Here is a 44,353-nt window from a genome sequence, read left to right as displayed (position 1 = left end):
TCCGGTGCGGCCATATCGGCAAGAAGAACCGGCCCCGTCAGGACCGGTTCTGTTGCCTCGACTGCGGTTTCGTTGAACACGCAGACATTGTCGGCTCGAACAACATCGCGTATCGGGCCGCCGAAAACTACCGGGCCCAGTCAACGGTCCCTAGTGCGGCGTAACGTCTAGCATCCAGCTAGGCGCTATAGCTGCAAGCTTGGCCCTTTAGGGCCGAGTAGTTGACTACCGTCTTTCGTAGATCTCTTCGAGGAGAACCTGTGGCCGTCGATCGCCTACTGCCCACCGACGAAGCCCGTGATCTGATCCAGCTCACGCGTGACGTCGCCGACAAGATCCTCACGCCGATCGTCGACGAACACGAGAAGTCCGAGACCTACCCCGGTGGTGTCTTCGCCACCCTCGGACAGGCGGGGCTGCTGAGCCTGCCTTACCCGGAGGAGTGGGGCGGCGGCGGACAACCGTACGAGGTATACCTCCAGGTCCTCGAGGAGATCGCAGCCCGGTGGGCAGCCGTGGCCGTGGCCGTCAGCGTGCACAGCCTCGCCTGCCACCCGCTGATGACGTTCGGCACCGACGAGCAGAAACAGCAGTGGCTCCCGGACATGCTCGGCGGCACGACCATCGGCGCCTACAGCCTCTCCGAGTCGCAGGCCGGTTCGGACGCTGCCGCGCTGGCGTGCAGGGCCGCCACGACCGACGACGGATATGTCGTGAACGGCGCCAAAGCGTGGATCACCCACGGCGGCATCGCCGACTTCTACAACCTCTTCGCCCGCACCGGCGAGGGCTCGAGGGGCATCTCCTGTTTCCTCGTACCCAAGGATACGAAGGGGCTGACCTTCGGCAAGCCTGAGGAGAAGATGGGCCTGCACGCCGTCCCCACCACCTCCGCGCACTACGACGACGCATTCGTCCCATCCGAGCGGCGCATCGGTACCGAGGGCCAAGGACTGCAGATCGCCTTCAGCGCACTCGACTCCGGGCGACTCGGCATCGCCGCTGTCGCGGTCGGTTTGGCGCAGGCCGCGCTCGACGAGGCCGTCGCCTATGCCCAGGAGCGCACCGCATTCGGGAAGAAGATCATCGATCACCAGGGCCTGGGCTTCCTGCTCGCCGACATGGCCGCTGCGGTGGATTCGGCCCGGGCGACGTACGTCGACGCGGCGCGCCGCCGTGATGCGGGCCTGCCGTACTCCCGCAACGCGTCCGTGGCGAAATTGGTGGCCACCGACGCCGCGATGAAGGTCACGACCGACGCTGTCCAGGTTCTCGGCGGCTACGGTTACACCCGCGACTTCCGCGTCGAACGGTACATGCGCGAAGCAAAGATCACCCAGATATTCGAGGGCACCAACCAGATTCAACGCTTGGTGATCAGCCGTTCCCTCGCTGTGAAGTGATCGGCGGCAACTACATCGAGATGTTCAACATCTGACAGCGCCAGTCGCCTGAACTCGACTGCATGTCGCCCGACTAGGTACGAGCCTCGCTGGGTGCGGTATTCGACTTGCCGGCGATGATGGCGTCGACGTTTGCCCTTTCCTTGGGACCCCAGGTCTCACGGGTGTTCAGCACGCCGAGCAGGCCTATGACGCCCACCAGGACGTACAACGAGGCTCCGCCCGCCCACCCGAATTTGGTTGCCAGGAGGACGGCCAGGAAGGGTGCAAATCCAGAGATGGAGGCTGCGACCTGGTATCCGATCGACGCTCCGGAGGTTCTGGTGTTCGTTCTGAACAACTCGGCGAACCACGCGCCCTGGGTGCCGGTGAAGACCGCGTGGATGATGCCGATGCCGATGACGAACACGAGGACGATGAGGAATGCGTTCCCCGTGTTGCTCAGCATGAACATCGGGAAACCGAACACGATGACGGCGATCGTGCCGGCGAGATACATTCGGCGCCTGCCGATGTGGTCGGTCAGTGCTCCGGCCAGCAAGGTTACGGGAACGGCGATGAGGCTCGCGATGACGATGCCGGTGAGGCCGACAGTCCGGCCGTGGTCGCTGTTCTGGGTGATGTAGGAGAGCAGGAAGGTGGCCGTGACGTAGTAGGCGCAGCTTTCGACGACGCGCAGCGAGATCACCCTCAGGATGTTGCGCCAGTCGTTCCGAATGACGGTCGTCAGGGGGTTGTCAACAATGTCGCCGGATGCCTTCGAGTCTTCGAATTCGGGGGATTCCTCGAGCTTCATCCGTACCACGAGGCCGACGACGATCAGTACCGAGCTGGCGAGGAAGGGCAGCCGCCACGCCCAGTCGGTCTGCAGGGAGGCCGAGAGGAGGAAGGCGGCGTTGGCCAAGGTGATTCCCAGCGGGTTTCCCGCTTGTGGGATCGCGGCGAAACGGCCGCGCTTCTTCCACGGTGCGTGCTCGAAGGTCATCATGACGGCGCCGCCCCACTCTGCGCCGAATGCCAGGCCCTGAATCATACGGATGATGACCAGCAGTATGGGAGCAAGGATTCCGACGTTTTCGTAGGTGGGGAGCAATCCAATGAGGACGGTGGCGATGCCCATGGTCAGGAGTGCGCCGACGAGCACGGGCTTGCGGCCGTACTTGTCACCGAGGTATCCACCGATTGCTCCGCCCAGGGGCCTCATGACGAAACCGACAGCAAGCGTGGCGAAGGCTAGCAGGGTGCCGACCACGGGGTCCGTACTGGGAAAGAAGACGTCGCCGAAGTAGAGTGCTGCGGCCGTACCGTATGCCACGAAGTCGTAGTTCTCCACGCACGTTCCGGCGGCCGAGGCCATCGCGGTCTTGATTTTGGTCGGTGACCCGTGAGCGGCCTGCCGCTGTAGTTCGGTGGTGTCGGCGGCCATGTTTCAATCTCCCTCGATATTTCAGTGCGGTCCTCGGTGCGAAGCAGAGGGACCGGTAGGTGGTGCTGGTCCGTTCAGATCTCGCCCGAGAGTTCCCGGGCTCCTTCGAGTTCCATTTCCCGCAGCTTGTGGACCCGCCTGATCGTGTCCTCGTCGTTGTCGAATCTCGCGTCGAGGAAGGATTCGAGGACCTCCCTGGCCGTGGCCTGGCCGACGAGCCATGCGCCCATGGCGAGGACATTCGCGTCATCGTGTTCGACGCTTTGATGGGCGGAGTAGACATCGTGGCCCAGCGCGCAGCGGATGCCCGGGATCTTGTTGGCGGCCATGACGGCCCCGACTCCGGTGCCGCAGACGAGCACGGCGCGGTCCGCCTCGCCGGACTTCACGAGCCCGCAGGTGAACCGGGTAACATCCGGGAAGTCCACGGGTGTCTCACTGGGTGCTCCGCGGTCGATGACCTCGTGGCCGAGTTCTTCCAGGACGGTCCGGACGAACGCCTTGAGTGGGAAGCCGGCGTGGTCGTTGCCGAGTGCGATCTTCATGAGTCTCCTTGGGGCGGAGGGGTGGACGGGGAATCGGGCGCCTGGAGAACTTCTTCGCGGTGTGGAATCGATTCCATGGCTCCGCTGCGGGCGACGGCCAGCGCCGAAGCCCGAGTGGCGAGTTTCATTGCCGTGACCAGATCCCCCGGATCGGCCAGGAGGGATGCGGCCAGATAGCCGACGAAGGTGTCGCCGGCGCCGGTGGTGTCTTTGGTGATCACCGTGAGGGCCGGCACATGGACGAGGTTGTCGCCCAAGACCGTAAACGACCCTTCGGCGCCGGCGGTGTACACGATCGCGGGACCGAGGACGGCCGGCAGTAAGCGGACGAGGTCGAGGGGGTCGCTGGCGGGAATTCCGGTCAGGTCGGCGACGAGCGAGATTTCCTGCTCGTTGACGACCAGAAGATCGACGTCGTCGAAGAGCTCTTCTATCTGCAGGGGCGCCGGAGCCGCGTTCAGGACAACGAACAGTCCACGGGACTTTGCGCTCCGGGCTGCACGCCGGACCAGTGTGGCCGGGATTTCCAGCTGTAGGACGAGGATGTCTCCCTCTCGGGCTTCGGCGATGTCCATGTCTTCTGTTGTCAGGCTGGAGTTCGCTCCAGGGCTGACGAGGATCTGATTTTGTCCCTCGTCATCGACGGCTATGACTGCTGTCCCCGTGGGGACTGCGTCCACGACCCGAATGTGCCGGCAGTCGACGCCGGCGCCGGACAGGATCTCGAGTATCCGCCGTCCATGGGCGTCATCGCCCACCGCTCCGGTGAACGCCACGGCCGCTCCGGCGCGAGCCGCGGCGACGGCCTGGTTTCCGCCCTTGCCGCCCGGTCCGTAGACCGCGTCCGACCCCCGGACGGTCTCTCCTCCCCGGGGCAGGGCGCGGACGCGGATGGTCTGGTCGATGTTGAGACTTCCGACCACGAAAATCGTGCTCACAGGACCTGCTCCATCGGTGGCGTAATAGTTGACGCCCGCACGATCAGTTCACTGGGGAGAACCACGGATTCGGGTCGATGTCCGTCGATGACGTCGAGGAGCATCCCCACCGCGGTGCGGCCCACGGCTTTCACGTCATGGGCGATGACCGTCAGTGGCGTGTCAAGCAAGCGAAACCACTCGAGATCGTCGAAGGCGATGACAGCCATGTCCGAGCCGATGCGGATGCCTTCGCGGTTCAAGGTGGACAGCGCTCCCAGCGCCATGGGACTGTCGGCCGCCACCAGCGCGGTCGGCCGCTGGGGGAGGGCCAGCAGGTGCCGCGCGCCCGCCGCACCGCTGGCTGGTTGAAAGTCCCCGATGTACGTCAGGGCCGGGTCGCCGCTGAGGCCGAAGTCGTGTGCAGCCTGAGAGAAGGACCGGAGTCGCTCGCGCCCGGTGGAAGTGGACTCTGGTCCGGCGATGTAACCGACGCGCTTGTGGCCCTGCCGGGCGAGATGCTCCACCGCCTGCCGGATGCCGGAATCGCTGTTGATCGTCACGCTCGGCACATCGATGCCGTCCACTGTCCGGTCGACGAATACGGTGGATATGCCTCTGTCCAGTACCGCTCTCAGGCTGGGACTTCCCTCGCCCTGCGGTGCGGCGATGACCCCCGCCACACGCTGGGAGATGAAGGTATCGAGATACCGGTCCTGCTGCTCGATGCTCTCGTTCGCGTTTCCCAACAACGTGACCAGGCCCTTGGCCAGGGCCGCCTGCTCAGCGGCATGCGCCAGGTCTGCGAAGAACGGGTTGCGGACATCGGAGACCAGCAGTCCGATGACGTTCGTTCGGGTCGATCGCAGCGCACGGGCTTGAGCATTGGGGTGATAGCCCAACCGTGAGGCCGCGTCCATCACTTTCGCCATGGCCTCGGGTGAAGTCGCGGGGTTGCCGGAAAGCACCCGCGAGGCAGTGGCAGGTGAGACACCGGCCATCGCTGCCACGTCCTTGATCGTGATGATCGGACCGGTCAAGGCTTCTCCCTCGTTCATGGAATCGATTCCATGGAATCGATTCCATGAAGTATGTGACACGACCGACATTTCGTCAAGGGTCGAGGGTGAAGCGTCCACGTCTGGCAGGGGTCTCGGGCGGCTCCCGGCGCGGCGCGGAGTGCGCCGCACCGGGATTTCGATTGTCTCGATGAGTCGGAGTTCGGTCAGCCGACCGCGGCGGTCTCGATCTGGACCGGGGTGTTCGGCGCGCCGCCTCCCGCCGCCATGGAGCCGTCGTCGCCGGCGGCGGCGATCTCCTCGATGGTGGCGAGGCCGTCCTCGGAGATCGAACCGAAGACGGTGTAGCTCGGCGGAAGCACCGAGTCGGCGTAGACGAGGAAGAACTGGCTGCCGTTGCTCCCGGGGGTGCCACTGTTCGCCATTGCCACGGTGCCGCGCGGGTAGATCACCGGCTGGCCCAGACTCGGGTCGCCTGCTGCGAACGCCGTCTCGGGGTATTCCGTGTCGAAGCCGTATCCCGGACCGCCGGTGCCCTCACCGGTGGGGTCACCGCACTGCAGGACCTTCAGGCCCTCGGATGTCACGAGTCGGTGGCACGGTGTGTCGTCGAAGTACCCCTGCTGGGCCAGGCTGGTGAAGCTGTTGACCGTGCAGGGAGCCTCGGCGCGGTCCAGGACGAGACCGATCGGTCCGGCGCTGGTGGTGAGGTCGACAGGGGCGGTGCCCTCAGTAGACACACCCGAGGTGGGCGGCGCAGTGACGTCCTTTGCGGCGGACCGACCCTGCGGGTACGTGCAGTCCACCGTGGCCGCCACGGGCGTCGGGACGGGTGGGAGAGAACCAAACCCGGAGAGATCCAGCGGCTCCGCCGCGGCGCTGGTCTCGGTCGCCTCGGACGCCGTGGTCGTTTGCGAACTACCGGAATCGGACGAATCCGAACAACTGGCGAGAATGACCGCGAGGCCCACGCCTGCGATGAGTATCGGGGTGCGTTTCATGTGTCCATCCTTACACCCCGGGGACTCAGTCCAGCCGGACGGACGTGATGTCGACCGGAAGGTTGGGCTTGCCTCCGCCGACCGATATCGATCCGTCGTCGCCGGCTGCCGCGACCGCTTCTATGGTGGCGAGACCGGTCTCGTCGATGGTCCCGAACGTCGTGTACTGCGGGGGCAGCTGGGAATCGTCGTAGACGAGGAAGAACTGGCTGCCGTTGCTGTCGGGCTGACCGCTGTTGGCCATCGCGATCGTGCCGCGCGGGTAGGTGACCGGCACCTGCAGCGACGGGTCCGTCTCGGCGTACTGGTCGGTGGGGAACTCGTTGGCGAAGCCGTATCCCGGACCGCCGGTGCCCTCACCGGTGGGGTCACCGCACTGCAGGACCTTCAGGCCCTCGGATGTCACGAGTCGGTGGCACGGGGTGTTGTCGAAGTATCCCTGGCTCGCCAGGCTCAAGAAGCTGTTGACGGTGCACGGCGAATCGGCGTTGTCCAGAGTGAGACCGATGTTGCCCTGCGTTGTCTCCATGCTCACGCTGACGGTGGCCACCGTCGTGTCGATGTCGTCGGTGCGGGGAGGGTCCACCGGCCTCGCCGGCGGCTGATCGTCCGGGGTGTAGGTGCACGACACCAACTCGGGAAGTGGTTCGGCCCGGCCCACGGGCATCACGCCGGGCGACTGGGCGGAAGCCGAGGCCGACTCGGCGGTGGACGCATCGCCCGCGTCGTCGTCGCCTCTGATCAGTGTGACCGCGACCGCGACCGCGGCAACCACGATTACGACACCCAGCGCCGAACTGGCGATCGTCAGTTGCTTACGCTTACGCGCTCGGTCGGCTCGGCGTTCGAGCTGGCGCTCGAGCTTTCTCTTGGCTGCTTCCCGGCGTTGCTCGTTGCTCGGCACTGAGGGTGTCCTCCCATGTCTGTCTGTCTGGCAGTCGGTCTATAGACGGTAGGTCGATATTGCGGTAGGTCGGTGTGATCTACCTCGGCGCGCACGACGTTCAAAGTGTGCCATCAGAACCTGAGATCATCGCCTCGGGGCGACGGCTTACGCTGTAGTAACTGCCAAAATTACTCGAACAGGGGTGTCGCGCGTGCTCGTCACTGGATTTCCGGCCGGGATGTTTCAGACCAACTGCTACATCCTCGCGCAGGATGATGCCCGGGAATGCGTGGTCGTGGACCCAGGCCAGGATGCTGCTGAACCGCTGTTCGAGTTCCTGGCCGCGTCGACGCTCACCCCGACGGCGGTTCTGTTGACGCACGGCCACCTCGATCACGTCTGGAACGCCTACGACGTCTGCGAGAAGTTCGGGATTCCGGCGTACATCCACCCCGAGGACCGGTACATGCTGACCGACCCCGGTCGCGGCATCGGCCCCACGATGAAACCGTTCATCGAGGGCTTGGATTTCATCGAACCGAGCGAGGTGATCGAACTTGCCGACGGTGACACGATCGAGCAAGCGGGCATCTCCTTCGCCGTCGATCACACCCCCGGTCACACGCAGGGTTCGGTGGTCTTACGGACCAGCGTGGACGGCGAGAACGGCCCCCTCGACGTCGCCCTCACCGGCGACACCCTGTTCCAGGGGTCGATCGGCAGGAGCGACCTGCCGGGCGGCAACCACGAGCAGTTGTTGCAGTCGATCGCCGACAAACTTCTGATCCTCGGAGACGACACCGCGGTCCTGCCCGGACACGGCGGATCGAGTTCGATCGGCGTAGAACGTGTGTCCAACCCGTTTCTCGTTGGACTCTCGGGATCGAAATAGGGAAAGGTGGCGACCGTGAGCAAAGCCAGCACCTTCTCCGCGCCCAAGGGCGTTCCCGACTACGTCCCGCCGCAGTCTTCCGAGTTCGTCACGGTCCGTGACGAACTCACGCGCGCCGCGCGATTGGCAGGGTACGGGCACATCGAACTACCGATCTTCGAAGACACCAGCCTGTTCGCACGCGGTGTCGGCGAGTCCACCGACGTCGTCAGCAAGGAGATGTACACGTTTGCGGACCGCGGTGACCGGTCGGTGACGTTGCGCCCAGAGGGCACGGCAGGGGTGATGCGCGCGGTGATCGAACACGGCCTCGACCGTGGACAGTTGCCGGTGAAGCTGAGCTATGCGGGACCCTTCTTCCGGTACGAGCGACCGCAGGCGGGACGGTACCGTCAACTGCAGCAGGTGGGGGTCGAGGCCATCGGCGTCGACGACCCGGCTCTCGACGCCGAGGTCATCGCCGTCGCCGACGCCGGCTTCCGCGGACTCGGTCTCGAAGGTTTCCGGCTGGAGATCACCTCGCTCGGCGACGATACGTGCCGGCCGCAGTACAGGGAACGGTTGCAGGAGTTCCTGTTCGGGTTGCCGCTGGATGAACAGACCCGTCGGCGCGCCGAGATCAATCCGCTCCGCGTGCTCGACGACAAGCGTCAAGAGTTGCGCGAGTTGACGGCGGACGCACCCCTGATGCTCGATCACCTCTCGGCCGGCGCGAAGGCGCACTTCGACCAGGTGCTCGCGCACCTCGACGCGCTGGGCGTGCCGTACGTGATCAACCCGCGGATGGTGCGCGGACTCGACTACTACACCAAGACCACGTTCGAGTTCGTCCACGACGGTTTGGGGGCGCAGTCGGGCATCGGCGGCGGCGGGCGCTACGACGGCCTGATGGCTCAACTCGGCGGTCAGCCGTTGTCCGGCATCGGTTTCGGGCTCGGTGTCGACCGCACCGTGCTCGCGCTGGCAGCCGAGGGCAAGACCGTGGGTTCACCGGCACGCTGCGAGGTCTTCGGAGTGCCGCTGGGCGACGAGGCGAAGGCGCGGATGGTGGTGATCGCCCAGCAGTTGCGTGCCCAGGGAATCCGCGTCGACCTCGCGTACGGAAACCGCGGGGTGAAGGGTGCGATGAAGGCGGCCGACCGATCCGGTGCCGCGCTGGCACTCGTGCTCGGCGACCGTGACATCGCGGAAGGCACGGTGGGGATAAAGACCCTCGCCACCGGCGATCAAGAGTCGGCCTCCTTGGCGGGCGTCGTAGCGCGCGTCGGAGAGATCCTTGGAGCGTGACGCGGCACCGCCGGTGTCACTCGACCTCGTTCCGATCGAGGCGATCGCGCCGCGCCTGAAGCGGGTCGCGATAATCGCGGTCCTGATCGGTGTGGTGATTGGGGCGATCGTCGGGTTCTTCACATCGCTGTGGGTCGGCGTGGCAGTCGGGGCCGTGATTGCGGTCCCGACCGCAGCACCGGCGCTCGTCGCGCTGCGGCGTCGAATCACTTTGCAGCAAGGGCGAATCAGGTCGACTGGTGGGATTCGTAGTCGCCAGGTCGACGCGACGAGGGCGGTCGCGGCCGAGCTCGTGATCCGGTCAGCCCGGGTCAGCGAGGTCAGCGTCCGGATCACCGACCCGGACGGCGGCCTCGCAATTCCGCTGGCCCTCTACACGGGTGACGGTGGCCGCGAACTCGAAGTGCTCGGGCTGCGCCGGTTGGCCGACGCTTTGACGAAGAGTGAACTGGTCCCGGCCGCCGCGATCGCCTCGGTGCTTATCGAGCAATTGCGGGCCGAGGCGCGGGGTGCGGCACTACCCGACCGGCCCCTGTTCCGGGCCGTGGAACTGGTGCGTTCGGAGGGCCGCGTCCCCAAGACCACGCTCACCGACCACGAGGTGGCCGCGCTCGTCGAGTGAGGGTCAACTCCGTTCCGCGAACGGGTCGTCGTCGAGGTCCTCGCCGCCGATCACCGCGGGCGTGACCATCGGGAGGTCACCGCCGAAGGCCGTGCTGTCGCCGGCGCTGACGAGGTAGCCGGGCGTGGATCGTCCGGCACCCTGATCGTCTCCGCCGCGTCCGGCACCTGCCATTCCCGCCCCGCCCATCGGGGCTCCGGAACCCATGGTCGATGCGGGCGTGGATGTCGCCGGCATGGTTGCAGGTCCAGACGACCCCGTGCCAGACGGAACCGCGCCGGGGGCGACTCGGTGCGGTGCACCGCTCACGAAACCACCTGCGCTGCCTTGCATGCCGATGCCTGCACCGCCGCCACCGAAGCCTGCTGAACCAGCTGTGGAACCGAGGCCGGACCTGGAGGAGAGGCCATCGGTGGGCAGGCCTCCCGAGGCGACCCCCGCTGCCTGCGTATTCGCCGACACGAGACCACCGACGCCGTCGGTCACCGTCGAGATGATCGGCTTGCCTACCTGCTCCATCACCTGGGATGCGATCGAGAACGGGGAGTTCGCCCCTCCGGGGCCAAAGCCGACCGACCCCGGCGGTGTCGGCACCGAAACCGGAGTGGTGAGGCTGTTCATCGTGACAATGTGCTCGGTCAGTTCGGCACGTGTCTGCGTCACCACCCCAATGGCGGCTTGGATGTGCTCGGCGGCGGAAGCCAAGAGCATCGCCTGCCCCGGCGGTGTCAGTACCATCGGTGCGGCCGCGACCGCGGTGGCCGCGAACGACTCGGCGATGCCCATCAGATTGGCGTTGCCGCGGGCGACGGACGCGGCCGCGGTCTCGGTAGTGCGTGATATCGCCGCGCCGCGTTCGCTCAACTCGGCGCCGCTCGTTTGGGCCTGCGTACCCTGCGACCGCGCAGCCTGGGCTGCATCGCTCTGCCAGATCTGATCGAGGACCTTCAGCCCGGACATACCCATCGACATGGTCTGGTCGATCACCTTCGATGACATGTCGAGGATCGACGTCGGATCGAAGTCGCCGAACATGCCCGTGCCGAAACTGCCCGCAAGATCCCGGAGCGGCGCCAGCAACTCGTCGATCCCCGGCAGCGCAGGCAACCCTCCGCCGTTCAGCAACGCCTCGATGGGATTCGGCGGAAGTGGAGGCAACACCGGCAGCGCTGGCAACGGTGGCAGGTGCGCTGCGCTCAGGTCACCGACCGGAGTGTCGAGCAGCGGGCCGAGGGGCGAGTTCTGCAGTGCCTCGAGGGGCGTGCTCGGCAGCGGCGTTTCGAGGGCGTCGCCGACAGCAGTTCCCTGGATCAGGTCGAGGATCGATTCGGATCCTGCAGGCGATCCGGGGGAGTTGGGGTACGTCATGCGGGATCTCCCATTCCCTCGCCGATTCCACTGAGGGCAGCGCTGTTGGCATCATCGACGGATTCGTAGGAATCTGCGGTGGCATCGGCCGCGGCCGCAGTCTGCGCGTAGTGAAACGAGAGTTCGGCGACGGACTGGGCGTGAGTGGCCTGCGCGGCGGCGAAGGCAGTGAGGAAGTCGGCTCCGATTGGACCGAATACCGGCGCCAGCGTGGCGAGATCGGCCCCAAGGTTGGCTGCGGCGCCACCGATCTGCTCGGCCGCCTGCGCGGCGGTGTCTCCGTACTGTCTGATGCCGTCCGCGACGACGAAGACATCGCTCAAGATGACCCCCCAAGGTGACAAGCGTTTGCCAGACCTTATCTCACCCATGCGACGGTGGCGGATAGAGGTCTGACCACCAGTTGGTACGGCAATTCACGGTCGGACGGTGAAGGGCAGGGCGCTATTTCGGGAGTCAGGCGGCCTGCGGGGTGACCCTGTCGCTGTTCTTCTGCTTATGGTCCTCGCCGACGGCTCGGCAATGAGCCTGGGTGGTTCGCTGCTCGAGGACGTCGCCTGTGCGGTTTGGATGGCATCCTGTGTCCGGAAGGTGTGATATTGATAGCCCTGGAACCGACCAGACGACACGATTGCTGCAAACGACTGAGGGGATACCGAACTTGCTGACGCTGCACCGCGCCGAGAGCACCGGAACGCTCGCGTCCGTGCTCGCCGATGTGCTGGTCAAGCCCCTCGACGACCCGTTCCAACGCGAGGTGATCGCGGTCCCGGCCAAGGGGGTCGAGCGGTGGCTGACGCAACGTCTGTCGCACGTGCTGGGTGCGCGTGATGGCGGCCGCGGTGATGGTGTCGCCGCCAACATCGACTTCCCGTCCCCGACGCGGCTGATCGACCAGGCGCTCGCCGCCGCCACTGGATACGACGTCGACGACGATCCCTGGCACCCGTCGCGGATGCTGTGGACTCTGCTGGAGGTCATCGACGACTCCGTCGACGAGCCGTGGTGTTCGGTGCTGGCCCGTCATCTCGGGCACGGGGCCGACGACCACCGCGTCGGCCGTCGCTACGCCACCGCGGCGCACTTGGCTGAACTGTTCCGCTCGTACGCCTCGCAGCGGCCCGCGATGCTCGTGGACTGGGCCGGCGGACGCGACACCGACGGCGCCGAACCGCTCGACGGAGATCTGGGGTGGCAGGCGCAGCTGTGGCGCCGGTTGCGGGAACGGGTCGACAGCCCGAGCCCTGCGGAACGTCTCGCAGACGCCTGCGCCCGGTTGCGGGCGGAACCGGGGTTGCTCGACCTGCCCGAGCGGCTGTCGCTCTTCGGCCCCACCCGGCTGGGAACCGACCAGATCGAGGTACTGTCGGCGGTCGGCGCCAATCGTGATGTGCACCTGTGGATTCCGCATCCGAGCATTGAGATGTGGGGTGCGCTCGCCGACACCACCCCGCCGCGCCGCCGCGCCGACGACCTGCGGGCCCTCGACGTCGCGCATCCGCTGCTTGCCAGCCTTGCCCGTGACGTGCGTGAACTGCAGTCACGACTTGCGGCTGTCGAGATGGTCGATGTGCACCATCCGGGACCGTCGCGGCCGTCGACACTGTTGGGGCGGCTGCAGTCGGATATCGCCGCCGACCACGCCCCGTCGATCGAGTGCGAGTTCGACGACACCGTCGAGATCCACGCGTGCCACGGACCCGCCAGGCAGGTCGAGGCGCTGCGCGAGCGGCTACTGCGCCTGTTCCAGGACGATTCGACGCTCGAGCCCCGCGATGTCGTGGTCATGTGCCCTGACGTCGAGACGTACGCGCCGCTGGTGCGGGCCGCGTTCGGGCAGGGCGTCCAGGGGCCGCGCGACCACCCCGGACACAAGCTTCGCGTGCGGTTGGCGGATCGAGCACTGCACCAGACCAATCCGGTACTCGGGGTGGTGTCGACGCTGCTGGACCTCGCCGACTCGCGCGTGACCGTCGGCCAGGTGTTCGATCTCGCGGCGACCGGCCCGGTCCGCCGCCGTTTCCGGTTCGACGACGACGCCCTCGAACGCATTCGGGAGTGGACCACGTCGGCAGGCGCGCGCTGGGGCATCGGCCGGCGTGAGCGCGGTGCGTTCGGTCTCGGAGACTTCGAGCAGAACACCGTCAAGGCGGCACTCGACCGCGTCCTACTCGGGGCCGCAGCCGACGACGCTGACGGTGAATGGCTGGCGCTGGCGCTGCCGCTCGACGACGTCGAGAGCAATGACATCGACCTCACCGGCCGACTCGCCGAGTACGTGGACCGCCTCGACGTCTCGCTGCGCGGTCTCACCGGGACGCAGTCGGCGGCGCAGTGGTCGGCTGCGCTCGCGCGTGCGATCGACCTGCTCGTCGACGTCGCCGAGATCGACGCCTGGCAACTGGGCCAGGCCCGCCGGGAGCTCGCCGCAGCCGTCGAACATGCTGGCGAGTCCGAGCTGCGGCTCGCCGATGTGCGCGCGATGCTGCGGTCGCGGCTGGCCGGGCGTCCCACCCGCGCCAACTTCCGGACCGGTGAACTCACCGTGTGCACGATGGTCCCGATGCGCTCGGTCCCGCACCGGGTGGTGGTGCTGCTCGGGCTCGACGACGACGTCTTCCCCCGCGGCACCAACATCGACGGCGATGACGTGCTTGCCCGTGATTCGCTACTCGGGGAACGTGATCCCCGCAGCGAGGACCGGCAGCTGCTGCTCGACGCCATCATGTCTGCGACCGAACGGCTGCTGCTGTTCTATACCGGTGCCGACCCGGTGAACGGCACTTCGCGGCCGCCCGCGGTGCCGCTAAGCGAACTACGCGATGTCCTCGCGGTGATGGCCGGGGCCGACCCATGCGTTCGACATCCGTTGCAGCCCTTCGATCCCCGCAACTTCGACCCGATGAAGCCCTTCAGCTTCGACCGCGCGGCGCTCGCCGGTGCCCGCGCCGCGCAGCGGCCGTCGACAGCCGAGCCGGCGTTCTTGGTCGAGCAGTTGTCGGCCGTCGAACCCGGCGATGTCGATCTCGCCGGCCTCATCGCCTTCCTCGAACATCCGATCCAGGGGTTTCTGCGGCAGCGCCTCGGGTTCCGCGTGCCCGACATGGATGAGGATGTCGCCGACACGCTGGACCTCGAGCTCGACAACCTCGCTCGGTGGGGAATCGGCGACCGCATGCTCGCGGCCCGTCTCGCCGGTACCGACCCGGCGGCGTTCCGCGCGGCCGAGTGGCGCCGCGGCACCCTGCCGCCGGCGAAACTCGGCGAGAAGGCGTTCATCGACATCGAGTCGACCGTCGAATCACTCGTGCGTGCTGCCGCACCCGAACACGCCGGGCGCTCGGAGACGGTCGACATCGACGTCGACCTCGGCGGTAGTCGCCGACTTGTCGGCACGGTCGACGGGGTTCACGCCGACGTCATCGTGCGGACCGAGTTCTCGCGTTTGAAGCCGAAGCACCGGGTAGGTGCCTGGGTGCGCCTGCTCGCGGTCGCCGCTAACGGACGATTCGCGAACCCAACCGCGGTGACCACCGCACGAGGCAAAGGGCGGTCGCCGGTCGCGCGCTCGACCCTGGTCGCGCCCGAGAATGCGGCCGAGATCCTGCGACGCCTCGTCGACATGCGTGATCGCGGTCTCCGGTCCCCACTACCGGTGGCGCCCGGCGCGTCGGCCGCGTACGCGGACCAGCGGTTCCGGGGTCGGTCCATCGAACTTGCGATGGTTGCCGCCGACAGGGAGTGGAATGGTGACTTCGGCGACGCCAAGGATCGCCACGTCGAGTATGTACACGGTGCCGGGGCGAGTCTGGCGGTTCTCACCGCCGAAGCTGCCCCGCCCGGGGCCTACGAGCCCACCTGTTTCGGCACGGAGGCCGCTGTGCTGTGGGGTCCGCTGCTGGCGGCCGAGACGCTGGGGGAGCCGTGACCACCGGAACGACCACGGAGACCGTGTCGATGCCCGACACCGCCTTCGACCTGTTCGCCCCGCTCTCGACGGGGACCACCGTCCTCGAGGCGAGCGCCGGCACCGGCAAGACGTACGCGATCGTCGGCCTGGCGGCACGCTTCGTCGCCGAGCAGGGCATCGACCTGTCCCAGTTGCTGCTCGTGACGTTCAGCCGGGCGGCGACGAAGGAGCTCCGGGAGCGGACTCGCGAGCGATTCACCACGGCGGCAGCGGGATTGGTGGATCCAATTTCGGCCCGCGCGAGTACCGACGAGCTCGTGGCGCACCTGGCGAACACCGACGACGCCGAAGTTGCGGCACGGCGCCGACGGCTGATGCAGGCGCTGTCGGACTTCGACGCCGGCACCATCGTCACCACGCACAGCTTCTGCCAGCGCATGCTCGACGGTCTCGGTATCGCCGGTGAACGGGACCCCGACGCGGTACTCGTGGAGGAAGCCGGCGCCCTCGTCGAGGACGTGATCGCCGATCTGTACGTCCGGCACTTCGCGCGCTCCGATACGCGCACGCTGCGACCCGGCGACGCCCGTGCCGCGGCCCGGGCCGCGATCTTCGATCCGCAGGCCGTCCTCGCACCAGAGGACGAACCCGGCGGCCGGGCCGGAGGCGCCGTTGCCTTCGCACGTGCGGTGCGGGAGGAGACGCAGCGCCGCAAGCGGCTCACGGGAATCCGCGACTTCGACGACTTACCGGCGCTGCTGCACGGCGTGCTCACCGACCCCGAACACGGGGAAGCGGCGTGCCGCCGGGTGCGGGAGCGCTACCGTGTCGTGCTCGTCGACGAGTTCCAGGACACCGACCCGCAGCAGTGGGGAATCTTGCGAGCGGCGTTCCACGGCCACTCCGCGCTCGTCCTCGTCGGCGATCCCAAGCAGGCCATCTACGCGTTCCGCGGCGCCGAGGTGCTCAGCTACCTCGACGCGGTGGACGCTGCCGACCGGCGCCAGGAGCTCATGTGCAACTGGCGTAGCGATGCCGATCTCGTTGGAGCGCTGCACTATCTACACGGGGGTGCCGCGCTCGGGCATCGGGACATCGTCGTGCACGCCGTCGATGCAGCCAAGCCTGGATCGCGGTTGCATGGTGCGCCGCCCCTGCGGGTGCGATACCTGTCGCGAGCCGGGGCGGGACGGCTGAACAACTCCGGCTTCCCCGCAATCGGTCCGCTGCGGTCGCGCGTCGCCGATGACGTGGCCGCCGACATCGTGAGGCTGCTTGAGAGCGGCGCGATGCTCGAGCTGGGCGGCACCCGTCGCGGCGTCGAACCAGGGGACATCGCGATCCTGGCGGGCACCAACGCGCAGATCGCGTTGGCCAGGGAGGCCCTCGACCGCGCCGGTGTGCCGTCGGTGCTGGCCGGCGGCAGCAGCGTGTTCGAGACGCCGGCCGCGCGGCACTGGCTGCGGGTGCTGCAGGCGCTCGAACAGCCCCATCGACCCGACCGGGTGCGCTTGGCCGCTCTCACCCCGCTGTTCGGGTGGACCGCGGAGCGAATCGACGCCTGCAGCGACGACCTGGTCGCGACGGTGGGCGGCCGGCTGCGAGACCTGTCCGCGTTGTTCGCGCAGGTCGGTTTCGCGGCGCTGTTCGAACGACTCGCCGTGGACACCGAGCTAGAGGAACGCCTGCTCGCGGTCGCCTTCGGTGAGCGCATGCTCACCGACCTACGTCACCTCGCGGAGCTCCTCGGTGCCGTCGCAGTGGACGAATCCCTCGGTCTCACCGCGCTCACCGGCTGGCTCACCGACCTGATCAAGGACCCCAAGTCCGGTGGAGGCGACCGCAGCCGACGCCTCGACAGCGACTCCGCCGCCATCCAGTTGGCGACCGTGCATGCGAGCAAGGGCCTCGAGTACCCCATCGTCTACGTGCCGTTCGCGTGGGGTACCGGTCGTTTCGCCGACCCGAACCGGTTGCTGCTGCACGACGAGGACGGCCGACGCATCCTCGATATCGGCGGCGAAGGTAGCGACGGCTACCGCGACCGCCGGGATCGCCGCAACGCCGAGGCGGCGGGCGAGGACCTGCGGCTGCTGTATGTCGCGTTGACGCGGGCCCAGTGCCAGCTGGTGCTGTGGTGGGCGCCCGCTTACGGCACGAGCGAAGGCCCGCTGCACCGGATCCTGTTCGGGCGCAGTTACGGTGAGGCCGAAGTCCCGCCGAAGACGGGTGTGCCGGAGGACCCCGATGTCGCGCAGTACCTGATGAGGTGGGCCGAGACGGCGCCCGTTTCGATCAGCGTCGAGGGTGTCGGCGCCGACCCGATCCCAGAGCTGTCGTGGACGCCGTCGCAGGAGGAAACCGGCGGACTCGAGGCGGCCGTGTTCGGCCGGAACCTCGACGCCGGGTGGCGGCGCACGTCGTACACGGCGCTCACCGCATCGGCGCACGAGCATCCGGGCGCAGTGAGTGAGGCGGAGGATCCGGGGAAGGACGATGAACCGGAGGAGCCGGCGCTGATCACCCTGGCGGCCTCGGACGGTATTCCGTCGACCATGAACGAAATGCCGTACGGAGCGGTGTTCGGCACCCTTGTCCACGAGATCCTCGAACATGTCGACACCGCCGCCGAGGATCTCGAGGTAGAGCTGGAGCGGCACTGCCGTGAGTCGGTCGCAGCGCGGATGTCGCAGGTGGATCCGGCGGCGTTGGCGGCCGCGTTGCTGCCGGTGCTGCGGACCCCGCTCGCTGGGGGCGGCGCGCTCGCTGACATCAACCCGCGAGACCGCTTGCCGGAAATGGACTTCGAGCTTCCGCTCGCCGGCGGCGACGATCCGGCGGTGCTCACCGTGACGCTGCACCGGATCGTCGAGCTGCTGCGCAAGCATCTCCCAGCAGAGGACGTCCTCGCGTCGTACGCGGACAGACTCGCGACCCTGGGGGGGACACCGTTGTGCGGTTATCTGACCGGGAGCATCGACGCGGTGCTGCGTCGTCCCGGACCTGACGGCCCGCAGTTCGTGATCGTCGACTACAAGACCAACCGGCTCGCGCCCGGCGAGCTGACCACCGCCGACTTCAACCGCCGCGCGATGGCCGCGGAGATGATGCGCTCCCACTATCCTCTGCAGGCGCTGCTGTATGCCGTTGCGCTGCACCGGTATCTTCGCTGGCGGTTACCGGGCTATGACCCGGCGACGCACCTCGGTGGGGTGCAGTACCTGTTCGTGCGGGGCATGGTCGGACCCGAAACCCCTGACGGCGCCGGTGTGTTCGACTGGGATCCGCCCGCAGCGCTGGTGGTGGAGATGTCGGATCTGCTGGCGGCGTCGAGCGACGAAGACGGGGTGGGCACATGACGGAGGCACGGGTCGCGCAGCGCGGAAAGGGTGTGCTGCGCGAGTTCAACGAAGCCGGGGTGCTCGAGGCGGCCGACGTGCATGTCGCGCTGCGGCTCGCCGCCCTCGGCGGGGAGACCCGCGAGCCGGTCCATCTGGCGACCGCGCTCGCGGTGCGGGCCGTGCGGTCGGGGTCGGTGTGCCTGGACCTGCGCCGCATTCGTGAGGTGACGGTCGACGAGAAGTTCGAGATCGATCCCGCCGCGCTGCCTTGGCCTGACGATGCTGTGGTCGCCGAAGTCCTGCGATCGAGCCCGCTGGTGGTCGGCGGCGGCGCGGGACCGCTGCGCCCGCTGCGGTTGGTCGAGTCCGGGGATGACCAGCTCTTGTATCTGGACCGGTACTACCGGCAGGAGCAGACCGTGCGCCGGATCCTCGACGAACGCGCAAAAGGCCACCCCGCCGTCGACGAGGACCTGCTGCGCGCCGGGCTGGGCGACTTGTTCCGTGATGACCAGGATTCTTCCCGGCCGTCGGATACGCCGGACCGGCAGCGGATCGCGGCGGCTGTCGCGGCCACCCATTGGACGTCGGTGATCGCCGGCGGCCCCGGCACCGGCAAGACCCACACCGTCGCGCGGGTGCTCGCGTTGCTCGAGCGCCAGCATCCGGGGCTGCGGATCGGTCTGGCCGCGCCGACCGGCAAGGCGGCCGCGCGATTGCAGGAATCGGTGCGCGAGCAGTCCGTGGCGGTCGGGCTGCGGGCGGACCTGTCGGCGATGACGCTGCACCGGATGCTCGGGTGGCGGCGGGGGACCACACGGTTCCGCTTCAACGAGACCAACCATCTGCCGTACGACGTGATCGTGGTGGACGAGACGTCGATGGTCTCGCTGACGATGATGTGCCGGCTGCTCGAGGCCGTCCGACCCGAGGCGCGCCTGGTCCTCGTCGGTGACCCCGACCAGCTGATGTCGGTGGCCGCCGGCGCGGTGCTCGCCGACCTGGTGGCCCGCCCCGTCTCGAGCGCCGAGAACACGGTGCTGGCCCGCGTCGTCGGTGCGGACCTGTCCGCGTCGGACGATCCCGCAGAGGCGGCGCTGAGTGCACTCGAACGGGATCGGTTGCGGGGAGGCGTGATTCGACTCAGCCGCGGACGCAGGTTCGGTGGGGCCATAGCGCAGCTGGCCGTCGCGGTGCGCGACGGCGATGGGGACCGAACGGTCGAGATCCTCCGAAGCGGGGCGCCGGACGTGTCCTTCGTCGACATCGAGGACCTGGACGGATTGCGCGTCGATGTCGCGTCGACCTCGACCGAGGTGACGGCGGCGGCTCTTGTCGGCGATGCGGCCGGTGCGCTGGAGGCGTCGGAGAAGCACCGGCTGCTCTGCGCGCACCGAGAGGGTCCGTTCGGGGCGTCGTGGTGGGCGCGAAAGGCGATGACCTGGATCGGCGAATCAACAGGGCATCCACTGGACCTGGGCCGCCGGTATCCGGGGCAGCCGTTGATGGTGACGGCGAACGACCACGAGACCCGGATCTACAACGGCGACACCGGTGTCGTCGTCGCGGATGGCGACGGCGGACTCGTCGCGGCATTCGCGCGCGGCGAGGAACCGTACCTGCTGCACCTGAGCCACCTGGCGTCGGTGCAGACCGTCTATGCCATGACGATCCACCGCAGCCAGGGCAGTCAGTACGACGTGGTCTCGGTGATCCTGCCGGGCGTGGGGTCGCAACTGCTCACGAAGGAATTGCTCTATACCGCCGTTACCCGGGCGCGGACGCACGTGCGGATCGTCGGGACCGAGGAGGCTGTGCGGGAGGGTGTCGGGCGGGGAGTTCTTCGGGCGAGTGGGCTGCGGCGGGGATGACCGCGGCTTCAGAAGGCCTCGAAGCGGGCCTCGACGTCGGCGCGGACCCGGACCGGCTCGGGGTTCAGTTCGATCGGCGGTCGGTCGGCGCGCTCGGCGTCGCCGATTGGTGCTGATACCGCCATTGCGCGCATGACCGGCGGGCCGAAGTCCGGGCGCTGTCCCGGGTTCAGCATGCCGGGATCGGCGAGGGCCACCGCCTCGATTCGGGTGCAGCCCAGGCCCTTCGTGTAGCCGGCCGCTTTGGCGAGTGCGTCGCGGACCGCGAGGTCCCGGACCCGCGCCAGGGCCTCGTCGTGCGATTTCCGGGTGAGTTTCCAGTCCAGGTGGGTGACGTTGACGCCCTCGATCGTGGACACCTCGTCGACGAATGCGGCGACGGCATCGCGGTTGCGAAATGTCACCGAACCGGAGGCCGTCGACCGGTAGTTCCACGGCAACTTCTTGCCGTCCGGATGGTAGGGCCGGTACCGGGAGTGCTGGATCTGATCGAGTGACCACCGTCGCAGCGGGCGTGCCGACTCACGATCCAGGGTGCGGATCAGCTCGGTGAGTGTGGTCGCCGTCTGCGCTGCGGGGCCGGCGGCCTCCGCGCGGGCGGCGCCGTCGAACTCGATGTTCAGGTGGACCACGCAACGATTGGGTGCGAACGCGCGTTCGGCGTGGCCGGTGACGGTGATCGTGACGGGATTGGTCGGCATGAGCCCAGTGTCCCCGAGAACGCCGGCGGCTCGATGTGAATCGCGGCGGCTCAGAACAGCGTGGGCTCGGCACGCGCGCCGCTGCGGGCCTCCTGCACACGTGCGTTCCAGCGTTGCACCAACCACATCTCGATCAGCTCCGGGTCGGTGCCCACCTGCATCGCCCATGCGCTGAGCAGCTGCAGATAGCGGTCGTAGCGACGGAGGGTGAACCCGCTGACCGACGGCTCCTCGAGCCAGCCCTCGTGGATCAGGGTCGAGACGCCGTGCTGGTCGATCAGCTGGGCGCGGACACCGTCCCGTCGAACACCGACCGCCCACATGAACAGCGTCATCAGCGACACCCCGACGCCGGGCATGTCCGGCCAGCCCGACCAGGCGTCGCCAGACGGCTCGGGAATGCGCTTGTCCTTGGCGCACCGGTTCAGGACGTTCTTGATTTTGGCGAGTGGGTCCTGCTCCGCGAACGGGTTGAAGACGTCGGGCAGTCGACGCGTGGCCCTACGGCTGCGGTGGGCGCTGCGCCAGGCCGCGCACAGGAACAGCAGACCGAGGGCGTCGTGATCGGATTCGATCAGTTCGCTACCGATCTGCAGGTCGTTGCGCTGGACGACGGCGATGCCGCGATCGACCACGTGGCCGTCGAGGTCTCGTCCGCGCAGCACGATCTCGTGCTTGTGCTCGCGCAACTGGTGGTTCCACCAGTCGAGGTCGACGTGGGCACTGTCGTCGAGCACGTGCAGCGGGTAGGCCCGGGCGCGGCTCCACTGCACGCAGGCCTCCGGTGGGGTGAATCCGTCGTCGAGCAGATGCATGCAGCGATGATCGCACCAACTACTGGCAGCGCGGGTGTACGACACGGCGGAACTCGGGGTTCTAGGCTGGGGAATCGTACGTGGTCCGTACCCGCCCTTGAGCCGGGGCAGGAATCGGCCCAACTCGACCGCCCACAACTCATGCCTATCCGCCAGGTAGATAGCGTGCGATGATGCTCGCGGTGTCCTCGATCCCGATACACCGCTCCACCTCTGGGTTCTGGTCTGACCGAGTGCTGAAGAAGATCCGGGAGACGATCAGGATGCCGTAGTTGGTTTCCATACTCACCGCGCAGCTGAGCGTGGATGCTACTTTGCGCAGTGCGCGGCGCCCGTCGAGCTCGATCGGGGTGGAGTAATCCGCGACCTTCTCCTGCTCTTCGGCGAAGGTGATGTTCGAGGAGAGCACGTTAAGCCCGTACTGCCGTTGCGGGGTCTTGAATCCACAGATCAGGAAAGTGTGATAGTCGGCGGCTACGGCATCTACATCCTTCGACTGCGGGTCGTAGCCCGCCTCCACGAGTGCCTCATCCGGGATGTCGAGGCACGGATCGAACGCGACCAGTGGCCGATCCGACTGATCGACCTGGCGCGGCACCCGAGTAGTCGGGGACGGCGGCACGGTATCGGACGCCGGCACCGCCTGCGGCGTCTCCGGGGCCGCACCGCAGCCCGTGAGGATCGACGCGGCCGCAAGTAGTGCGGCGACGGACCGGCGGCTTGACATCACCGGTCCAGTCCGGGATCGAGGCTTCCCAGCGTCTGGGCAAACTGGCCGTCGGTGTCGGCGAATGCATCGCCACCGGACGCGAACGCCTCCCGCATGGCCACGATGACAGCTCGGTGGTCCTTGAGCCGCTCGATGACTGTCACCGCCTTGCGGGTGTACCCGGCGGCGAGTTGGTCGCCGATCCGGAAATCACCGAAGCCGTCAACATCTTGAAGTCTGTTCGCTTCCCAGAGTGCGTCATCGATCGAGTCGAGCATCTGATCGCAGACGCGCACACACTGTTCGATCGCTCCAGGTTCGAGGCGCAGCGCCATGAATCCCCCTCCGTTATGAACGTGACCCCCACGGCCGCTTGGGGAATCGTACGTGGTCCGTACCCGCCCTTGAGCCGAGGCAGGAATCGACCCAACTCGACCGCGCACAACTCATGCCTATCCGCCAGGTAGATAGCGTGCGATAATACTCGCGGTGTCCTCGATCCCGATGCACCGCTCCTCCTCGGTGTTCTGGTCGGATCGAGTGGGGAAGAAGACGCGAGAGACACCCAGAATGCCGTAGCTGGTCTCGATACTCACCGCACAGATGAGCGAGGCTGGTTCCTCGAGCAGTGCGCAGCGCCCGTCGAGATGGATCTGCGGTACCGAGTACCTCTCGCGTGCCCTCGATCGACACAACGGTCGCCACCACCAGGGCGTTCGAGACCACGTGCGCCCCGATCCGCACCTTGCGTGGCATCGAGGAACACGTACGGGAATGTGGTGTGGGTGAGGGTGCGGTCGCGGCACCGGGCGATCTCCGTGTCGAGCCCGCCGCAGATACGGGAGACCTGCGACTTCGTGATCCCCGAGTCGACCCCCAACGCCGATACGAGATCGTCGACGTTGCGCGTCGACACCCCGTGCCCGTATGCCTCCATGATCACCGCGTAGAGGGCCTGATCGATTCGCCGGCGGCGTTCGAGCAGTGAGGGGAAGAACGATCCCGACCGCAGCTTCGGGATCTGTATCCCCACATCACCGCTGGTCGTGGCCGCCGTCTCGCTGCGGGTGCCGTTGCGGTAGGTGGTGCGGGTATCGGTCCGTTCGTAGCGGTCGGCGCCGAGCACCTCGGTCGATTCGGCATCGATCAACGCCTGTAACCCGGCCCTGATCAGTTCGGCGAACACACTCGCCGGATCAGCACCCTTGAGCGTGTCCAACCGGGAAATCAGGCAGAATGGTCGCGGGTCATCGCGTAGCTCCTTGGTCGAGTCACTGTGAGAGGTAACTCGTTCATCACTACGCGATGGTCTACCCTCAACCTGGGTGCGACACCCCTATCAGGGGCTATGCCGCTCGCCTAATTCCCACCACCCCACGGGACTTACCCCTGGACTAGTGTCAAGAAACCTTCAAACCGACTTCAACATGACGGTCTTCCCCGCGCGGAATATCTGTGGTGTTGGGGTGTACCCCACCACCACAGCGCCGATTCGGGGTCTGGGGAACATCTCCGATGGATCCTCCACTAAGCACTAGAGATCTTGCTGCGGTTGGATGTTGAAGTTCTTGACCGATGAGCAGGCAGCCCGGTACGGCCCAGGACTCGCGAAGCTGTCCCGAGCCGCAAAGTAGAACGCGCCGGTAGGTGTTGCCCCGGACTTATTGCCCCCACCCGCCAGTCACCACCGACCGGCGTCCACGACCCGATCAGATCATCAGGCGACCACTCTCGCGACCGCGCCGCCGGCCCCTGCTACCTATAAAACCGAGGTGGACCCGCAAATAGTTAGTATGAGAAAAGTATCCGTTTCAAACGGGATGCGTGGTCTGTAAATGAGACTTGCAATTGACCCATAAATAGTTAGTATGAGAAAAGTATCCGTTTCAAACGGGATGCGTGGCCTGTAAAGTTTGGAACGGGATGCGTGGTCTGCAAATTTTGGAACGGGATGCGTGGTCTGTAAATGAGACTTGCAATGATCCTTGCGGTTGTGTCGGCGGTGGTGGTATCTAGCCCAATGGCTAACGCCAGCCCGGTGGTCATCGGTGTCCACGAGGATTCGCTCATCACCTTTACACCCAGTGCGAGGGATGAGCCGGGTCCAGATATCGGATTCAACAATCTGGTCGTGGAATTACCGGCGGGTGCCTCAAACGGAACTCAGGTGCGAATGGCGCAACCCACTGGAGCTGATAATCAGAATTGGGTTATCGGCCTCGACCATGAGATTTTCAATCCGACAACAAGTAAGTGTTTGGATATTCAAACGCTGGATGAACTGGGCAATGTTGTCGTGAACCCTCACGATGGCACCATAGTGACTGTTAATGATTGCAATCATTTCAATACGCAAACCTGGACTCTGGGCGATAATGTCATAAACGGTACGGCCCCCGGTGGAGTAACAGGGAACATATTTTTCTCCGGGTCGGAAAACATATGTCTGGCTGTTGTCGACCCAACCAACGAGATTGGATCACTCCTGGAAGTCACGGACTGCACCGGTGGCGCAGACCAGGATTGGCGTATTCCGTTCGCCACGGTCTAATTCCTGAACGTGCGCTTTCGAACGCCAGCACAACAAACTGGGATTCGCGGTCCAGCTGGGCACTGTCCGGTGTGTGGGGACATTTCTGTCGGATCCGGCCGTGGGCGGCATCTACCGGGAGATCGGCGCCCGACCGATATCGCCCCGACTACGTGGCAGGCCCCCGATAGTCGGGCCGCATGGAGTTAGAGCCACGTTGAATTGCTGTCAGTCGATCTCACAGCCCACGGGTGGATGGGTGTGGGCGCATCGGGCAGCGTACGGCAGCCCAACGACGAGTGATGATGTCGCTGATTGTGGTCGTCCTTTAAGTCGCCGATGACCACCCGGGCCTCGAGCAGACTCGTCCAATGATTCTGGTTCAGGCACTCCTTCCGTAGTCGGTTGTTGATCCCCCAAGGACTTCGTCCAGGGAGGTGCCCCCAGACTCGATATGCCCGTTGTTCCAAGGCGTGTCGGGCGGAATGTACGAGATCCCTATCCGGTCACCGCAGAACTGTCGTAAAGCATGGGAATGAACTCCGGCCCGTTGTCCATCCGTAGCACCTGCGGTGGCCCACCCCACAACGCGAACGCCTTCCGAGTTCCTCGATCTACCGCTCCGAGGTGATCGACCGCTCGACGATGTTGAGCACCGATAGTCTTGTGTGTTCGTCACCCGTGTAACTCAACGCCGGGACCGTGAGGTTCCGGATCAGGGAACAGATTTCCATGTTTCCTGAACGGTGCCTGAGTCACAGGTGCTCGGGGAAGTACGGGCCCACGTCTTGGGCCACTTTCAGTGCCAGCGGGCACGCCTCGTCGGCAGTCTCGACGCCTACCTGCTTGTACATGACCATGATCTCGAGGACAGCGGTGTCGAAGTCGACCGACGCCAGGCACTGCAGACCACCTGGGAAGTCGTGCAGGAGGGTGCGATGCCCGCCGACCGGCGTGTCCTCGACCAGGGTGAGGCGTGCGTCGTTCTCGGTCTTCGACAGAAGTTTTGCGGCGGACGACACCACCACCCCGAAGTAGGGGTCATCCGAGTCGAATGAGCAGGCCCAGTCCTGGTACGGGATCTCCCGGTCTTCGAACTTCACCGGCTCGCCGTCGTCGATTCCGGCGGCGGCCCGGGCGTCGGGGTCGAATCCGTCGCAGGGGTGAAACATCAACCGCGGTAACGGTTCTGCGACAGGTTCGTCAGCGGGGGAGTTGCCGCATGCGGCCAGCGTCAGTGACGACACCGCAGCGGCTGCCACAAAGAACCCGGTTGGTCTACGCCGAGCTCTCACAGCTTCTCGCTGGGCTGTGGGTGCCTGGGTCACAGGTGCTCGGGGAAGTGGGGGCCCAGGTCTTGGGCCACTTTCAGTGCCAGCGGGCACGCCTGGTCGGCGGTGTCGACACCCACCTGCTTGTAGCCGACCATGATTTCGAGGACAGCGGTGTCGAAGTCGACCGACGCCACGCACTGAAGGCCACCTGGGAAGTCGTGCAGGAGGGTGCGGTGTCCGGCGATCTGAGTGTCGTCGATCAGGGTGAGGCGTGCGTCGTTCTCGGTTTTCGACAGAAGTTTTGCGGCGGACGACACCAGCACTCCGAAGTAGGGATCATCCGAACGGAATGAGCAGGCCCAGTCCTGGTACGGCTCCTCCCGGTCCTCGTACCGCTTGGGTATCTTGCCGTCGATCCCGGCGACGGCCTGGGCGTCGGGGCCGAATCCGTCGCAGGGGTGAAACGTCAACCGCGGGACCGGTTGGGCGACTGGTTCCTCGGCGGGGGAGTTTCCGCATCCTGCCAGTAACGACACCGCCGCGATGGCGGCTACCGCGAAGGCGCGAGAACGCCTGTATCGCAGCATCATAGGTTGTCTCCGATCTGGCCGAGGGCGCTGGCGGTGATGCCTTCCTGTTCTTCGTAGCGCCGTAGCACGGCCTCGAAGGTTGCTTTCATGTCCAGGGCGTAGCGCTGATGGGAAAACAGCAGTCCGACTGCGGAGCTTTCGTGGGCGATCTTGCCGCCGCCGACGGCCTTGTCATTGAATTTCTTGATAAGCAGCCTGGCCGATTCCAACTCGTGCTCGCCGATGCCCAAGGATTCGATCCACAGGTCCTTCCTGGCCTGCTCGGCCAGTTCGTACATGTTCTCGGCGTGGTCTTGGCACATCTTGATGCACCGGCGCAGCCCCTCGGGGTCGACGTTCAGATGCCCTTCGCTTAGAGCGGCCATCGTGACCTGGTTCCAGTCCGCGCTCTGCGGGGTGGGATAGTGGTCGGGTTCGGGAACTGGTTGCGGTGTCTGCGGGTGTGTCATGGGTTCCCTCTGTGTGTACTTCGGTCGTTACCAACGGTGTTCGGCCGTCTCACGTTGCAGGCGAAGCCCCTCGCCGATGGCAGCGGACAGCGCGGACACCAGCAGCTCAGGTCCGGCCGCGGCTGCGGCGTTCGGGTCGCGGGGGCCGATCAGATACCGGCCGTCGCCGGAGATGTCGATCCACCGCATCGTGCCCAGTTCGCCCCGGACGTGCCGCGGACCCCGTAGGACTCTGATCGTGCCGCTGCCGGCGTGGCCCTTGCGCATGGCATTCTCGAGCTTGCGGGCGGGTGGTGCGGCGCCGGCGCTGCGGAGAATGCCCTGCGAGAAGTAGTCGGGTTCGGGTTCGTCGCGTCTCGCGAAGGTGCGTCGTCCGGCAGCGTTCTGGGGGATCAACCCGATCAACACCGATGCGAGATCGTCGGTGATGCCGGCGCCCAGGATGACGTCGCCGCCCACCGCGGGTGTCGCACCGGGCCGTTGGACCGCGACGGCGCACCATCGTTGCAGCCCAGCCCCGATGATCCTGATCGGCACTTCGTCGACGGTCTCGCCGGAGATTTCCACGAATACCTCCGGCTCGGCGAGGACGCGGACCGCAGTACGCACATTCTGTCGGTCTTCCCCAGCGAAGGCTTCCCGGATCTGTTGCTGCTCGTGCTCGAACGCGTTGTACGTGCGGGCGGGGCTGACCAGAGTGAACGGGAACGGTTGTCGGTCCTGCCCGGTGGCCGCCCACAATGCCCCGAACTGCTCGCTGCGTAGCAGCCAGTTGCGCATGTTCATGCTCCGATCACCGGCGGTGCGACTGCAGGGAACTTGCCGATCAGTTCGTTGCCGTTGTCGAGGGTGATCAGGTAGCCGGGGGTTTTGTGTTCCTTGTCGCTGTCACCGCCGCCGCGGGCTCCGGGTGCGCCCATCATGCCGGCCCCCATCCCCGATGCGCGCGCGCCTGCACCGGTCGCTCCAGCGAGTCCGCCCACCCTTCCTCCGGCCACAACCCCCGCACCGGAGACGGCGCTTGGGACCCTGGCCGACGCCCTTCCTCCCGGGGGCATTCCGCCGGCAACTCCACCACCGCCGAGACCACCACCGCCGGGACCACCACCCGCGCCACCGATGTTGGGGTTGCTCCCTACCCGCGGCGTGTCGCCGGATACCGGCATACCCGGTGCTGTCGGGCTGCCGAACGCGGATGCGGCCGTCGTGGACGCCGGGCTGTCACCGGTCTGCGGCGGTCCGGCCTGTCCTGGGCCAGGGCCGCCGTCGCCGTTCGGGGGGCCCGGTCGGTGGCGTCGTCGGACGGCATCTCGCCGGGCGGATCGACCGGCGCAGTTCCCGGGCGTCCAGGAATGCTGCCAAAACCATCGGGCAATGTCCTCGAAGATGGCCTGGTCGGGGCGGGCGGGGTGATGATGTTCTCGAGTCGGTCGAACACCGGAACCGTCTTGTCGGTGTCCACTATGCCTGGGCGGTAGATAGTGTTCATCGCCTCAAGTCCGTCGGCGTGGCGACGATAGTACTCCTGGTCCGCGTTGGACAGCCAGGGGGTCAGCCTGTCGTACAAGTTCAGGCCCTGAACGTCCGGTACCGCTCCCGCTTTGAGTGCGGAGGCGGCTTGGTAGATCGGATCGAGTGCGCTCGCCACCGCGTCGAGTTGCGTTCTCGCCGGATCGGCGGTGGCCGCGTAGCGGCTGGCCTTGCTGTCCGCGTTGTTCGCCGCGCCACCTTGCCAACTGGTACCGATTTCTCGCCGGATGCCGTCGGAGAAAGCGATGATCTTCGTGGCGGTGCCCTCGCCGAGCGAACGCCAGGTGCGTTGCACCATCGCGATGGTCGCCGGAGTCATCGACTGGGCAAGATCCCGCAGCCGCTCGGGGCTCCACTCGTCGCCCTGGAAGTACTCCGGGTCATGGACATAGATCGGCTCGTTCACGATTCCCCCCTCGACGCGACGCGGACTTCACCCCGCCCTCCACTGGTATGACGCGCTGACACCCTATCCGGTTCCCACCTCATGAACAGCCCGGTCGTTGCCCGGGGCGACGCATTGGCGTCGACCCTGAAATCAACCGATGGGCTGACGAGGTCCGTGTTCCGTTGCCGGCGTTCGTGTGAGGTGGTTATAGATGGGGTTGCTACTGGCCTGTCCAGCTCTTTCATTGCGATCGGGTCGGCCGACGGGGTCGGGGTGGCCGGTGGTCGGGCAGAGGCGGGCGGCGAAGTCGTGCCGGAATGACACCAATAGGAGCATCCAAAGCCAGGGCAGTCCCGGCCGCTGACTCGGGCATCTCCGGGTGGAGTATGACGAGGACCCGCGGTGGATCGCGCCGATCCGTGGGGATCTGCGGATCGCGTGAAATTTCGCACCGGTCGGTGGCGTCCCGCTGCCGTGGTGGGAGGAACCGGAGATCGAGGAGACCGCGTCGGCGGCCACGCTGCGCGGCCTCTCGTTCGCAGTGCTCGACGCTGAACCTATCCGGGTGGGTACAAGTCGTCGGTGACGACGAACTCGAGGGTGCATGGTTCGCCGGTTTCGGAAGCCGTGCCCGCCCATCGGTGCTCAGACCGAACTGCTAGGTTTTCCGCCGGGGTAACCGATCCGAGGGGGGCGTTGAATGAACGTTGACGTCGAGATGCTGCGGAAATTCGCCGACGCAGTGGCCGGAGTGTCCGAATCGATCGCCGGCATCGATGTGAGCACCCCGTTCGCTGACTCCGAGGTGGCGCTGCCGGGAACCGAGTTCGCCCAGGTCTGCGTTGCCGGCGTGCAGGAGACCGGCGCGGCGCTGACGAACCTCTACCACCGGCTAACCGAGGTTTCGGAAATCGCGCAGGGTACGGCAGGAAAGTATGAGGTGTCCGAGGCCGACTTCACCGGCATGTTGGACGCCATGGACGTTCCCGCGTGAGCCCGACCGTCCCCGAGGTCATCCGGTGGAAGCCCGAATCGCTGCGATCGACCGCCGGGGGCATCGACCGGATCGTCGCCGAACTGGACGAACGATTCACGGGCCTGATGATCGAGCAGGATGCGCTCGCCGACACGTGGAGCGGAGCTGCAGCCACCGCTGCGGCGACCCGGGTGGTGCAGGAAAAATCGCTGGGCGGCGCCGTGGCCGGTGCCCTGTCGGACGTTGCCGAACAGTGTCGGTCTGCTGCGGGAATCGTCGACGGCGCACGATTGCACCTGGTGTCCGTCGTCTCGGACGCGCGCGGACGCGGATTCAACGTCGAAGATGACGGGATGGGTCGACCCAGCCGGGCTCATCGCCTGGCTCGTCCTGGCTCCGGAACACACCCGCGACGCGGCCTGGTTGCGGATCAAGAAGGAAGCCGCCGAGCTCACCCTCGTCGTCGTCGATGCACTCCGACAGGCGGATGAGGCCGCCGTCGCCGCCGCTAGCCGCATTCAGGCCGCAATCGACGCGCTGCAGCAGGCAGGGCACGCCGCGATACCGGGCAATGTCGTCGACCACGGTGACGGAGGGTTCACCATGGTGCCCGACTGGCCGTCGACGATCGCCGCATCGACGATCGGGGTGATGACCGACAAGACCGGTAAGGCCCTCACCAACGCCGCGGCCGCCACCGCGGCCGCCTCCGCGGACGACGTTGCACGGACGATCGGGCGGGGCCTCGGCCCGTTCGGTGCTGCTATCGGCACCGTGCCCGCAATCGCCAACGACATCAAAGGCGGCATGGATCCGACCAAGGCAGTCGTCACCGAAGGGGCCGGTGCGGCGGCCGGTCTGTGGGGCGGGACCTACTTGGGCGGAAAACTCGGGGCAGCTGCAGGTTCTTTCATTCCAGTCCCAGGCGTAGGCACTGCAGTTGGCCTGGTCGCCGGTGCGGCAATTGGTGGTGGCATTGCCTGGCTCGGATCGAAATTCTTGCAGTCGCAATGGGACTGATACTCGCCACTCGTTATCGCAGGTTTTGCATTTCCAACCAGAGCGACCCGGAACAATGCCGAGACTCTTGAAGGGTGGCAAGAAATCAAATCAGGAAATAGCCCCGATTCGCGATCGTTGCCCACAATCTACGGAAAACCACACTGGCCACAAAGCTTTCGCGTCGGGCCACTCGTCGTCGCAACGTTCATGCTCATGTTCATGGCCGTCGTGATCAGCGTCGCGATCGAGGCTGGCCAGCGTTCGGAAGTCGGAGTTGTCGTTGTTGGGGCCGGGATGGCGGTCGTCATGGGAAGTGTCTCGATCATCGGTCTCGAAAAGGCTGGGTTCCGTTCACTTCGTCGGTCACGCAGGATCGCCCCAATCGTCGATCAACACGCGACCGGAATCCGGATTCCAATGGGACACACTGTTCCCTTTCTCATCATCAGCCTCGGGGCCTGCAGCGTCTTCTGCCTGTCCGCAGCAATCACCTGGTACTTCGGCGTCGCTGAAACCCTGTTGCCTGGGGGACGTGACACCAAAGGCGGCGCAATCTTCATGGCGATCTGCGGCGGCGGCGCGCTGGCAGTTGCCGCGTTCCTGCTGCTAGTTCGCAATGTCACCGAGTTCAGCATCTATCCGACCGGGGTCCGCCGCTACGTCCGGCAGTGGTGGGGACTGTCCTCCAAGACCCATGACGCCTTTCTCCTGTGGGATGACATCGCACAAATTTCGGCAGACGAACTGGTCACCGGGACCGGACGGACCGAGGAACGCAACCCCCGCATCACACTGCGATCGACCACGCCCATTCCCGCTGGACAGCAACTGAAATTCGACGCGGAGAACGAGATCACAGTAATGGCCCATCAACTCGTCGCCGAGCCGAACACCCTGCTGTCCCTACTCCGCTTCCTCAAGGACAACCCCGATCAACGCGACATCGTCGCCCGGCCTGACGCCCGCGAACTCCTCACGCCCCCACCGCTACGCGAACGATTCCACGCCGCACGCCTGGCGAATAAGGCGGGTTCCGATGTCTGAACTCCCCACCTGGTCGGACACGATGACGGTGCGGGAATACTTCGACGCTCACCAGGTGTCGTGCACGCCCTGCCACGCGGACGCCACCGATCCGGTGACCGTGGCGATTCCTCAACTCCCCGGTTGGGTTTCCGCGCCACCTGAAGCAGTGCCCGGCGCCTACACCGTCCTCGCCAGTCCCACTCACACCACCGAGAATTGGTGCCCCAACGCCGTGCTCCTGCACGGCGAACTCTCCACGACTGTTGACGCCGAACAACTGTTGGACTGTGCCTTCGCCGACTCCCGGCGCCTGCCGGACTGGCGCGAATACGAGTCGAATCGCGTTCCGTATCAGGGCTACCCATCGGCGTTCGTGCGGGGCGTCTACACGGTCGAAAAATGGACACTGTCCGCCACCACCCGCTACGTCGTCATCACCCACGGTTCCCAGCAGTATCTGACACAGCTGACCGTGACTACACTGCTCGATCAGGCCGGTGACCTCGAGGTCGACGTCACCGTCATCAATGTCGGGCTGACCATCACCACCAATTGAACCGGCCCCACCGGGCAACCTAATCAGCTCCCCACACGCCGAACCTTGAGGTGGCCGAAGCCCCCATCCGCGTCGGCGCAGTCGTCACAAGGGGGCGGCGGGGCACCGACGCCACAACCGAAGGATTGGGCTCGCGGGTCACGGTCACCACCATCGAATTGCCCCGAGCGCACGGATGATCTCGTAAAGAGTCAGTCCGGCCCACTCGACAGCCGAAGCGGATCGGTGTGTAAGTGAAGGCGGTCAACGGAGGCGAAGACAATGAGCACAGCGAATCACCGGTCGGCGGTCGACGAGTTCAAGTGATCGGCGGCTTGCTCGGCGGCGAACCGCAAACCAGGGTTGTCCTGCACAATCTCGCGCCACCGATCGGCCTTGATGCCGATCTGCTGAAGCAGACACAGAGTGACGAGTGCGCTGCACGCCTCGGCCACCGCGATCAGTTCGTCCATTGACTGTCGGTGGGTCCGGCCGGCATGAGCAAGGTCATTGCGAGCCTGGACAGCGACCCGAGCCCAAGTCTCGATGGTGTTCATCGCTTCGAGTCCCTCGGCGTGGCGGCGGATAGTACTCCTGGTCCGCATTCGACAACCAGGGCGTCAGGTTGTCATACCAGTTCAGGCCTTGAACGTCCGGTACCGCTCCCGCCTTGAGTTGGGTAGCGGCCTGGTAGATCGGATCGAGTGCGCTCGCCACCCCGTCGAGCTGTGATCTCGTCGGATCGGCGGTTCTCGCGTAGTCGCTCGCTTCGCTGTCCGCGTTGTTCGCCGCGCTACCTTGCCAACTGGTGCCGATTTCTCGCCTGATCCCGTCGACGAAAGCGAGGATCTGCGCGGCAGTGTCCTCACCGAGCCCACACCACGTGCGCTGCACCATCTCGATGGACGCCGGAGTCATCGACTGAGCAAGCTCGTACAACCGTTCAGGGCTCCACTCGTCGCCCTGGAAGTATTCCGGATTCGGCACATTAGATCAGCTCGTTCACAAATCCCCCCTCGACACGACGCGGCCCTCACCCTGCCCTCCACTGATATGACGCGGTGACACCCTAACCGGTTCCCACCTCATCAACAGCGCCGGTCGTTCCCAGGCGACGCAACGGCGTCGACCCTGAAATCGCCGATGCGGTGACCGAGGTCAGGCGAGAGCCGCGCCCGGATTGAGGATCCCTATCGGATCCAGTGCCGCCTTGATGCGCCGGTTCAATTCCATGACGTCCCCGCCGAGTTGCCTCGGCAGCCAGTCCCGCTTGAGTCGCCCGATGCCGTGTTCGCCGGTGATTGTCCCGCCCACGCCGATTGCGAGGGCCATGATGCGGCTGAAAACGACGTGGGCGCGTTCGGTCGTGTCGGAGTCGGTGGGGTCGAAGACGATCATGGGGTGGGCGTTGCCGTCGCCGGCATGCGCGACGGTGCAGATTACGATGCCGCAGTCCGCGGCGATCGCCTCGATGCCGGTGATAGGGGCGGTCAGCTGCCGCATCGGGACGCCGACGTCCTCGAGCAGCGCACTGCCCATCGCCAGCAGTGCGGGGAGCATGGATCGTCGTGCGGCGGTGAACGCCTCGCCCTCCGCGGCATCGTCGGTGGCGAACACCTCTGTCGCGCAGTGTGTTGTGCAGGCGGTAACGATAGTCTCGATTTCCCGCGCACCGGCTGCGCCGGGGTATCGGATTGGGCGAGCAACAGTGCGCGGGCGCCCCGGTCCAAACCCATGCGGACGGCGTCCTCGACCGCGTTGATGCTGGCATGGTCCATGAATTCGAGCATCGCGGGACGGATCTGACCGGTGATGGCGAGGACGGCGTCGGCGGCGGACTCGACCGACGGGAACGATGCGACGACGGTCGCCGCGGGCGGTTGCGCCGGGATCAACCGCAGCGTGAGTTCGGTGATGATCCCGAGCATGCCCTCGCTGCCGACGAACAGCTTCGTCAACGACAGTCCGGCGAGACGGAGGGCGGTGCCGTCGGCGAGGACGACCTGCATGCCGAGCACGTAGTCGGTGGTCACGACGTACTTGACGCAGCACAACCCGCCCGCGTTGGTGGCCGCGTTGCCGCCAATCGAGCAGATCTCGACCAACGACGGGTCCGGTGGGTACCCAGAGCCCGTGCTCGGCGGCGGCCTTCTTCACCTCCGTGTTGAGCAGTCCGGGCCCGCAGACCGCGACGCGGGCGACCGGATCGATGGTGACCGCCCTCATCCGTTCGGTGCTCAGGACAATGCCTCCGTCGACGGCGCTGCACCCACCCGATACCCCCGAGCCTACGCCGCGCGGAACCACCGGCACCCGGTGCCGTGATGCCCACCGCATCGCGGCCTGCACATCCTCGGCGCAGGTGGCGCGAACCACTGCGATCGGGGTGCCGGCATTCGGGTCGGCGGACCAATCGTGGCGGTAGCCGGCGGTCAGGTCCGGATCGGTGAGAACCGCGCCGTCGGGCAGCGCGTCGATGAGTTGGCCCAGAACCGCCGGTTCCACCGTCGTCATCCGCCCATCATGCCTCCGTCTGCCGGGATTGCAGCCCAAGACGAACGGCGGCCGACGACGTCGGACCAGCTGTCGTCACGAAGGGGGACGTCGAGTCGAGATCCCGCAGAGGAACAGCGCAGAGTCAGCCGGCCTGCGGAGTGATCCTGACACTGTTGATGTCGTAGTTGCCGAAGAATTGCGTGAACGAGGCCGCCTGCATCTCGTAGCCGATGTCGTTGGTGGTGAACGAGAGCAGAGGCACGCTCGCGCCGTTCAGGTCGGCGCTGGCGGTGTAGGTGGTGTCCGGCATCAGCCCGGCGCCGTCGATGCTGAACATGTCTTGTCCGTCGACGTCACGGACCGTGACCCGCGCGTAGCCCGGTCCGGTCAACGGGATGTCAGCGTTCTCGACGCGTGCGCCGATGCCCTGCTGGGTGAGGTTCTCGGTGCCGTCGCCGGTCGGTACCGCATTGGCAACGTAGACGAGGGCCTGCCCCTCCTGGCCGGTGTCGAGGGTGTCGATGACCGATTGCGTCGCGGTGTCGATCACCGAGACGCTGTCGGAGTGCTCGTTGACTGCATAGACGCGGGTGTTGTCGGGGCTGGGCCACACGCCGTGGGGTTCGGTCCCGCCCGACATGATGGTGTGGATCAGTTCCGGTGGTCCTTCGGACGTGCGCCGGTAGACCTGGATCTCGTTGGTGCCGCCCACAGTGAGGTAGACCAGGTCACCCTCGTCGGTGGTCACGAAGTTCGCGTGGTTGACGTCCGGGCCGGTGTCGATGATGGCCTTGACAGTGCCCGAGTTGGTGTCGATGATGCTGGCTTTCCCGATGCCCTTGTGCGGCGCCCACAGTTCGTTGCCGTCAGGAGAGAGCCCGAAGTCGGAGGACATCGGGTCGGCAAGTCCGTCGATCACGGACGTGACCTGCTTGGAGGCGACGTCCACGACGTCGACCGTCGCGGAGCGGATGTGATTGACGTAGGCCGTTTGTCCGTCGGGACTGAAGAGCACCTTGGACGGCCCGTCGCCGGTCTCGATGTGTCCGGTGACCCCGCCGTTGGCGACGTCGACGATGTCGACCTGTGACAGCGCCCGGTCCGAGACCCAGAACTCGCTGCCGTCCGGGGTGAAGAACCCCTCGTGCGGGGCCCGGCCCACATAGGTCTGATTTGCGATGCTGTTGTCTTCGGTGTTGATGATGGTCACCGTGTTGGTGGTGACGCTGACGACGCCGAGATGTTTGCCGTCCTGCGAGAAGCCGAGACCGTGCACATCGATGTTCGAGACGTACTGCGGCCCCAGAATGCCGTCGAGGCGCTGCGACCCAAGGGCGATCGAACCCAGGACCTCGTTCGTGGCCGGGTTGATGACGCTGACCGTGTTCGAGGTCTGGTCCGCGGTGTAGACGCGGTCTTGCGAAGAGATCGGCAGGCCCTCTCCGGCGAGAGCGGGAGCCTGCACGACCCCGCTGTCGTTGGACGCGGGCGGTGCCTGGTCGGGTTCGTCGGTAGTCGTGGAGCACGCCGCCGCAACTCCTACTGTCGCGGCGAGCACTCCCGCGACCCATGTGCGCCGCCTCAATGTCTTGGATCCAGCCACAGTTCTTGCCTCTCTCGAGCGGACAGTCATGTCGACCGAGATCAGGGGACCGACGACGTCGCAAACGGCGGGGTGGGTCCGAGGCAACCCCGGAGACTCCTCCACGATACTGACGAACGAACCACGGTGACGGTCCTGAAATGTGAGGGCCGGCAGCAGGGCGACCGGGTGGAGTTTCTTCCGGCCAGCCGGGGTGATCGCTTGGTAAAGGGGTTGCAATGCAATCCCTTTCACTTTCTCTCTACTGAGCGGCACTCTCTACTGAACCGTGAGAACGAAAACAGGGATCTCGCGGTCAGCCTTTTCTTGGTATTCGGCAATCACCGGGATGACCCGCAACGCGCGGTCCCACCATGCCGCCTTCTCGTCTCCGGTGACCTCGCGGGCGATCATGTCTCGTTTCGTCGTAGCGTCTTGCAGTTCGACGTGAGGATCGGCGAGCAGGTTGTAATACCAGTCGGGATGCTTCGCCGCGCCGCGGTGCGCGGCCACAATCGCATACTCGGCGGCGTGCTCGATGCGCGCCAATGGGGTCTTACGGAGTTTGCCGGACCTTGCGCCCCTACTCGTCAACACCACGATGGGCGCGCCTCGGGTGACTGCACCCTCCGCACCTTGGGATTCCTCATAGCGCTCGACCTGATCGGCCACAACTACTTGTTGCTCACCCACGAAAAACTTCGACGGGCTCGGTTCGTATTCACCATTGAGCGGCATGCAATCAGTACATCACGTGTGTGCAGGTTGCTGCAGGGGCTGAGATCTTCGAGCGTCTTCAACCACCCGTGGAGCGAATGCTTCCGTCACAGCCCGCCAAGATCCGACAGGACCCCGATGGCCTTGTTGTTCGCCTGGTGCAGCATGCCGATCGTCGTCTCGGCGGTCGCCGCGGTCCGGGGGTCTTTCAGTGCGAAACCGTGAGCGAGCGTGAGGGTGTTGTATCCGCCGTCTGCAGCACGTAGGAGAAACTCGGATGAGACATCCTCGCTTGACAGTCGGTCGAGGCCCTCACCGAGAAGGTAGAAGCGCCACAGTGGCCCCAGGTCGGCGCCGTAGACGTCTCGGGTTCCTTCGACGATCGTGTCCGCCTGGAGCGCAATCGAATCCACAATCCGGTAGTAGTCGGGAACATCGGCCCGGGTGGTCGCCGCAGTTGCGACGGCATACGCCAGATCGACCGTGAGATGCGCGTTGTATCCCATCATGGCGACCTCTGCCGGTCGCGCTTCGCACTGTTTACTCATCGTGAAGTACTGCGCCCAATGGGGCTCGACCGGTGCACCGGTGAACTCGGCGTGCAGATTGACGAGATAGCGGCGCAGCAGGTCGGAACTGACCGCGTGCCCCCAGTCCCGATTGACGAAGGCGGCGGGGTCGCGTTGCATCGGCATGACGGCCGTACGTTCGACGGCGTCCAGGCCGAGAGAGAACAGTCCTCGCCGGTCGCGATGACGGACGAGGATCGCCGTAATCGCTTCGTGGCGTGCGACTTCTTCCTCGAGGCGGTCCAGTGAAGCGGCGGCAGGAAGCGTCGAGATGTCGGACAGCGCGACTATGCGGCCGATATCGGCCGCAGTCAAAGGCGTTCCGCAGGCCGTCGCGATAGCGTTCGACGCCTCAGCCGGCGCGAGCGGGGGAGACGCTACCGCCGTGGAAACTGCCGCGACAAACGTGGCAAGGAGAAAACGGGCAGGCACTCGCGCGAATTTCATCGGCGAAGCATAGCGAGCCTCAGGGTGTTGGTGCGTTCATCACTTGGGCGTCGAGACGCATTGTTGCGAATCGGATTCCGTCGTCCAGTGTCTCGACGAGGTCGATTCCTTGTCGGAACGTGCGGCGTGGATCTCGGCTCGGGCTAGAAGGTTCCGGGTGGCGGGGTGGTCCCCTTCGCTGCCATGACTTCAATCAGTTGCGCGTGCATGTTCGCTGCCTGCTCGGGCGCGTAGTAGCCGACGTTGCCAGGAACTGCCAGGTTGTGGAATTCGTTCGGGTCTTCGAGCAGGTCATACAGCTCGTACTGCGGGGGAGCGACGCCTGCGGGGTCGAAGTACATGGCGTACTTCCAGCGGTCGTTCCGGATGGCGCGGATGTGGCTCGGTTGCTGCACGATGAACTGGCCGTCAGGCGCCCCGGGGTTCTGGTCGTCGTACGTGAAGTGGAGGACGTCTTGCACGGGCGTGACGGGGCCATCGGGGCGTGCGGATGCCTCGGCGATCACCGGTGCGAGATCGGTGCCGAGGAAATTCCATGCCGAGCGGTCGGGAACATGGGCAAGGGTGGCAAGGGTGGGCATCACATCGATGAGAGAGGCCAGCGCATCGGTTTCTGCGGGTCCGGGAAAGAGCACCGGATTGCTGATGACCAGCGGCACGTTCGTCGTTTCCTGATAGGTGTTGAACACTTTCTGGCGGAGTCCGCCGTGTGAGAGGCCCATCTCGCCGTGGTCCGAGATCCTGACGACAACCGAATTGTCGCGCATGCCCGGGGTGGCGTCGAGTGCGTCGAGCACAGTGCCGAGGTGGTCGTCGACGACCTTCTGGACGTACCCATAGAAATTCACGTAGTTCTTCATCGCCTCCACGCCGACCAGCGGGCCCAGCGCGGCGGCGAGCAGGAGTTGGGACTGCACCTGGGCGCTCGGTTTGTAATTGAGTGCGAGCATTTCGTCGATGGTGGGTGGTAGATCGATCCCCTGCTCGAACGCGCCGGGTGCCGCGGACCCGTAGTTGTCACAGTCGCCGTCCTGCTGATCCCACGTTTGTGGGTACGCGAGGATGTCGTGCGGATTGGCGAGGGAGACGATCAGCGCGAACGGCCTCCTATCAGTGGAGTCGACGTTCCTGAGGAAGTCGGCGGCCTGGTCGGCGACGCTCCGGTCGCGGTCGACGCAGCCGCCACCGAAGTTGTCCGGATCCGTGTCCTGACCGAACTCGGGGGGAACCCATCCGTCGAAACCGTAGGCCGCGAGGTCGGCACTGTTCGGCTCGCCGCCGTCGGCGTTCTTGCTCAGGTGCCATTTGCCTCGATACTGGACGTTGTATCCGGCCGAGGCCAGGAGTGAGGCCATGTTCTGCTCGCTGAGGCGAAGCTGTGGCTCGGATGGCGAAAGCGTGCCACCCTCGGTCAACGTGCTGGTCACTCCGTGCTGTGCGGGATAGAGCCCAGTGAAGAAAGTGGCACGGCTCGGCGAGCACATCGCGCTGTTGCAGTAGGCCCGGTTGAAGGTGAGTCCCTGGTTCGCGAGCCGCTGGCGGTTGGGCAGGTTCTGCTCCGCCCAGCCCTCAGGCCAGTGCATAGGATGTCGCTCCTGATCGGTGATGATCACCACGATATTCGGACGGGACGGTAGCGATCCGACCGATTCCGCCGCCGCAGGTTGCCTCCCACCCGAGGCGACGCCCGCCATGCCCGCCATGAGTAGTGTTCCCGCACCACCGAGGAACAGCCGCCGGGGGACTCCACTCGTGCCTGCAGATTCTGCGTGCTCGCGGTCTGGGGTCATCGCCTAATTGTCACTCGGTTGTGAACCTGGGCGGGCGCAATTCGGAAAAGTGCCTTGCACGTGAGTATCCAAGGCGTGTTGGTGGAGTTGGCCATTCAGAGTCGGTCAGGTGAAGATTTGCAACCCTTTCGGATCGTCGTCGGCCGGGGCAGGCGGAGCGTCGGGTCGGGAGTTTCGCTGAATGTTGTGCGACCGTGGGATCGTCGATCCACCGGAAGGAACGGTTCGGCCTGATCAAAGGCTGAAGATGTCAATCCAACTGTGGCTGAACACTGTTGACGCAGCGAGGGACCATGGGTGTTTCGGCGGTCCGCGTTGAACCAGCGGACTCCACCCAGCGGATTCCCGTTCCGCCTCGGTGCCAGGGCGCGTCAATGTAGTCGACGATTACTGTGGTCGGCGGTGTCAATGGTCCTTCGAAGAGGTGCCGTTCGGAGCTAGGGGGCCGGTCGGCCAGCGGCTATCGTTGAAGAATGAACTCGACTGCGGTGGTCGTCTTTGTCCTCGTCTGGATAGCCATTGGTTTGATTACGGGGCTGTGGATGGCCCGGCGTGGGCATTCTTCGACCTGGACACTCATCGCTGTGATCTTGGGACCCTTGTTTGTTCCCATCGCTTTCGAACGGGCGGAGCGCCGTCCCGTACTGGCTGCTGCGGGCCCGGAGGGCGCGGAGCCCGTGGAATCGACCGCTACGTCGACTGAGCCGCGACTACTGATCGGCCTGGACGGTTCGGCCGAGTCGGAGCTCGCCCTGGACGCCGCGCTCGACCTGATGGGAAACCGATGCGGGTCTGTCATCCTCGCCGAGGTCGTCTCCTATGACGATGCGGGTGAGAGCGCCTCCGGGAGCGAGGTCGCGGAGGCCTCCGACCGTCTGGCGAACGCTGCCTCCCGCGTCGTCGGAGTGCGGACGAATTACGAGGTACTGGCTGGTCCCCCCGGAGAGGCTTTGCGTCAGTTTGCCGAAGAACAGGGAGTTGACCTCCTTGTCGTCAGTCGGCGCGGACGTGGACTCTCGAAGAGGCTGATGGGCAGTGTGTCCGCCGATTTGGTGCAGCACGCCAAGGTGCCGGTATTGGTCATCGAACCCCAGCAGGCCGGGCAGGTACCCCCGCTGTAGCCGACATCGGGGGGAGATGCGAGAGTCGGCACAATCAGGCCACCCGCGCAGGCCATCCGAGACAACTCCGATCGCGATCGCGTGCCCGGACAGCGCGAGTCCTCGTCACGAGTCACGGGTCGAGAGTCACGGGTAGTCGAGGGTCACGGGTCGAGAGTCACGGGTCGAGAGTCACGGGTCGAGAGTCACGGGTAGTCGAGGGTCACGGGTAGTTGCCTTCGCGCGACTTTTGAGGGGCGCGCGGCTCGGGTCGTCCAGTGAAGCGGCATGCGTTTTCCGCTCACCCGGGGCGTCTCCGTAGGATCTCAAGCAACGAAGTAGCTTGCCTCATGTTTCGAAAGGAAGTCCCGTGCTCCGCACACATCTCGCCGGTTCATTGCGAGCCGAGCAGGCCCAGCAGACCGTTACCCTCACCGGGTGGGTTGCCAGGCGTCGTGATCACGGCGGGGTGATCTTCATTGATTTACGTGACGCCTCGGGTGTATCGCAGGTGGTGTTCCGCGAGGGTGCGGCCGCCGAGCAGGCCCACCGCCTGCGCGCGGAATACTGCGTCAAGGTGACCGGTGTGGTCGAGGTTCGTCCCGAGGGCAACCAGAACTTCGAGATCCACACAGGTGCGATCGAGGTCAATGTCACCGAACTCGAAGTTCTCAACGAGAGCGCGCCGCTGCCGTTCCAGCTCGACGACCAGGCCGGTGAGGAAGCGCGTCTGAAGTACCGCTATCTGGACCTGCGCCGCGAAGGCCCCGGGCAAGCCATCCGATTGCGTTCCAGGGTCAACGCGGCCGCCCGTTCAGTACTGTCGCACCACGAGTTCGTCGAGGTCGAAACCCCCACACTGACGCGCTCGACCCCGGAGGGCGCCCGCGACTTCCTGGTTCCCGCACGACTGCAGCCGGGCAGCTTCTACGCGTTGCCGCAGAGCCCCCAGTTGTTCAAGCAGCTGCTCATGGTCGGCGGCATCGAGCGCTACTACCAGATCGCCCGTTGCTACCGCGACGAGGACTTCCGCGCGGATCGGCAGCCCGAGTTCACCCAGCTCGACATCGAGATGAGCTTCGTCAACCAGGACGACGTGATCCTCCTCGCCGAGGAAGTGCTGTCGGCGCTGTGGAAGCTCGTCGGGCACGAGATCAAGACTCCGATCGCGCGGATGACGTACGCCGAGGCCATGCGACGTTACGGATCGGACAAGCCAGATCTGCGTTTCGCCGTCGAACTGGTCGAGTGTGCCGAGTTCTTCAAGGACACCACCTTCCGCGTGTTCCAGGCGGAGTACGTCGGTGCGGTGGTCATGCCCGGAGGTGCGAGTCAGCCGCGCAAGCAACTCGATGCCTGGCAGGAGTGGGCCAAGCAGCGCGGGTCGAAGGGCCTGGCCTACGTGCTCGTCGGCGAGGACGGCACCCTTGGTGGCCCGGTGGCCAAGAACCTCACCGACGCTGAACGTGCCGGGCTGGCCAAGCACGTCGGTGCGGTGCCGGGCGACTGCATCTTCTTCGCCGCCGGCCCGACCAAGTCCTCGCGTGCCGTGCTCGGTGCCGCGCGCGGTGAGATCGCCCACAAGCGGAACCTTATCGACCCTGACGCCTGGGCGTTCGTGTGGATCGTCGACGCGCCGCTCTTCGAGCCCACCGCCGAGGCCACCGCCAGTGGCGACGTCGCCCTCGGCTACAGCGCCTGGACCGCCGTCCACCACGCGTTCACCTCACCCAAGCCCGAGTCGTTCGACACTTTCGACACCGATCCGGGCTCGGCGCTCGCCTACGCCTACGACATCGTGTGCAACGGCAACGAGATCGGCGGCGGCAGTATTCGCATCCACCGCAAGGACATTCAGGAACGAGTGTTCAAGGTGATGGGCATCTCCCACGAGGAGGCCGAGGAGAAGTTCGGATTCCTCCTCGATGCGTTTGCTTTCGGTGCGCCGCCGCATGGCGGAATCGCGTTCGGCTGGGACCGCATCACCGCACTGTTGGCCGGCGTCGACTCGATTCGTGAAGTCATTGCCTTCCCGAAGTCGGGTGGCGGCGTCGATCCGCTGACGTCCGCACCGGCTCCGATCACCGCCCAGCAACGCAAGGAATCGGGCGTTGACACCACGCCCGAACCGAAGGGCGAGGCAGCGGGCGGATCCGCCGGCGGGATCGAGAAGTAGGCAGGTCCGTTGGCAAGATCGCGATCTGGGCCACCGGCTCGGCGTTCCGCCGCCACCGATCAACTCGCCGACTATCTGTGGCGGCGTAGCGCCATGTGCTGGGGTCCGGTCGCGACCGCCCGCCGCGGTGTGCGGTGACAGGTGTGCGGTGACAGGTGTGCGGTGACAGGTGTGCGGTGACAGGTGTGCGGTGATATACGCAGAGGCACGAAACGGCACCATTGCGGTGACAGTTGATCCGGGGTTACTCGAAGTACTCGCACCGGATCAGCCGAAGTGCTGAAATTCACCGAGGCTCTCAGAGAACGACTCGATCATTCTTGTGACTAGCAGGTAAGTTGGTTCACGATGACTGCAATACTGGCAGACCCCGTTTCAGAGGTAGTTGCCGCAGCCGAGAAGCTGCTGACCCGCCGTACCGGCGCATCTGTGACATTGGTAGATCCCATAGATCTCGGCGGTA

Annotated in this window: 42 protein-coding genes and 2 pseudogenes (1 of these 44 only partly in view); 16 read left to right on the top strand and 28 right to left on the bottom strand. The window is 65.8% G+C overall.

All coding sequences use genetic code 11. The features are described 5' to 3' along the window. Positions 1-260: 260 nt before the first annotated feature. The gene (locus RM2_RS10555) at positions 261-1,403 is read left to right on the top strand and encodes an acyl-CoA dehydrogenase family protein (protein WP_072688887.1); all 1,143 of its coding nucleotides are present in this window, start codon (positions 261-263) and stop codon (positions 1,401-1,403) included. A 73-nt stretch (positions 1,404-1,476) separates the two neighbouring features. On the opposite strand, the gene RM2_RS10550 is transcribed toward RM2_RS10555, so the two are convergent. The 6 genes from RM2_RS10550 to RM2_RS10525 form a co-directional block, all read right to left on the bottom strand. Next, positions 1,477-2,829 (bottom strand): MFS transporter, encoded by a 1,353-nt coding sequence (locus RM2_RS10550; RefSeq protein WP_072688886.1) that lies wholly within the window; start codon positions 2,827-2,829, stop codon positions 1,477-1,479. A 74-nt stretch (positions 2,830-2,903) separates the two neighbouring features. Continuing rightward, positions 2,904-3,374 carry an RpiB/LacA/LacB family sugar-phosphate isomerase gene (locus RM2_RS10545; protein WP_072688885.1) on the bottom strand — a complete coding sequence of 157 codons (471 nt, stop codon included), beginning with the start codon at positions 3,372-3,374 and terminating at the stop codon, positions 2,904-2,906. Next, positions 3,371-4,312 (bottom strand): ribokinase, encoded by a 942-nt coding sequence (locus RM2_RS10540; RefSeq protein ID WP_072688884.1) that lies wholly within the window; start codon positions 4,310-4,312, stop codon positions 3,371-3,373. The genes RM2_RS10545 and RM2_RS10540 overlap by 4 nt, the downstream gene beginning before the upstream one ends. Then, positions 4,309-5,349 carry a LacI family DNA-binding transcriptional regulator gene (locus RM2_RS10535; protein WP_245813823.1) on the bottom strand — a complete coding sequence of 347 codons (1,041 nt, stop codon included), beginning with the start codon at positions 5,347-5,349 and terminating at the stop codon, positions 4,309-4,311. The genes RM2_RS10540 and RM2_RS10535 overlap by 4 nt, the downstream gene beginning before the upstream one ends. A gap of 167 nt (positions 5,350-5,516) precedes the next feature. Continuing rightward, positions 5,517-6,311 (bottom strand): peptidylprolyl isomerase, encoded by a 795-nt coding sequence (locus RM2_RS10530; RefSeq protein WP_072688883.1) that lies wholly within the window; start codon positions 6,309-6,311, stop codon positions 5,517-5,519. Between the two features lie 25 nt (positions 6,312-6,336). Then, positions 6,337-7,215 (bottom strand): peptidylprolyl isomerase, encoded by an 879-nt coding sequence (locus RM2_RS10525; protein WP_072688882.1) that lies wholly within the window; start codon positions 7,213-7,215, stop codon positions 6,337-6,339. Between the two features lie 193 nt (positions 7,216-7,408). Here RM2_RS10525 and RM2_RS10520 point away from each other — a divergent pair, with 193 nt between their 5' ends. Genes RM2_RS10520 through RM2_RS10510 form a run of 3 tightly spaced genes read left to right on the top strand, consistent with a single transcriptional unit; the run spans position 7,409 to position 9,998 of the window. Continuing rightward, a complete protein-coding gene (locus RM2_RS10520; protein ID WP_072688914.1) occupies positions 7,409-8,089 on the top strand; it encodes an MBL fold metallo-hydrolase in 681 nt (226 codons plus the stop codon). A 15-nt stretch (positions 8,090-8,104) separates the two neighbouring features. Continuing rightward, positions 8,105-9,376 carry a histidine--tRNA ligase gene (gene hisS, locus RM2_RS10515; protein WP_072688912.1) on the top strand — a complete coding sequence of 424 codons (1,272 nt, stop codon included), beginning with the start codon at positions 8,105-8,107 and terminating at the stop codon, positions 9,374-9,376. After that, on the top strand, positions 9,366-9,998 hold the full coding sequence (locus RM2_RS10510; RefSeq protein ID WP_072688881.1) for a hypothetical protein: 633 nt from the start codon (positions 9,366-9,368) through the stop codon (positions 9,996-9,998). Before hisS ends, RM2_RS10510 begins: the two co-directional genes overlap by 11 nt. Positions 9,999-10,001: 3 nt before the next feature. Here RM2_RS10510 and RM2_RS10505 read toward each other — a convergent pair whose 3' ends face one another. Both RM2_RS10505 and RM2_RS10500 read right to left on the bottom strand, forming a co-directional pair. Further along, positions 10,002-11,366, bottom strand: a complete 1,365-nt coding sequence (locus RM2_RS10505) for a hypothetical protein (RefSeq protein ID WP_072688880.1) — start codon at positions 11,364-11,366, stop codon at positions 10,002-10,004. Continuing rightward, the gene (locus RM2_RS10500) at positions 11,363-11,689 is read right to left on the bottom strand and encodes a type VII secretion target (protein ID WP_072688878.1); all 327 of its coding nucleotides are present in this window, start codon (positions 11,687-11,689) and stop codon (positions 11,363-11,365) included. Before RM2_RS10500 ends, RM2_RS10505 begins: the two co-directional genes overlap by 4 nt. Before the next feature lie 338 nt (positions 11,690-12,027). On the opposite strand from RM2_RS10500, the gene recC reads away from it, so the two are divergent. Genes recC through recD form a run of 3 tightly spaced genes read left to right on the top strand, consistent with a single transcriptional unit; the run spans position 12,028 to position 20,488 of the window. After that, entirely contained in the window at positions 12,028-15,294 is a 3,267-nt protein-coding gene (recC, locus tag RM2_RS10495) for an exodeoxyribonuclease V subunit gamma (protein ID WP_072688876.1), read from the top strand. Between the two features lie 29 nt (positions 15,295-15,323). After that, positions 15,324-18,635 (top strand): UvrD-helicase domain-containing protein, encoded by a 3,312-nt coding sequence (locus RM2_RS10490; RefSeq protein ID WP_245813828.1) that lies wholly within the window; start codon positions 15,324-15,326, stop codon positions 18,633-18,635. Further along, a complete protein-coding gene (gene recD, locus RM2_RS10485) occupies positions 18,632-20,488 on the top strand; it encodes an exodeoxyribonuclease V subunit alpha (protein ID WP_072688872.1) in 1,857 nt (618 codons plus the stop codon). Before RM2_RS10490 ends, recD begins: the two co-directional genes overlap by 4 nt. Positions 20,489-20,496: 8 nt before the next feature. On the opposite strand, the gene RM2_RS10480 is transcribed toward recD, so the two are convergent. The 6 genes and pseudogenes from RM2_RS10480 to RM2_RS10460 all read right to left on the bottom strand — a co-directional run. Beyond that, positions 20,497-21,189, bottom strand: a complete 693-nt coding sequence (locus tag RM2_RS10480) for an SIMPL domain-containing protein (protein ID WP_072688870.1) — start codon at positions 21,187-21,189, stop codon at positions 20,497-20,499. 50 nt (positions 21,190-21,239) lie between these two features. After that, on the bottom strand, positions 21,240-22,004 hold the full coding sequence (locus tag RM2_RS10475) for an 8-oxoguanine DNA glycosylase OGG fold protein (RefSeq protein WP_072688911.1): 765 nt from the start codon (positions 22,002-22,004) through the stop codon (positions 21,240-21,242). Between the two features lie 145 nt (positions 22,005-22,149). Further along, positions 22,150-22,731 carry a DUF3558 domain-containing protein gene (locus tag RM2_RS10470; RefSeq protein ID WP_072688868.1) on the bottom strand — a complete coding sequence of 194 codons (582 nt, stop codon included), beginning with the start codon at positions 22,729-22,731 and terminating at the stop codon, positions 22,150-22,152. Beyond that, complete coding sequence (locus RM2_RS10465; RefSeq protein WP_072688866.1) at positions 22,731-23,048, bottom strand: hypothetical protein; 318 nt, start codon at positions 23,046-23,048, stop codon at positions 22,731-22,733. The genes RM2_RS10470 and RM2_RS10465 overlap by 1 nt, the downstream gene beginning before the upstream one ends. A 117-nt stretch (positions 23,049-23,165) precedes the next feature. After that, positions 23,166-23,309 carry a hypothetical protein gene (locus RM2_RS24465; RefSeq protein ID WP_169846699.1) on the bottom strand — a complete coding sequence of 48 codons (144 nt, stop codon included), beginning with the start codon at positions 23,307-23,309 and terminating at the stop codon, positions 23,166-23,168. A 58-nt stretch (positions 23,310-23,367) separates the two neighbouring features. Further along, a pseudogene (locus RM2_RS10460) lies at positions 23,368-23,964 on the bottom strand (transposase); the annotation flags it as partial. Between the two features lie 727 nt (positions 23,965-24,691). Between RM2_RS10460 and RM2_RS10455 the strand changes: the two are divergent. Then, a complete protein-coding gene (locus RM2_RS10455; RefSeq protein WP_072688864.1) occupies positions 24,692-25,264 on the top strand; it encodes an RICIN domain-containing protein in 573 nt (190 codons plus the stop codon). Positions 25,265-25,449: 185 nt separating this feature from the next. Here RM2_RS10455 and RM2_RS25890 read toward each other — a convergent pair whose 3' ends face one another. From RM2_RS25890 to RM2_RS10420, 7 genes are all read right to left on the bottom strand, one after another. Then, entirely contained in the window at positions 25,450-25,713 is a 264-nt protein-coding gene (locus RM2_RS25890; RefSeq protein ID WP_084721724.1) for an integrase core domain-containing protein, read from the bottom strand. A gap of 285 nt (positions 25,714-25,998) precedes the next feature. Beyond that, positions 25,999-26,505, bottom strand: coding sequence for a DUF3558 family protein (locus RM2_RS10440; protein WP_072688862.1), 507 nt, complete (start codon positions 26,503-26,505; stop codon positions 25,999-26,001). A gap of 62 nt (positions 26,506-26,567) precedes the next feature. Next, positions 26,568-27,107, bottom strand: a complete 540-nt coding sequence (locus RM2_RS10435; protein ID WP_084721723.1) for a DUF3558 domain-containing protein — start codon at positions 27,105-27,107, stop codon at positions 26,568-26,570. Continuing rightward, the gene (locus RM2_RS10430; RefSeq protein WP_084721722.1) at positions 27,104-27,556 is read right to left on the bottom strand and encodes a hypothetical protein; all 453 of its coding nucleotides are present in this window, start codon (positions 27,554-27,556) and stop codon (positions 27,104-27,106) included. The genes RM2_RS10435 and RM2_RS10430 overlap by 4 nt, the downstream gene beginning before the upstream one ends. 27 nt (positions 27,557-27,583) lie before the next feature. Further along, entirely contained in the window at positions 27,584-28,336 is a 753-nt protein-coding gene (locus RM2_RS10425) for an ESX secretion-associated protein EspG (protein WP_072688858.1), read from the bottom strand. 2 nt (positions 28,337-28,338) lie between these two features. Continuing rightward, on the bottom strand, positions 28,339-28,722 hold the full coding sequence (locus RM2_RS23425; RefSeq protein ID WP_084721720.1) for a hypothetical protein: 384 nt from the start codon (positions 28,720-28,722) through the stop codon (positions 28,339-28,341). Continuing rightward, positions 28,692-29,492, bottom strand: a complete 801-nt coding sequence (locus RM2_RS10420; RefSeq protein ID WP_084721719.1) for a hypothetical protein — start codon at positions 29,490-29,492, stop codon at positions 28,692-28,694. The genes RM2_RS23425 and RM2_RS10420 overlap by 31 nt, the downstream gene beginning before the upstream one ends. 682 nt (positions 29,493-30,174) lie before the next feature. On the opposite strand from RM2_RS10420, the gene RM2_RS10415 reads away from it, so the two are divergent. The 5 genes from RM2_RS10415 to RM2_RS10400 all read left to right on the top strand — a co-directional run bounded on the left by RM2_RS10415 (position 30,175) and on the right by RM2_RS10400 (position 33,034). Then, complete coding sequence (locus tag RM2_RS10415) at positions 30,175-30,468, top strand: hypothetical protein (protein ID WP_072688856.1); 294 nt, start codon at positions 30,175-30,177, stop codon at positions 30,466-30,468. Further along, positions 30,465-30,941, top strand: coding sequence for a WXG100 family type VII secretion target (locus RM2_RS23880; protein ID WP_139277729.1), 477 nt, complete (start codon positions 30,465-30,467; stop codon positions 30,939-30,941). The genes RM2_RS10415 and RM2_RS23880 overlap by 4 nt, the downstream gene beginning before the upstream one ends. Continuing rightward, on the top strand, positions 30,874-31,470 hold the full coding sequence (locus tag RM2_RS23875; protein WP_139277728.1) for a hypothetical protein: 597 nt from the start codon (positions 30,874-30,876) through the stop codon (positions 31,468-31,470). The genes RM2_RS23880 and RM2_RS23875 overlap by 68 nt, the downstream gene beginning before the upstream one ends. A 201-nt stretch (positions 31,471-31,671) precedes the next feature. Continuing rightward, positions 31,672-32,496, top strand: a complete 825-nt coding sequence (locus RM2_RS10405) for a hypothetical protein (protein WP_169846706.1) — start codon at positions 31,672-31,674, stop codon at positions 32,494-32,496. Beyond that, positions 32,489-33,034, top strand: coding sequence for an LpqN/LpqT family lipoprotein (locus RM2_RS10400; RefSeq protein WP_072688852.1), 546 nt, complete (start codon positions 32,489-32,491; stop codon positions 33,032-33,034). The genes RM2_RS10405 and RM2_RS10400 overlap by 8 nt, the downstream gene beginning before the upstream one ends. Before the next feature lie 275 nt (positions 33,035-33,309). Here RM2_RS10400 and RM2_RS24460 read toward each other — a convergent pair whose 3' ends face one another. The 7 genes and pseudogenes from RM2_RS24460 to RM2_RS10370 form a co-directional block, all read right to left on the bottom strand. Continuing rightward, positions 33,310-33,570, bottom strand: a complete 261-nt coding sequence (locus RM2_RS24460) for a HEPN domain-containing protein (RefSeq protein WP_373863319.1) — start codon at positions 33,568-33,570, stop codon at positions 33,310-33,312. Then, on the bottom strand, positions 33,521-34,000 hold the full coding sequence (locus RM2_RS10395; protein ID WP_072688850.1) for a hypothetical protein: 480 nt from the start codon (positions 33,998-34,000) through the stop codon (positions 33,521-33,523). Before RM2_RS10395 ends, RM2_RS24460 begins: the two co-directional genes overlap by 50 nt. Before the next feature lie 171 nt (positions 34,001-34,171). Then, a pseudogene (locus RM2_RS10390) lies at positions 34,172-35,527 on the bottom strand (FAD-binding oxidoreductase). A gap of 124 nt (positions 35,528-35,651) precedes the next feature. After that, on the bottom strand, positions 35,652-37,112 hold the full coding sequence (locus RM2_RS10385) for a YncE family protein (RefSeq protein WP_169846704.1): 1,461 nt from the start codon (positions 37,110-37,112) through the stop codon (positions 35,652-35,654). Between the two features lie 258 nt (positions 37,113-37,370). Further along, a complete protein-coding gene (locus RM2_RS10380; protein ID WP_072688846.1) occupies positions 37,371-37,829 on the bottom strand; it encodes a nitroreductase family deazaflavin-dependent oxidoreductase in 459 nt (152 codons plus the stop codon). Positions 37,830-37,915: 86 nt separating this feature from the next. Then, entirely contained in the window at positions 37,916-38,824 is a 909-nt protein-coding gene (locus RM2_RS10375) for a DUF5995 family protein (RefSeq protein ID WP_139277725.1), read from the bottom strand. A gap of 143 nt (positions 38,825-38,967) precedes the next feature. Then, positions 38,968-40,614 carry a sulfatase family protein gene (locus tag RM2_RS10370; RefSeq protein ID WP_072688844.1) on the bottom strand — a complete coding sequence of 549 codons (1,647 nt, stop codon included), beginning with the start codon at positions 40,612-40,614 and terminating at the stop codon, positions 38,968-38,970. 473 nt (positions 40,615-41,087) lie between these two features. Here RM2_RS10370 and RM2_RS10365 point away from each other — a divergent pair, with 473 nt between their 5' ends. The 3 genes from RM2_RS10365 to RM2_RS10355 form a co-directional block, all read left to right on the top strand. Then, positions 41,088-41,735, top strand: a complete 648-nt coding sequence (locus RM2_RS10365; RefSeq protein WP_072688842.1) for a universal stress protein — start codon at positions 41,088-41,090, stop codon at positions 41,733-41,735. Between the two features lie 349 nt (positions 41,736-42,084). Further along, complete coding sequence (gene aspS / locus RM2_RS10360; protein WP_072688840.1) at positions 42,085-43,890, top strand: aspartate--tRNA ligase; 1,806 nt, start codon at positions 42,085-42,087, stop codon at positions 43,888-43,890. A gap of 348 nt (positions 43,891-44,238) precedes the next feature. Beyond that, positions 44,239-44,353: the 5' portion of a phosphotransferase family protein gene (locus tag RM2_RS10355; protein WP_072688838.1), read on the top strand. It continues 1,061 nt past the right edge of the window; 115 of the gene's 1,176 nt are visible here — the first part of the coding sequence; its start codon is at positions 44,239-44,241; the stop codon falls past the right edge of the window.

This window comes from Rhodococcus marinonascens NBRC 14363 (assembly GCF_001894885.1).
Taxonomy (GTDB): domain Bacteria; phylum Actinomycetota; class Actinomycetes; order Mycobacteriales; family Mycobacteriaceae; genus Rhodococcus_F; species Rhodococcus_F marinonascens.
Note: the sequence above shows the minus strand (reverse complement) of the source record. Positions and strands in the feature narration are given on the sequence as shown.

Coding starts and splice junctions, on each gene's coding strand:
- RM2_RS10550 (WP_072688886.1), bottom strand. CDS start 2,829: ATGGCCGCCGACACCACCGAACTACAGCGGCAGGCCGCTCACGGGTCA.
- RM2_RS10545 (WP_072688885.1), bottom strand. CDS start 3,374: ATGAAGATCGCACTCGGCAACGACCACGCCGGCTTCCCACTCAAGGCG.
- RM2_RS10535 (WP_245813823.1), bottom strand. CDS start 5,349: ATGAACGAGGGAGAAGCCTTGACCGGTCCGATCATCACGATCAAGGAC.
- RM2_RS10530 (WP_072688883.1), bottom strand. CDS start 6,311: ATGAAACGCACCCCGATACTCATCGCAGGCGTGGGCCTCGCGGTCATT.
- RM2_RS10505 (WP_072688880.1), bottom strand. CDS start 11,366: ATGACGTACCCCAACTCCCCCGGATCGCCTGCAGGATCCGAATCGATC.
- RM2_RS10490 (WP_245813828.1), top strand. CDS start 15,324: ATGCCCGACACCGCCTTCGACCTGTTCGCCCCGCTCTCGACGGGGACC.
- recD (WP_072688872.1), top strand. CDS start 18,632: ATGACGGAGGCACGGGTCGCGCAGCGCGGAAAGGGTGTGCTGCGCGAG.
- RM2_RS10480 (WP_072688870.1), bottom strand. CDS start 21,189: ATGCCGACCAATCCCGTCACGATCACCGTCACCGGCCACGCCGAACGC.
- RM2_RS10475 (WP_072688911.1), bottom strand. CDS start 22,004: ATGCATCTGCTCGACGACGGATTCACCCCACCGGAGGCCTGCGTGCAG.
- RM2_RS10470 (WP_072688868.1), bottom strand. CDS start 22,731: ATGTCAAGCCGCCGGTCCGTCGCCGCACTACTTGCGGCCGCGTCGATC.
- RM2_RS10465 (WP_072688866.1), bottom strand. CDS start 23,048: ATGGCGCTGCGCCTCGAACCTGGAGCGATCGAACAGTGTGTGCGCGTC.
- RM2_RS10455 (WP_072688864.1), top strand. CDS start 24,692: ATGATCCTTGCGGTTGTGTCGGCGGTGGTGGTATCTAGCCCAATGGCT.
- RM2_RS10435 (WP_084721723.1), bottom strand. CDS start 27,107: ATGATGCTGCGATACAGGCGTTCTCGCGCCTTCGCGGTAGCCGCCATC.
- RM2_RS10430 (WP_084721722.1), bottom strand. CDS start 27,556: ATGACACACCCGCAGACACCGCAACCAGTTCCCGAACCCGACCACTAT.
- RM2_RS10425 (WP_072688858.1), bottom strand. CDS start 28,336: ATGCGCAACTGGCTGCTACGCAGCGAGCAGTTCGGGGCATTGTGGGCG.
- RM2_RS23425 (WP_084721720.1), bottom strand. CDS start 28,722: ATGCCGGTATCCGGCGACACGCCGCGGGTAGGGAGCAACCCCAACATC.
- RM2_RS10415 (WP_072688856.1), top strand. CDS start 30,175: ATGAACGTTGACGTCGAGATGCTGCGGAAATTCGCCGACGCAGTGGCC.
- RM2_RS10405 (WP_169846706.1), top strand. CDS start 31,672: ATGGCCGTCGTGATCAGCGTCGCGATCGAGGCTGGCCAGCGTTCGGAA.
- RM2_RS10400 (WP_072688852.1), top strand. CDS start 32,489: ATGTCTGAACTCCCCACCTGGTCGGACACGATGACGGTGCGGGAATAC.
- RM2_RS24460 (WP_373863319.1), bottom strand. CDS start 33,570: ATGAACACCATCGAGACTTGGGCTCGGGTCGCTGTCCAGGCTCGCAAT.
- RM2_RS10380 (WP_072688846.1), bottom strand. CDS start 37,829: ATGCCGCTCAATGGTGAATACGAACCGAGCCCGTCGAAGTTTTTCGTG.
- RM2_RS10375 (WP_139277725.1), bottom strand. CDS start 38,824: ATGAAATTCGCGCGAGTGCCTGCCCGTTTTCTCCTTGCCACGTTTGTC.
- RM2_RS10370 (WP_072688844.1), bottom strand. CDS start 40,614: ATGACCCCAGACCGCGAGCACGCAGAATCTGCAGGCACGAGTGGAGTC.
- RM2_RS10365 (WP_072688842.1), top strand. CDS start 41,088: ATGAACTCGACTGCGGTGGTCGTCTTTGTCCTCGTCTGGATAGCCATT.